At 67.6% G+C, this 57,487-nt stretch carries 50 protein-coding genes (1 of these 50 cut by a window edge); 25 read left to right on the top strand and 25 right to left on the bottom strand.

All coding sequences use genetic code 11. The features are described 5' to 3' along the window. The 3 genes from AC3FKG_RS22510 to AC3FKG_RS22500 form a co-directional block, all read right to left on the bottom strand. On the bottom strand, positions 1–556 hold the start of the coding sequence (locus AC3FKG_RS22510) for a CaiB/BaiF CoA-transferase family protein (RefSeq protein ID WP_488744165.1). It extends 1,907 nt beyond the left edge of the window; only the first 556 of its 2,463 coding nucleotides appear in the window; its start codon is at positions 554–556; its stop codon lies off the left edge, out of view. A gap of 52 nt (positions 557–608) precedes the next feature. Continuing rightward, positions 609–3,923: an acetyl-CoA carboxylase family protein gene (locus tag AC3FKG_RS22505; RefSeq protein WP_488744164.1), complete on the bottom strand. Its 3,315-nt coding sequence runs from the start codon at positions 3,921–3,923 to the stop codon at positions 609–611. Positions 3,924–3,988: 65 nt separating this feature from the next. Continuing rightward, a complete protein-coding gene (locus AC3FKG_RS22500; protein WP_488744163.1) occupies positions 3,989–5,536 on the bottom strand; it encodes an acyl-CoA carboxylase subunit beta in 1,548 nt (515 codons plus the stop codon). A 176-nt stretch (positions 5,537–5,712) separates the two neighbouring features. On the opposite strand from AC3FKG_RS22500, the gene AC3FKG_RS22495 reads away from it, so the two are divergent. Then, positions 5,713–7,455 (top strand): sigma-54 interaction domain-containing protein, encoded by a 1,743-nt coding sequence (locus AC3FKG_RS22495; RefSeq protein WP_488744162.1) that lies wholly within the window; start codon positions 5,713–5,715, stop codon positions 7,453–7,455. Positions 7,456–7,549: 94 nt separating this feature from the next. On the opposite strand, the gene AC3FKG_RS22490 is transcribed toward AC3FKG_RS22495, so the two are convergent. The 3 genes from AC3FKG_RS22490 to AC3FKG_RS22480 form a co-directional block, all read right to left on the bottom strand. Further along, positions 7,550–8,527: a Bug family tripartite tricarboxylate transporter substrate binding protein gene (locus AC3FKG_RS22490; protein ID WP_483711871.1), complete on the bottom strand. Its 978-nt coding sequence runs from the start codon at positions 8,525–8,527 to the stop codon at positions 7,550–7,552. 122 nt (positions 8,528–8,649) lie between these two features. Then, complete coding sequence (locus AC3FKG_RS22485; protein WP_488744161.1) at positions 8,650–9,900, bottom strand: CaiB/BaiF CoA transferase family protein; 1,251 nt, start codon at positions 9,898–9,900, stop codon at positions 8,650–8,652. Between the two features lie 72 nt (positions 9,901–9,972). Beyond that, positions 9,973–12,084 (bottom strand): 3-hydroxyacyl-CoA dehydrogenase NAD-binding domain-containing protein, encoded by a 2,112-nt coding sequence (locus AC3FKG_RS22480; protein WP_488744160.1) that lies wholly within the window; start codon positions 12,082–12,084, stop codon positions 9,973–9,975. Between the two features lie 263 nt (positions 12,085–12,347). Between AC3FKG_RS22480 and AC3FKG_RS22475 the strand changes: the two genes are divergently transcribed. From AC3FKG_RS22475 to AC3FKG_RS22430, 10 genes are all read left to right on the top strand, one after another. Then, the gene (locus AC3FKG_RS22475) at positions 12,348–13,166 is read left to right on the top strand and encodes an IclR family transcriptional regulator (RefSeq protein WP_488744159.1); all 819 of its coding nucleotides are present in this window, start codon (positions 12,348–12,350) and stop codon (positions 13,164–13,166) included. 1 nt (position 13,167) lies between these two features. Continuing rightward, positions 13,168–14,229: a cyclase family protein gene (locus AC3FKG_RS22470; RefSeq protein WP_483711875.1), complete on the top strand. Its 1,062-nt coding sequence runs from the start codon at positions 13,168–13,170 to the stop codon at positions 14,227–14,229. 49 nt (positions 14,230–14,278) lie between these two features. Then, positions 14,279–15,520, top strand: a complete 1,242-nt coding sequence (locus AC3FKG_RS22465; RefSeq protein ID WP_488744158.1) for an ABC transporter substrate-binding protein — start codon at positions 14,279–14,281, stop codon at positions 15,518–15,520. Between the two features lies 1 nt (position 15,521). Beyond that, positions 15,522–16,667, top strand: a complete 1,146-nt coding sequence (locus tag AC3FKG_RS22460; protein ID WP_488744157.1) for a thiolase family protein — start codon at positions 15,522–15,524, stop codon at positions 16,665–16,667. After that, complete coding sequence (locus AC3FKG_RS22455; RefSeq protein WP_483711878.1) at positions 16,664–17,017, top strand: Zn-ribbon domain-containing OB-fold protein; 354 nt, start codon at positions 16,664–16,666, stop codon at positions 17,015–17,017. The genes AC3FKG_RS22460 and AC3FKG_RS22455 overlap by 4 nt, the downstream gene beginning before the upstream one ends. 123 nt (positions 17,018–17,140) lie before the next feature. Then, positions 17,141–18,079, top strand: coding sequence for a tripartite tricarboxylate transporter substrate binding protein (locus AC3FKG_RS22450; protein WP_488744156.1), 939 nt, complete (start codon positions 17,141–17,143; stop codon positions 18,077–18,079). 26 nt (positions 18,080–18,105) lie between these two features. Next, positions 18,106–20,205: an acetate--CoA ligase family protein gene (locus tag AC3FKG_RS22445; protein WP_488744155.1), complete on the top strand. Its 2,100-nt coding sequence runs from the start codon at positions 18,106–18,108 to the stop codon at positions 20,203–20,205. Between the two features lie 111 nt (positions 20,206–20,316). After that, a complete protein-coding gene (locus AC3FKG_RS22440) occupies positions 20,317–20,592 on the top strand; it encodes a CppA family protein (protein ID WP_483732523.1) in 276 nt (91 codons plus the stop codon). 101 nt (positions 20,593–20,693) lie between these two features. Continuing rightward, the gene (locus AC3FKG_RS22435) at positions 20,694–21,590 is read left to right on the top strand and encodes a 2-hydroxy-3-oxopropionate reductase (RefSeq protein WP_488744154.1); all 897 of its coding nucleotides are present in this window, start codon (positions 20,694–20,696) and stop codon (positions 21,588–21,590) included. Between the two features lie 22 nt (positions 21,591–21,612). After that, complete coding sequence (locus AC3FKG_RS22430; protein WP_488744207.1) at positions 21,613–22,458, top strand: EamA family transporter; 846 nt, start codon at positions 21,613–21,615, stop codon at positions 22,456–22,458. On the opposite strand, the gene AC3FKG_RS22425 is transcribed toward AC3FKG_RS22430, so the two are convergent. Further along, positions 22,436–23,029, bottom strand: coding sequence for a flavin reductase family protein (locus tag AC3FKG_RS22425; RefSeq protein ID WP_483711883.1), 594 nt, complete (start codon positions 23,027–23,029; stop codon positions 22,436–22,438). The two genes, AC3FKG_RS22430 and AC3FKG_RS22425, sit on opposite strands and share 23 nt — an antisense overlap. After that, complete coding sequence (locus AC3FKG_RS22420) at positions 23,026–24,204, bottom strand: acyl-CoA dehydrogenase family protein (protein ID WP_483711884.1); 1,179 nt, start codon at positions 24,202–24,204, stop codon at positions 23,026–23,028. Before AC3FKG_RS22420 ends, AC3FKG_RS22425 begins: the two co-directional genes overlap by 4 nt. Positions 24,205–24,362: 158 nt before the next feature. Here AC3FKG_RS22420 and AC3FKG_RS22415 point away from each other — a divergent pair, with 158 nt between their 5' ends. Continuing rightward, positions 24,363–25,373, top strand: coding sequence for an AraC family transcriptional regulator (locus AC3FKG_RS22415; protein WP_483711885.1), 1,011 nt, complete (start codon positions 24,363–24,365; stop codon positions 25,371–25,373). Positions 25,374–25,459: 86 nt separating this feature from the next. Here AC3FKG_RS22415 and AC3FKG_RS22410 read toward each other — a convergent pair whose 3' ends face one another. After that, the gene (locus AC3FKG_RS22410) at positions 25,460–25,603 is read right to left on the bottom strand and encodes an entericidin A/B family lipoprotein (RefSeq protein ID WP_483711886.1); all 144 of its coding nucleotides are present in this window, start codon (positions 25,601–25,603) and stop codon (positions 25,460–25,462) included. Between the two features lie 363 nt (positions 25,604–25,966). Here AC3FKG_RS22410 and AC3FKG_RS22405 point away from each other — a divergent pair, with 363 nt between their 5' ends. Together AC3FKG_RS22405 and AC3FKG_RS22400 are read left to right on the top strand one after the other, a co-directional pair. Beyond that, positions 25,967–26,149, top strand: coding sequence for a hypothetical protein (locus AC3FKG_RS22405; protein WP_483711887.1), 183 nt, complete (start codon positions 25,967–25,969; stop codon positions 26,147–26,149). 316 nt (positions 26,150–26,465) lie between these two features. Then, positions 26,466–26,804 carry a hypothetical protein gene (locus AC3FKG_RS22400; protein WP_483711888.1) on the top strand — a complete coding sequence of 113 codons (339 nt, stop codon included), beginning with the start codon at positions 26,466–26,468 and terminating at the stop codon, positions 26,802–26,804. A gap of 93 nt (positions 26,805–26,897) precedes the next feature. On the opposite strand, the gene AC3FKG_RS22395 is transcribed toward AC3FKG_RS22400, so the two are convergent. Then, positions 26,898–27,512: a nitrogen fixation protein NifQ gene (locus AC3FKG_RS22395; protein ID WP_483711889.1), complete on the bottom strand. Its 615-nt coding sequence runs from the start codon at positions 27,510–27,512 to the stop codon at positions 26,898–26,900. Between the two features lie 133 nt (positions 27,513–27,645). Between AC3FKG_RS22395 and AC3FKG_RS22390 the strand changes: the two genes are divergently transcribed. Further along, positions 27,646–30,288: a bifunctional diguanylate cyclase/phosphodiesterase gene (locus AC3FKG_RS22390; RefSeq protein WP_483711890.1), complete on the top strand. Its 2,643-nt coding sequence runs from the start codon at positions 27,646–27,648 to the stop codon at positions 30,286–30,288. Positions 30,289–30,351: 63 nt separating this feature from the next. Here AC3FKG_RS22390 and AC3FKG_RS22385 read toward each other — a convergent pair whose 3' ends face one another. The 3 genes from AC3FKG_RS22385 to AC3FKG_RS22375 all read right to left on the bottom strand — a co-directional run bounded on the left by AC3FKG_RS22385 (position 30,352) and on the right by AC3FKG_RS22375 (position 33,419). Next, positions 30,352–30,708, bottom strand: coding sequence for a DUF2880 domain-containing protein (locus AC3FKG_RS22385; RefSeq protein ID WP_483711891.1), 357 nt, complete (start codon positions 30,706–30,708; stop codon positions 30,352–30,354). A gap of 85 nt (positions 30,709–30,793) precedes the next feature. Continuing rightward, positions 30,794–31,375, bottom strand: coding sequence for an acyloxyacyl hydrolase (locus tag AC3FKG_RS22380; protein ID WP_483711892.1), 582 nt, complete (start codon positions 31,373–31,375; stop codon positions 30,794–30,796). 319 nt (positions 31,376–31,694) lie between these two features. Further along, positions 31,695–33,419 (bottom strand): methyl-accepting chemotaxis protein, encoded by a 1,725-nt coding sequence (locus AC3FKG_RS22375; protein WP_488744153.1) that lies wholly within the window; start codon positions 33,417–33,419, stop codon positions 31,695–31,697. Positions 33,420–33,718: 299 nt separating this feature from the next. On the opposite strand from AC3FKG_RS22375, the gene AC3FKG_RS22370 reads away from it, so the two are divergent. From AC3FKG_RS22370 to AC3FKG_RS22360, 3 genes are all read left to right on the top strand, one after another. Beyond that, positions 33,719–34,072, top strand: coding sequence for a hypothetical protein (locus AC3FKG_RS22370; RefSeq protein ID WP_483711894.1), 354 nt, complete (start codon positions 33,719–33,721; stop codon positions 34,070–34,072). A gap of 263 nt (positions 34,073–34,335) precedes the next feature. Then, positions 34,336–35,562 (top strand): MFS transporter, encoded by a 1,227-nt coding sequence (locus AC3FKG_RS22365; protein ID WP_488744152.1) that lies wholly within the window; start codon positions 34,336–34,338, stop codon positions 35,560–35,562. A gap of 130 nt (positions 35,563–35,692) precedes the next feature. Further along, positions 35,693–35,875 carry a hypothetical protein gene (locus AC3FKG_RS22360; RefSeq protein WP_483711896.1) on the top strand — a complete coding sequence of 61 codons (183 nt, stop codon included), beginning with the start codon at positions 35,693–35,695 and terminating at the stop codon, positions 35,873–35,875. A 93-nt stretch (positions 35,876–35,968) separates the two neighbouring features. Here AC3FKG_RS22360 and AC3FKG_RS22355 read toward each other — a convergent pair whose 3' ends face one another. From AC3FKG_RS22355 to AC3FKG_RS22335, 5 genes are all read right to left on the bottom strand, one after another. After that, complete coding sequence (locus AC3FKG_RS22355; protein WP_488744151.1) at positions 35,969–39,085, bottom strand: efflux RND transporter permease subunit; 3,117 nt, start codon at positions 39,083–39,085, stop codon at positions 35,969–35,971. A 5-nt stretch (positions 39,086–39,090) separates the two neighbouring features. Continuing rightward, entirely contained in the window at positions 39,091–40,251 is a 1,161-nt protein-coding gene (locus AC3FKG_RS22350) for an efflux RND transporter periplasmic adaptor subunit (protein WP_488744150.1), read from the bottom strand. Positions 40,252–40,253: 2 nt separating this feature from the next. Next, complete coding sequence (locus AC3FKG_RS22345; RefSeq protein ID WP_483711899.1) at positions 40,254–41,612, bottom strand: TolC family protein; 1,359 nt, start codon at positions 41,610–41,612, stop codon at positions 40,254–40,256. A gap of 188 nt (positions 41,613–41,800) precedes the next feature. Next, a complete protein-coding gene (locus AC3FKG_RS22340) occupies positions 41,801–42,235 on the bottom strand; it encodes a cobalt-zinc-cadmium resistance protein (RefSeq protein ID WP_483711900.1) in 435 nt (144 codons plus the stop codon). Between the two features lie 173 nt (positions 42,236–42,408). Next, positions 42,409–43,257 carry an amidohydrolase family protein gene (locus AC3FKG_RS22335; RefSeq protein ID WP_483711901.1) on the bottom strand — a complete coding sequence of 283 codons (849 nt, stop codon included), beginning with the start codon at positions 43,255–43,257 and terminating at the stop codon, positions 42,409–42,411. Positions 43,258–43,357: 100 nt separating this feature from the next. Between AC3FKG_RS22335 and AC3FKG_RS22330 the strand changes: the two genes are divergently transcribed. The 7 genes from AC3FKG_RS22330 (at position 43,358) to AC3FKG_RS22300 (ending at position 49,647) form a co-directional block, all read left to right on the top strand. After that, positions 43,358–44,113, top strand: a complete 756-nt coding sequence (locus AC3FKG_RS22330; protein ID WP_483711902.1) for a GntR family transcriptional regulator — start codon at positions 43,358–43,360, stop codon at positions 44,111–44,113. A 38-nt stretch (positions 44,114–44,151) separates the two neighbouring features. Then, positions 44,152–45,138 carry a tripartite tricarboxylate transporter substrate binding protein gene (locus AC3FKG_RS22325; protein WP_483711903.1) on the top strand — a complete coding sequence of 329 codons (987 nt, stop codon included), beginning with the start codon at positions 44,152–44,154 and terminating at the stop codon, positions 45,136–45,138. Positions 45,139–45,194: 56 nt separating this feature from the next. Then, on the top strand, positions 45,195–46,184 hold the full coding sequence (locus AC3FKG_RS22320; RefSeq protein WP_483711904.1) for a Bug family tripartite tricarboxylate transporter substrate binding protein: 990 nt from the start codon (positions 45,195–45,197) through the stop codon (positions 46,182–46,184). Positions 46,185–46,326: 142 nt separating this feature from the next. Further along, entirely contained in the window at positions 46,327–46,779 is a 453-nt protein-coding gene (locus tag AC3FKG_RS22315) for a DUF305 domain-containing protein (RefSeq protein WP_483711905.1), read from the top strand. Between the two features lie 15 nt (positions 46,780–46,794). Next, positions 46,795–48,276 carry a YncE family protein gene (locus tag AC3FKG_RS22310; protein WP_483711906.1) on the top strand — a complete coding sequence of 494 codons (1,482 nt, stop codon included), beginning with the start codon at positions 46,795–46,797 and terminating at the stop codon, positions 48,274–48,276. Positions 48,277–48,316: 40 nt separating this feature from the next. Continuing rightward, a complete protein-coding gene (locus AC3FKG_RS22305; protein WP_488744149.1) occupies positions 48,317–48,853 on the top strand; it encodes an RNA polymerase sigma factor in 537 nt (178 codons plus the stop codon). Beyond that, positions 48,850–49,647 (top strand): anti-sigma factor family protein, encoded by a 798-nt coding sequence (locus tag AC3FKG_RS22300; protein WP_483711907.1) that lies wholly within the window; start codon positions 48,850–48,852, stop codon positions 49,645–49,647. Before AC3FKG_RS22305 ends, AC3FKG_RS22300 begins: the two co-directional genes overlap by 4 nt. 16 nt (positions 49,648–49,663) lie before the next feature. Here AC3FKG_RS22300 and AC3FKG_RS22295 read toward each other — a convergent pair whose 3' ends face one another. The 7 genes from AC3FKG_RS22295 to AC3FKG_RS22265 all read right to left on the bottom strand — a co-directional run. Beyond that, complete coding sequence (locus AC3FKG_RS22295) at positions 49,664–50,833, bottom strand: xanthine dehydrogenase family Fe-S subunit (protein WP_483711908.1); 1,170 nt, start codon at positions 50,831–50,833, stop codon at positions 49,664–49,666. 8 nt (positions 50,834–50,841) lie between these two features. Continuing rightward, positions 50,842–51,669 carry an FAD binding domain-containing protein gene (locus AC3FKG_RS22290; RefSeq protein ID WP_483711909.1) on the bottom strand — a complete coding sequence of 276 codons (828 nt, stop codon included), beginning with the start codon at positions 51,667–51,669 and terminating at the stop codon, positions 50,842–50,844. A 3-nt stretch (positions 51,670–51,672) separates the two neighbouring features. After that, a complete protein-coding gene (locus tag AC3FKG_RS22285) occupies positions 51,673–54,054 on the bottom strand; it encodes a xanthine dehydrogenase family protein molybdopterin-binding subunit (RefSeq protein WP_488744148.1) in 2,382 nt (793 codons plus the stop codon). A 138-nt stretch (positions 54,055–54,192) separates the two neighbouring features. Further along, complete coding sequence (locus AC3FKG_RS22280) at positions 54,193–54,819, bottom strand: N-carbamoylsarcosine amidohydrolase (protein ID WP_488744147.1); 627 nt, start codon at positions 54,817–54,819, stop codon at positions 54,193–54,195. Between the two features lie 6 nt (positions 54,820–54,825). Further along, a complete protein-coding gene (locus AC3FKG_RS22275) occupies positions 54,826–55,878 on the bottom strand; it encodes a 2,5-dihydroxypyridine 5,6-dioxygenase NicX family protein (RefSeq protein WP_488744146.1) in 1,053 nt (350 codons plus the stop codon). 39 nt (positions 55,879–55,917) lie between these two features. Then, positions 55,918–56,742 (bottom strand): alpha/beta fold hydrolase, encoded by an 825-nt coding sequence (locus AC3FKG_RS22270; protein ID WP_488744145.1) that lies wholly within the window; start codon positions 56,740–56,742, stop codon positions 55,918–55,920. Positions 56,743–56,752: 10 nt separating this feature from the next. Further along, positions 56,753–57,487, bottom strand: a 735-nt coding sequence (locus AC3FKG_RS22265; protein ID WP_488742659.1) for a maleate cis-trans isomerase family protein, incomplete at its 5' end; no start/stop codon positions are given.

Raw genomic sequence — 57,487 nt, 5'->3', positions numbered from 1 at the left:
CGACCACGATCGCGGTCTGCACGTCGTGCGGCATATGGGGCGGACCGTCTGGCGGACCACTGCCGTGGATCGCGCCGGCAAGGCCCCGGCACACAGCTTCCGCGCCCGCATACCCGCTGTAGGGGCCGCTCTCCCCGAACCAGGTGAGGGCTACCTCGACCGGCTCATGGCCGCCGGCCGCGCCTGACCAGACCGGCGTGGCAACGATGCCCGGCCCTTCATCCAGGGCGCGCGCGTCGAGCACCACGTCGCAAGTGCGCGCGAGGTGTGCCAGCCATGCGTTGTCATCGGCGTCTGCCGCATCGGCGGTGACGCTGCGCTTGTTGGTGTTCAGCCACGCGAACAGCGCGCTTTCCGGCTGGGCGGCGCCGGGCACGCTGACCAGCGGCGGCATCTGCCGCCACGCGTCGCCCGCCGGACTTTCGACCTTGATGACTTCGGCGCCGAAGTCGGAGAACAGCTTGCCCGCGTACGCCAGCGCCGCACCGGTGCCGATCTCGAGTACGCGCAGCCCGCCCAGCGCGAGCTGCGCCGGGTCAGGTTCTTTCATGATCATGGAAACTCCCTGGCTGTGATGGACGGATACCGTGATGCCGCTGCCATCGCGCTTACCACGCGTCGACGAACCCGCGGCGTTCGCGGCGGCTGCGCACCTCGGCCGACGCAATGCCCTGCGCGATCCACTTGCGCGTCTGGGCCGGGTCGATCACGGCATCGATCTCCACCGCCGCAGCCGTGTTGATCGCGTGGCCGCGTTCGTACGACTGCGCGACCAGCTGCTCGAACAGCGCCTTGCGTTCGGGGCCGTCCGGCACCGCTTCCAGCTCCTTCTTGAAGCCCAGCCGGACCGCGCCTTCCAGACCCATCGGGCCGAACTCGCCAGTGGGCCACGACACGGTGAAGTTCGCCGAGCGGAAGCCGCCGCCCGCCATGGCCATCGCGCCCAGGCCATAGCCCTTGCGCAAGGTCACCGCCAGCAGCGCGACGCGCAGCTTGGCCGCCGTCAGGAACATGCGCGATACATGGCGCACCTGCGCACGCGCCTCGCACTCGGGGCCGACCATGAATCCCGGCGTGTCGATCAGCGAGACGATCGGCAGCCCATGCGCATCGCACAGCTGCATGAAACGCGACGCCTTGTCGGCCGCATCGGCATCGATGGCGCCGCCAAGGTGATAGGGGTTGTTGGCCATGATGCCCACGGGCCGCCCTTCCACGCGCGCCAGCGCCGTGTGGATGCCGGCGCCGAAGCCGCCGCGCAGCATCAGCACGCTGCCCGCGTCGGCAATGCCTTCAATGGCCTTGCGGGTGTCGTACACGCGCAGGCGGTTCTCGGGCACGACATGGCGCAGCGCCAGCGGGTCCGGCGCGCTCCAGTGTTCGACGCGCCCCTGGAACATCGACAGGTAGTGCCTGGCGACCTGCACGGCTTCGGCCTCGTTCTCGACCAGCACGTCGATCACGCCATTGGCAAACTGCACGGGCGCGGGGCCTACCTCTTCGGGACGGAAGATGCCGAGGCCGCCGCCTTCGATCATCGCCGGCCCAGCCATGCCGATGTTCGCGGACTTGTCGGCAATGATCACATCGCAGCAGCCGAGGAACGCGGCATTGCCCGCGAAGCACCGGCCCGACACGATGCCGACCACCGGCACCTCGCCGCTCAGCTCCGCGAACGCGGCGAACGACGGCTGGTAGAGGCCGGACACCGAGGGGAAATCCACGTCGCCGGGACGGCCGCCACCGCCTTCGGCAAACAGCACGAGCGGCAGTTCATCGCGCAGCGCGACCTCGACAATGCGGTCGGTCTTGATGTGATTGCGCTTGCCCTGCGTGCCGGCAAGCACCGTCGCGTCGTACGCCATCACCGCACTGCGCGCGCGGTCCGTGCCGACGAGCGCGCCATTGATGCTGCCAATGCCGGTGATGAGGCCGTCAGCGGGCGTGTTGGCGATCAGGTCCTCTCTGGTGCGGCGCGACGATTGCGCCGCGAGCGCCAGCGCGCCGTATTCCACAAAGGAATCCGCATCGCACAGGTCGGCCACGTTCTCGCGGGCGGTGCGCTGGCCGCGCGAGCGGCGCCGGGCGACAGCGTCGGGGCGCGCCGCGTCTTCGAGGATGGCATGTCGGTCCAGCACGCGCTGCAGGTCCGCGCGGATCGCGTGCGGATCGACCTTCTGAGCCGCTACAACCGATACGCCATCGGCTTCAACCTGCTCCAGCACGATCAGGATCTGGGCTTCCGACGCCAGCGCGCCTTTCTCCAGCCGCAGGTCGACCACGCGTGCGCCGCACTCGGCCGCAATCGCGTGCTCCATCTTCATGGCATCGAGCACCGCCACGGTCTGGCCGGGCTTGACGATCTCGTCAATTGCGACGGAGATCTCCACCACGCGGCCGGTCAACGGCGCGCGGATCGCGACCAGCCCGTCTTCCAGTTCTTCCTCGGGCTCCGATGCGCGGGGCGTGTGCGACGCTGGGCGCGCTGCGCCGCCAAGCATCGCCTCGTGCGCACGCCCGGCGTCCGCGATGGCCGCGGCCGATGCCGCCAGTTCCGGCAAGATCGCTTCGAAGTGCCGCGTATGCACGTCTTGCGCAAGGAAGTCATCGCGCTGCACCAGTGCGCGCAGCAGGTCGATATTGGTCGGCACGCCGACAATGCGGAACTCTGCAAGGCTGCGCTGCAGGCGTCGTACCGCGGCATCGAACTTCGGGGCCGCGCTGGTCACGATCAGCTTGGCCAGCAGGGTATCGAAGTTGGGCGACGGCTCGTAGCCCGTGTAGCCATGCGAATCGACGCGCACGTCGGGACCGGAAGGCGGGTCGAAGCGTTCCAGCCGGCCATGCGCTGGCCGCGCCAGGCCCTGTGCATCGGTGATTTCCGCATTGACGCGGACCTGGATTGCATAGCCCTTCGGCTGAGGTGGCGCGGCGGCGTCGAGGCCAAGCTCGCCAAGCGTGCGTCCCGCAGCCAGCCCGATCTGCAGCGCTACGAGATCCACGCCAGTGACCTGCTCGGTGATCGTGTGCTCGACTTGCAGGCGCGGATTGGCCTCGATGAAGACAAAGTCCTTCTGCTCGCCCGCTGCGGTTTCCTCGACCAGGAACTCGAAGGTCCCAAGGCTGCGGTAGTTCACGCGGCGTGCGAGCCGCAGCGCGGCCTTGATGATGCCCTCGCGCAACTGCGGCCGGAGAACAGGGCTTGGCGCGATTTCGATGAGCTTTTGGAAGCGGCGCTGCAAGGTACAGTCGCGCTCGCCCAGCGCAATGACATGGGCACCGTCGCCGGCAATCTGCACTTCGATGTGGCGCGCGCGGCTGACCAGCCGCTCGGCATAGAGCGCATCGACACCAAAGGCGGAGGCCGCCTCGGACCGGCAGCGTGCATAGGCTTCGGCCAGTTCCTCGCGCCGCCGCACCACGCGCATGCCGCGGCCACCGCCGCCGCCGACCGCCTTGATGACCACGCCGGCGTCGCCCTGCGCGTCAAAGAATCTGGTGATCTCGTCGAGCGATGCACTGCCGCGCGTTGCCGGCATCACGGGGACGTCGCTGTCCATCGCCAGTTCGAGCGCCCGGCCCTTGTCGCCGAACAGGGCGAGTTGCTCGATGGTCGGTCCGACAAAGGTGATGCCCGCGTCGATGCAAGCCTGTGCAAAGTCCGCTCGCTCGCTCAGGAACCCATAGCCCGGATGGATCGCATCGCTGCCGGAAGTCTTCGCCGCGGCAATGATCCCCGCGATGTCGATGTACGCGGCCGGCCCCCAGCCGTCGAGGGCAATGGCCTCGTCGGCCAGCATGCGGTGCCGCGCGCTGGCATCGTCCTGCGAATACACCGCGACGGTGGCGATTTCCAGGTCACGTGCGGCGCGCAGGACGCGCAATGCAATCTCGCCGCGGTTGGCGATCAGCAGCTTCTTCAATTCGGTCTCCTTGTACAGATTGCGGCCCGGCTTCTGCGGCCGGTCCAACAGTGTGTGAATCTTGCTCAGGGCCGGATGCCGAACCGGCTGATGCCGGCTTCGCGCAGCGGCGCGGCCAGGTTGGCGAACTCGCACAGCAGCGTGCGGGTTTCGCGCGGGTCGATGATGTCCTCGATCACGAAGGCCTCCGCGCTGCGGAATGGGGAGGTCAGGCTGCGCACGCGCTGCTCGATCTCGGCGCGCTTCTGCACCGGGTCGTCGGCGCCTTCGATCTCGGCCTTGTAGGCGACTTCAAGGCCCCCTTCGATCGGCATCGCGCCCCAGTTGGCCGAAGGCCAGGCGTAGCGGCAGTTGAAGCGCCCCATGTGCTGGTGCGCGGCGGCGGACATGCCATACGCCCGGCGCAGGATGACCGAGCACCACGGCACGGTCGCCTGGTACACCGCGGCCAGCGCGCGCACGCCATGGCGCATGGTCCCGGCCTGCTCCGCTTCCAGGCCGATCTGGAAGCCGGCGGTATCAACCAGGTTGACCACGGGAAGGTGGAAGGTCTGCGCCAGGTCGACGAAGCGCGTGAATTTCTCGGCGGTGGCGCTGTCCCAGCCACCGCCGTGGAAGTACGGGTCGCTGGCGATCACCGCCACGGGCCAGCCGTCCAGCCGCGCCAGACCGGTCACGATGGCGCAGCCCCACTGCCGGCCGGTCTCGAAGAAGGAGCCGTCGTCCACCAGCGCCTGCACGATCGGGCGGATCTTGTAGACGGCACGGCCATCGCGCGGAATGGCGGCAAGCAGCCACTCGTCGCGGCGCGCGGCATCATCGGTGGACTGGGTGCGCGGCGGCAATTCATGGACCGACGCTGGCAGGTAGGACAGGAAGCGGCGTGCGTGTTCGAAAGCCTCCTGCTCGCTGGCGACTTCGTCATCCACCACGCCATTGCGCGTGTGGATATGGCTGCCGCCCAGCTCGCCCTTGGTGAGCTGCTGGCCGATACGCGCCACCACGGGTGGGCCTTCGGTAAAGAGCTGCGAGGTCTCCCTGACCATCACCGAGTAATGGCTGGCGGCAACGCGTGCCGCGCCCATGCCCGCGACCGATCCGAGCGCCAGCGACACCACCGGCACCACGGACATGTTCTGCACCACGTGTTGCCAGACCTTCATGGTGGGGATCAGCGTATGGCCCTTGATCTCGATATTGCGCACCGAGCCGCCACCGCCGGTGCCGTCGACCAGCCGGATCATCGGCAGGCGCAGGTCATGCGCCATCTTCTCGGCGTGGATCAGCTTGTCTCCCACCGCGCCGTCATTGGCGCCGCCGCGCACGGTGAAATCGTCGCCGACCAGCACGACCGGCCGTCGGCCGACCTGCGCGCGGCCCATAACCAGGTTGGAGGGCACAAGGTCCACAAGCCGGCCATTGCTGTCATAGCGGCCGCTGCCGCTGAGGCCGCCGACCTCGCGGAACGATCCTTCATCGGCGATCCGGGCGATGCGCTCCCGCACAGTCAACTTGCCGGCCTCGCGGTGGCGCGCGACCTTGTCTTCGCCGCCCATGCGCTCGGCAAGCCGCCGGCGGTAGGCCAGTTCGTCGATTTCGGGTTGCCAGGTCACGGTTGTCTCCGGGGGTCTTCAAGATGGATGTGTCGCGTTCACTACCGCACGACCCGTGCCATGTTGAAGACACTCCGGCTCGTCTTGATTTCATTGAGGATTTTCTTCATGGCATCTAAGATGTCCGCTACAAAGACAGAATGTGTCCGCAGTGAGGACACACGCGGAGACAACCCATGTCCTCAACAGCAACACAAGGGACAACCTCAGCCGCCCGTGCGCTTGGCGCCGTGGTTCGCGGTTCGGATGGTGTACGTGTCGCAGCGGTCGGCGTCTGTGCCGACTCCGCCACGGCCGATGCCGCCGAGACCGCCTGTGACCGGGCCACGGATCGTGCTCATGGGCGCCGGTTGTTCCCGGTGGAAGCAGGGGAGCACCGCTACATCGGCCTGTGCCTGGAGGACGGCGGCAATCAGTTGATCCTGCTGCACCGCGCGGACACGCACGCGGTTCTGTTCGACTTCCTTGGCACGGTGCCTTTCGCCAGCGCGATCCTCGACCACTTCCTGACCGACCCCTACCAGGCCATCACCGTGGCAGACCGGGACGGCCGCGTGCGCTTCATCAGTCCCGTACACGAGAAGTTCCTGGGTCTGGACGCCGGTGAAGGCATCGGGCGCCCGGCCGCCAGGGTCATCCCGAATTCGCGGCTGCCGCAGGTGGCGGCGAGCGGCAAGGCGGAGATCGGGCAGCTGCAGCAGATGAACGGCATCACGCGCGTGGTCAACCGCATTCCGATCCGGCAGGACGGCGAGGTGGTCGGGGCCATCGGCCAGGTCCTGTTCAAGGGTCCGGAGGCCATGGTCCGCATGCACGACGAGCTGTCCGAACTGCGCTCGCAGGTCGCACGCTATCAGCGCGAACTGGACGGCCTGCGCGACACGCAGCCGGCGCTGGGCCTGATCGGCGAAAGCGCGCCGATGCAGCGCCTGCGCCGCGAGATCCAGACCGTGGCACGGCTCGACGTGCCGGTGCTGATCCTCGGCGAAAGCGGCACGGGCAAGGAGCTCGTGGCAAACGCCATCCACGGTGCCGGACGCGAACCGGTGGGCGAACGCCCGCTGGTCAGCCTCAACCTGGCGGCGCTGCCCGCCACGCTGATCGAATCAGAACTGTTCGGCCACGCGCCAGGCGCCTTCACCGGAAGCCATCGCCAGGGACAGGCCGGCAAGCTCGAACTCGCGGCCGGCGGCACTGTTTTCCTCGATGAGGTCGCGGACATCCCGATGGAGATGCAGGTCAAGCTGCTGCGCGTGCTGGAAGACCATATGGTCGAACGTCTCGGCAGCCGCCGCGCGCAGCGAGTGGATTTCCGGCTGATCTCGGCCACCAATCGCGATGTGCCCGCGCTGATCGATGCGGGACGGTTCCGGCTCGATCTTTACTATCGGCTTAGCGGCGTGGTGCTGCGCATTCCTGCGCTACGCCAGCGGCGAGAGGACATTCCCGCGTTGCTGCAGCATTTCGTCAGCGCGTTCTGCGCGCGCAACGGCGTGCCTTTGCCGAAGATCGATCTCGATGTGGCGCGGCATCTCGCGGGCCAGCCCTGGCCCGGCAACGTGCGTCAGTTGCGCCAGCGCATCGAGGAAGCGCTGGTGTTCTGCGACGGCCGCACGCTGCGCGTCGTGGATTTTGCGCGCGGCGAAGCGGCGCGCGGGCTGGCGGGTGTGGAGAGCGATGCGGCGGTGCATCCGCTGGCGCGGGCGTATCCGCATGAAGATGCTGACGCAATTGGCGTGCCTGCCTCAGCGGCGACGTTGCCGGTGAACGAGGCGACTGGGGGCATGAGCGAGCTTGCCTATGCGGCTGTGGTTGACGCGATTGCGCGCCATGGCGGCAACAAGAAGCGTGCCGCCGAGCAACTGCGGATCTCGCGCTCGCATCTGTACAAGATTCTGGAGCGCGGGCCGGGGCGGTGAAGGCTGACGGGTTTCTGCCCTCTCCCACTGCGTGGGAGAGGGGGCAAACATGCGGGTATTTTGAGGGTGTTGGTAATGACACCCCCAACACCCCTTACTCGACCGCGATCCCCTTCTCGCGGATCACCTTGCCCCACTTGGCGTAATCCTGGCGGATACGCTGCCCCATCTGCGCCGGATTCTGATAGCTGGCGATAGCGCCGGCCTTCAGCAGCTTGTCCTGGACATCCTTGTCCGCCAGGATCTTGCCGACTTCGGTCGAGACGCGGTCCACGATGTCCTTCGGCGTACCCGGAGGCGCCAACAGGCCGCCCCACGACACCGCGTCATAGCCCTTGAAGCCCTGCTCGGCGATCGTCTTGACGTCCGGCAGCATGGCCACGCGCTGCGGCGAACCGACCGCGATGGCGCGCAGCTTGCCGGCCTGGATATGCGGCAGCGCGGCGACGAGGTCGGCGTACATGATCGGCACCTGGCCGCCGATGGTGTCGCTGATCGCGGGCACGCCGCCCTTGTACGGCACGTGCTGCATCTCAAAGCCGCCCATCTGCTTGAGCAGTTCCATGCTCAGGTGGCCGAAGCTGCCGGCGCCCGAGCTGGTGTAGTTGAGCTTGCCGGGCTGGGCCTTGGCTTGCGCGATCAGCTTCGACAGGTCGGTCACGTTGGGCAGCAGCGTGGGATTCACCACGACCACGATGGGCAGGTCATAGACCGTGGCCACCGGCGTGAAGTCCTTGGTGGTGTCGTAGCCGGCCTTCTTGTACAGGTACGGGGCCAGCAGCGTCGGCGTGGCCAGCATCATGAACGTGTAGCCATCGGCAGGGCTCTTGGCCACCTGCGCGGCCGCGATGGATCCCGATGCGCCGGCGCGGTTCTCCACGATCACGGGCTGCTTCAGGGCCTCGCCCAGCTTCAGGCCGACGATGCGCGACGCGGTGTCCGTCGGGCCGCCCGGCGGGAACGGCACGACGAGCTTGATCGGCTTGGCCGGCCACGCCTGCGCGAACGCGCTGCTGATCAGCAGCGGCGCTGCGGCCAGTGCCAGGATGACACGACGGCGGGAATGGACCATACGGGTGAGATGTTGAATGCGCACTTTGTTCTTCCAGTTTGAGTCAGTGCAAGGTCTCCATTGGGCCCCCTTGCCAGGCCTGGATCGCGCCGACGCTCATGACGTCCACGCGGCCCGAGTGATCAGGCGTTGCCCGGTGCTTCCGGCAGCGTCAGCACGCCGCGCGCCTGCAAGTCCTGCAGTTGCGCGTCGCTCAGCTGCAGCAGGTTCTGCAGCACGGCGCGCGTGCCTTCGCCCAGCGTGGGCGGCGCGCTGCGGATCGGCAAGCGCTGGCCGTCGATGCGGTACGGCGGCGCGAACACATGCGTGCTGCCCGCCACCGGATGCGGCATTTCGCGCAGCAGGCCGCCCTGGCGGGTCCGCTCGCTGGTCAGCGCCTCGTGCAGGCCGGCCACCTTGCCGCACGGGATGCCGCAGGCCGTCATGCGTTCGAGCAGCAGGTCGCGCGCAAAGCTGCGGATCAGGCCGGTGATCAACGGGGTCAGCGTCTCGCGGTTCCTCGCCCGCTCGACATTGGTCGCGTAGCGCGGATCCTCGACGATGTCCGGGCGATCGATCACCTGGCGGCAGAACTTGTCGAACTGGCTGTTGTTGCCTACGGCGATGATCAGCGGGCCGTCGGCGGACTCGAACATGCCGTATGGCACGATGGACGGATGGGCATTGCCGTAGCGCGCCGGGTCGCGCCCAAGCAGCATGGCATCCAGGCCGTAGTAGCCGGTGACCATCAGGCCACAGTCATACAGCGCCATCTCGATGAGCTGGCCCTTGCCCTTGCGCTCGCGGCGGAAGAGCGCCGCCAGCACGGCCTGGGCGGCGTACATGCCGGTCATGAGGTCCACCACGGCCACGCCGAACTTCAGCGGCGGCGTGTCGGCTTCTCCGTTGAGCGCCATCAGGCCGGCCTCGCCCTGGATCACCAGGTCGTAGCCGGGGCGCTTGGCCTCGGGGCCGCTGCTGTTGTAGCCGGACACCGCGCAATAGATCAGCTCGGGCTTGATTGCCTTGAGCTGCTCATAGCCCAGGCCCAGCTTCTCGGCGCCGCCGGTCTTGAAGTTGTGGATGACCACGTCGAACTGCGGCAGCAGGTCGTAGACGATCTGCACGCCTTCCTTGCTCTGCAGGTCCAGCGTGATGGACCGCTTGTTGCGGTTCATGCTGTTGAAGTACGTGGTCTCGGTCTTGCCGATGCGCATGCCCCAGTCGCGCGTGTCGTCGCCGCGGCCCGGGTGTTCGACCTTGACTACCTCGGCGCCGAAGTCGGCCAGGACCTGGCCGCACAGCGGCCCCGCGAATACGCGCGACAGGTCCAGCACACGGACCCCTTCCAGCGGGAAGTCGATGCCCTGGGATTGTTCCGTCGTAGTTTGCATTGCTCGTCTCCATGGGCTGCGACGTGGCAAGGTTGGCCGCGTCGCAATGAACTACAGTGGCCAGCGCAGGGCTCAGCGCGCCTGGTTCAGGCTGGCGAAATCCTTGCCTTCCGACACCAGCTTTTCCAGCAGCGGCGCCGGCTTCCAGAACAGCGGGTCTTCCTTGGCGAAGGTCCGGATATCTTCCAGGATCTTCGGCAGGCCGACCATGTCGGCGTACTGCATCGGGCCGCCGCGGAAACGCGGGAAGCCGTAGCCGGACAGGAACGTCACGTCGACGTCGAGCGGACGCAGCGCGATGCCCTCTTCCACCACCTTGGCGCCTTCGTTGACCATCGCTGCCATATAGCGGCGCATGATTTCTTCGGCCGTGAACTTGCGCGGCACGATGCCCTTCTTCTGGCGCTCGGCATCGACGATGGCGAGCACTTCCGGATCGGGCTGGCCGACGCGCGCGCCTTGCGGGTAGAGGTAGAAACCGCGGCCGGTCTTCTGGCCGAACCAGCCGCGCTCGCAGATGCGGTCGGCAACCTCGACGTAGCGCGCCTTCGGGTCGCGCGTGGCGGCGCGGCGCTTGCGCGTGGCCCAGCCGATATCGCCGCCGGCCAGGTCGGTCACCTGGAACGGGCCCATCGGATAGCCGAAGCCGCGCACGGCCTCGTCGATCTCGTAGGGGCTCGCCCCGTCTTCCATGATGTAGTCGGCGGCCTGCTTGTAGACCGCCAGGATGCGGTTGCCGATAAAGCCGTCGCACACGCCCGCGCGCACCGGGATCTTCTTCATGCGCCTGGCCAGTTCGAACGCGGTCACCACCACGTCGGGGCTGACCTTGGCCGGCACCACGATCTCCAGCAGCTTCATGATGTTGGCCGGGCTGAAGAAGTGCAGGCCGATCACGTCCTGCGGGCGCGAGATGCTGCCCGCAATCGCGTCGATATCGAGATACGAGGTATTGGTGGCCAGCACAGCGCCCGGCTTGCACACGCGGTCCAGCTCCTGGAACACGGCCTTCTTGACTTCGATGTCCTCGAACACAGCCTCGATCACCAGGTCAACGTCGGCAATCGCTTCATACGACGTGCTGGGCGTGTAGCGCGACAGGATCGCGGCCTTGCCTTCCTCGGTCATGCGGCCCTTGGCGATCAGGCCGTTGTAGACCTTCTCGACATTGGCCTGGCCGCGCGCGATGGATTCCGCGTCGCGCTCGATCATCACCACCGGCAGGCCGGCGTCAAGCGCGGCCACGGTGATGCCAGCACCCATGGTGCCGCCACCGATCACGGCGACGCGGTTGAGCGCGCGCGGCGCGGCGCTTCGCGCTTCGGGCACCTTGGCGGTTTCGCGTTCGGCAAAGAACGCGTGGACCAGGCCCGCGCGCTGCGGGCTGTTCAGGCATTCGACAAACAGCGCACGCTCGCGCGCCACGCCCTCGTCGAACGGCAGTTCCACGGCGGCGCGCACGCATTCGATGATCTTCAGCGGCGAGAACAGGCCGCGGCTCTTCTTCGCGGTCTCGGCCTGCAGGGTGTCAAGGTCAGCCAGCGCGGCGGCCTTGTCGGCAACGGCCAGGTCGCGCGTGCGGCGCGGCGCGGCGCCCTGCTCGAGAAGTTCGTTGGCATAGGCCAGGCCGGCGGCCACGGGATCATCTCCTTCAGCAAGGCGATCGACCAGGCCGGCGGCCTGCGCGGCCTTGGCCGACAGGTGCTTGCCGCTGAGCATCAGTTCGGCGGCGGCCTTGGCGCCCATCAGCCGCGGCGCGCGCTGCGTGCCGCCGGCACCGGGCAGCAGGCCCAGGTTGACTTCGGGCAGCCCGAGCTTGGCACCCGGCAACGCCAGGCGATAGTGCGCCGACATGGCGACTTCCAGCCCGCCGCCGAGCGCCGGGCCATGGATGGCGGCAACCACCAGCTTGCCGCTCGCTTCGATCTGATTGCAGACCTCGGGCAGCGACGGCGGCATCGGCGGCTTGCCGAATTCGCGGATATCCGCCCCGGCGATGAAGGCCTTGCCTTCGCCCACGACCAGCACGGCACGCACGCCGGCATCGGCTTGCGCCTGCTCTATGGCCTGCTTCAGGCCCTGGCGCACCGCCACGCCCAGCGCGTTGACCGGCGGATTGCACAGGCTGATCACCTGCACGTCGCCGTGGCGAACCGCGCGGACGACGGAAGCTTCGTTGGTCATGGTTGTCTCCGGTTGAGGTCAACCCGGCATTTTGCCTCGTTAAACTGGCTATACAATCCCAATGGTCATTGACAAAATGTCAAATACAATTTGACGTCACGAGTTTTGCCCATGGAGTGGCGCCCCGGCCTCGCCTCAACGACTGGCCCGGAGTTTCAACCGGCAAAATTTTTCCGCGACGCAGAATGACGGGCCTGGCGCCTTGGCCTATAACCGCTCCCACAGGTTTCATTTCACGAAAACCTGACAGGAGACAACCCGGCGTGAGCACTCCCAGCACTTCACTGCAGAAGGCCTGCCGCCTTTTGCGCGCGCTGACCGATGCCCGTAACAGCCGCCTGACCGACCTTGCCAACGCCGCCGGCGTCGACAAGGCATCGGCATTGCGCCTGCTGGAGACACTGGTGGCAGAAGGCCTGGTGGAACGCGACCCTGCCACCAAGGCGTTCACACCGGGCCCGGAATGGCTGACGATGCATGCCACCACCGTGCAGCGCACCGACCTGCGCCCGCTGGTCCGGCCAGCGCTGATCCGGCTGGCGAACGCATTCGAGGATAGTGCCATCCTGTCCGTGCCCAGCGGCTGCGAGTCGGTCTGCATCGAACTGCGGCTGGGCACCTTCCCGATCCGCGCGAATTACCTGGAGATCGGCAGCCGCCGGCCCCTGGGCATCGGCGCCGGCAGCCTGGCGCTGCTGGCTGCCCTGCCCGACGCGGAGGTCGAGGCCGTGCTCGACGGCATCGCGCCGGCCATGCGCCGCTATCCGCGTTTCAGCCGTCCGATGCTGCTCGGCCATATCGAGGCCACGCGCGAACGCGGCTACGCGGTGCTGCTGGACGTGGTGGTCGAGCGCATGGGCGGGATCGCCATCGCGCTACCGGGCCCCGACGGCTATCCGCTTGGCGCCATCAGCATCGCCGCGCTCAATGAACGCATCAGCGACCGCGAAGCCGCCATGGCGCGCGCGCTGCGGCGCGAGGCCGAAGCCATCCGGCAGAACTGGCGCCCGCTCACGAGCGCCGACCCCGCTACCGAACAACAACGGCCGGCCGCCCGGCCACGCGCCCGAGAGGAGGCATGACATGCGCTGGAAGCAACGTCCGCAAGGTTCCAACTGGGGGGATTTCGGGCCCGACGATCAGTTGGGCCGCATCAACCTGATCGGCCCCGAGCAAGTCGTGAAGGGGGCGCGCGAGGTGCAGGCCGGCCGCAGCTTCTGCCTGTCGCTGCCGCTCGACTACCCGGGCGGCAACAAGCTCAACCCGCGCCGCCACGCGCCGGTGCTGCGGCCAACGTTCCGCGACGATATTCCTTACGTGAACTTTCCGCTGGCAAAGGTCGATCCGGCCGCCATCGACGTGCTCAGCGACGACCAGGTGCTGATGTGCCTGCAGTACAGCACGCAATGGGATTCGCTCGCGCACGTGGGCGCGCTGTTCGATGCCGATGGCGACGGCCGGCCCGAACGCGTCTACTACAACGGCTACCGCGCCAACGAGCATATCGTCGGCCCGATGGACTATGCCGAGGACGACCACTTCGCGGCCCACCCGTGCGGCCACGGCCACGACCACAGCGCGGCGCAGGCGCTGGGCATCGAGAACTTCGCGGTCAGCGGCATGCAGGGCCGCGGCGTGCTGGTGGACCTGGCGCACATCTTCGGCATGGATTTCCGCAACGTCGGTTACGACGACCTGATGCGTGCCATGGACGCAACCAAGGCCGGGGTCGAGCCCGGCGACATGCTGCTGCTGCGCACCGGCTTTGCCGAAATCGTGCTGTCGATGCAGCGCGAGCCCGACGAAGCGGTGCTGCACCACAGCTGCTGCGCGCTGGACGGGCGCGACGAGAAGCTGCTGCGATGGATCACCGATAGCGGCATCGCGGCGCTGGTCGCCGACAACTACGCCGTCGAGCGCTACCCTGCCCGCCCCGCGCCCGATGGCGACAAGCATCACCCGCTGCTGCCGCTGCACCACCACTGCCTGTTCAAGCTGGGCCTGCCGCTGGGCGAGCTGTGGTACCTGCGCGAACTGGCCGACTGGTTGCGCGCCAATGGCCGCACGCGCTTCCAGCTCACCGCCCCGCCGCTACGCTTGCCCGGCGCGGTAGGTTCGCCGGTAACGCCCATCGCCACGGTTTGACCGCATCACACGACATCGTACGACACGCACGACAAGCCAGGGAGACCCCATGAAGCAACGCCATTCGATGTTCCGCAAGGCCGCCGGCACGCTCGCCGTGGCCGCCGCGCTTGCCTGCGCCGGCGCGCAGGCCCAGCCAAAGGCCGCGATCTCCGACGACGTGGTCAAGATCGGCATGCTGCTCGACATGAGCGGCCTGTACGCCGATGTCACCGGCCGCGGCAGCGCCACTGCGGCGCAGATGGCCATTGACGACTTCGGCGGCAACGTGCTGGGCAAGAAGATCGAACTGGTGGTGGTCGATCACCAGAACAAGGCCGACATCGCCGCCAACAAGGCGCGCGAATGGTTCGACACCGGCCATGTCGATGCCATCCTCGACGTGGCGGCCTCCGCGCCGGCGCTGGCCGTGCTGGACGTTGCCAAGCAGAAGAACCATATCGTGGTGTTCTCCGGCCCGGGCAGCGAGCGCATCACCAACGACCTGTGCACGCCGGTGTCGGTGCATTACGCCTACGACACCTATGCGCTTGCCAACACCACCGCGCGCGCCATGGTGCAGCGTGGCGGCAAGACCTGGTTCTTCCTCACGGCCGATTACGCCTTTGGCCACACGCTGCAGGAATCGGCCACCGCCGTGATCAACGAAACCGGCGGCAAGGTGCTGGGCGCCGCGCGCCACCCCATCGGCGCGAGCGACTTTGCGTCCTACCTGCTGCAGGCGCAGGCCAGCAAGGCGCAGGTGGTAGGCCTGGCCAATGCGGGCGGCGACACCGTCAACGCGATCAAGGCCGCCTCGGAATTCGGCCTGACCCGCAACGGCGCGCAGCGCATGGCCGGCTTGCTGCTGTACATCAACGACATCCATGCGATCGGCCTGAAGACGGCGGCCGGGCTGGTGCTGACCGAGGCCTTCTACTGGGACATGAACGACGCCACGCGGGCATGGTCGCGGCGCTACTTCGAGAAGGTGAAGAAGATGCCGAACATGAGCCAGGCGGGCGCCTATTCGTCGGTCATGCATTACCTCAAAGCCGTGCAGGCCGCGGGCACCGACGAAACCGCCGCGGTGATGAAGAAGATGAAGTCCATGCCGATCAACGACTTCTTTGCGAAGAACGGCCGCATCCGCGAAGACGGCCGCATGATTCACGACATGTACCTGTTTGAGGTGAAGAGCCCGGCAGAATCGAAATATCCGTGGGATTACTACAAGGTGCTGGCAACGGTGCCGGGAGACCAGGCCTTCATGCCGGTATCGAAGTCGCAATGCCCGCTGCTCAAGCGCTGATATGGCCGGCATAAGCTACATTCGCGGCACCGGCAACACGCGCTTCGGCCGCCTGGAGGGCAGCACGCCGCTGACGCTGATGGCCCAGGCCGCGGATGCCGCGCTGGCCGATAGCGGGCTGGCACGCGCCGACATCGACGGTGTGCTGTGCGGCTATGCCACCACGCTGCCGCACCTGATGCTGGCCGACCGCTTCTGCGAGTACGCGTCGCTGACGCCGGCCTATGCGCACGGCGTGGCCGCGGGCGGCGCCACCGGCGGCGTGATGGCGATGCTCGCGCATGAGCTGGTGCGCGCCGGCCGCTGCCGCCACGTGCTCGTCGTGGCCGGCGAAAACCGGCTCAGCGGCCAGAGCCGCGACCAGTCGATCCAGACGCTGGCGCAGGTCGGCGAACCGCACGTCGAGGTGCCCAACGGCGCTTCGGTGCCGGCCTACTACGCGTTGCTGGCCTCGCGCTACCTGCATGAAGCTGGCATGGATGCCGATGCGCTGTCGGGCTTTGCCGTGCTGATGCGCGAACACGCCGCAAGCCACCCCGATGCGCACTTGCGCGAACCGCTGTCGCTGGCTGACGCGCGTGCAGCGCGCGCGATCGCCACGCCGCTGCGCCTGTCGGATTGCTGCCCGATCTCCGACGGCGCGGTCGCCGTGGTCGTGTCCGCCGAGCCTGGACCCGGCACGCCGGTGCGCATCGCGGGCGCGGGGCAAGCGCATCGGCACCAGCATCTGAGCGCCATCGACGATGTCAAGCTGACCGGCGCCGCCGACGCTGCGCGGCGCGCGTTTGCCGAGGCAGGCGGCGGCGTAGAGAGCATCGACTACCTCGCGATCTACGACTCGTTCACCATCACGCTGGTCATGTTGCTGGAAGAACTTGGCCTGGCCGAACGCGGGCAAGCGCAGGCGCGGCTGCGTGCGGGCGATTTCGGTGGCGGCGGCCCGCTGGCGCTCAATACGCACGGCGGCTTGCTGGCCTTCGGGCACTCGGGCGTGGCCGGTGGCCTGATGCACCTGGCCGAAGCCGCGCGGCAGCTCGCCGGCCGTGCCGGCGAGCGCCAGGCCGGCACGCGCCGGCGCGCATTGTTCCATGCCGATGGCGGTGTGCTGTCATCCCACGTCAGCTTGGTACTGGAGGCCTTGCCATGACCCATCCCTACACAGCGGGCCTCGATGCCGGCGTGGTGCGCTACCAGTGCTGCGACGACTGCGGCGCATGGCAGCCGCTGGAGCGCCATGCATGCCGTGCCTGCGGCGGGCTGCACCTGCGCTGGCGCGATGCCGGGGGACTGGCGACAGTCCACGCCGTGACCGAGATCAGCCGTGCGCCAGACGAAGCGTTCCGTGCGCTAGCGCCTTACACGCTGGTGCTGGCCACGCTCGACGAAGGCCCGCGCGTGATGGGCCATGCCGAGCCCGGCGTAGCGATCGGCGAGCGGGTGCGGGCCGGCTTCCTGCGCTTCGGCGAAGGCACGCTGCTGCGTTTCCGGCGCGAATAGCGAACCAGCGCCGCCTCTGGCGCCTTGCCGGCAGCGCCTGTCCGTCCCGGCCGGCATCCACAACCGGAGTGACCTTTGGCACCGAATCGATCCCGGCGGCACACGCTCGCCCTGATTTCCTGTATGGCCCTGTCCGCCACGGCCTTGCCGGCCGCGCAGGCACAGTCGTTCCCCAACAAGCCGATCCGGCTGGTGGTGCCCTATCCGCCGGGCGGGCCGACCGATATCGTCGCCCGCGTGGTCGGACAGAAGCTGTCCGAGAAGCTGGGCCAGCCGCTGGTGGTGGAGAACCGCCCCGGCGCCGGCGGCAATATCGGCGCCGAAGCCGTGGCCAAGGCCGCGCCTGACGGCTACACGCTGCTGGTCGCCACGACCGCGCACGCCATCAACATGACGCTGTTCAGCAAGCCCGGCTACGACACGCGCAAGGACTTCGCGCCGGTCAGCCTGCTCACGCGGGGCCCGCTGGTGCTGGTGACCGCACCGGCCACCCCCGCCACCAGCGTGGCCGAGCTGATCGCGCTGGCCAAAGCCCGGCCGGGACAGGTCACGTTTGCCAGTTCCGGCAACGGCCAGTCCACCCATCTCGCCGCGGAATTGTTCAACAGCATGGCGGGCATCCACATGACGCACGTGCCTTACAAGGGCAGCGCCCCCGCGCTGACCCACGTGATGGGTGGCCAGGCCACCGTGATGTTCGACACCATGCTGTCGGCCATGCCGTTCGTGCGCGATGGCAAGCTCAAGGCGCTCGCCATCACGGGCGCCACGCGCTCGCCGGCCGCGCCCGACACGCCGACCATCGCGCAGGCCGGCCTGCCCGGCTACGAGGCCAGCGCATGGAACGCGCTGCTGGCCCCGGCCGGCACGCCGCCCGCTGTCCTGGGCGCGCTCAACGGCGCGCTCAAGGCCGTCCTGCAGGACCCGGACGTGCGCGCGCGCTTCGCCACGCAGGGCTTCGCCGCCGAATGGACCGATTCCCCGGCCACCGTCCGCTTTATCGGGCAGGAAATCGACAAGTGGGCCAGGGTCGTGAAGACCTCGGGCGCCACGATCGACTGATCTCTCTCAACTCGCACGCCTTGCTCATGACCGCCCCACTCCAGTCCCTGCTCTCCCCACGCTCGATTGCGGTGATCGGCGCCTCCGACAATATCCACAAGATCGGCGGCCGGCCCATCCATTACATGAAGACGCACGGCTACGCCGGCACGCTCTACCCCGTCAATCCGCAGCGCGACTCCCTCCAGGGCCTGCGTGCCTACCCGTCGCTCGACGCGCTGCCGGAAGTTCCCGAACTGGCCATCATCATCGTCGCCGGCGAGGCCGCGGTGCAGGCCGTGCGTGACTGCGCGCGGCTCGGCGTGGCGGCGGCCATCGTGATCGCATCCGGCTTTGGCGAGGCCGGCGCCGAAGGCCGCCGCCAGCAGGACGAGATGGTGCGCGCCGCGCGCGCCAGCGGCCTGCGGCTGGTGGGTCCGAACAGCCAGGGGCTGGCCAACTTTGGCAGCGGCGCCATCGCGAGTTTCTCCACCATGTTCATCGAGGTGGCGCCGCAAGACGGGCCGGTAGCGGTCGTCAGCCAGAGCGGCGGCGTGGCGGCCATGGTCTACGGGCTGCTGCGCGGCCAGGGCATCGGCGTGCGCCATATGCACGCCACCGGCAACCAGGCCGACGTCACGGTCAGCGAACTGGCGCTGTCCGTCGCACAGGATCCCGGCGTGCGGCTGGTGCTGCTGTACCTGGAAAGCCTGGCCGATCCCGAGGTGCTGGCCGAAGCCGCGCGCGTGGCGCGGGCCCGCAACGTGCCCATCGTGGCGGTCAAGGCCGGCCGCTCGCGGGACGGCCAGCGCGCCGCGGCGTCGCACACGGGCGCCATCGCCAACGAAGACCGCGCGGTCGACGCCTTCCTGGACCGCCACGGCATCTGGCGCGTGAATGATGCGCACGCACTGGCGCGCTGCGCGCCGCTGTACCTGCGTGGCTGGGATACCGGCGGGCAACGGCTGGTGGTGGTGAGCAACTCGGGCGCGAGCTGCGTCATGGCCGCCGACGCGGCACAGACTTTCGGACTGACGCTCGCGCCGCTGTCCGAGGCCACGCGGGCCGCGCTCGCCCAACGCCTGCCCGGCTTTGCCACGACCACAAACCCGGTCGATGTCACTGCGGCGCTGCTCTCCAACAGCGCACTGTTCGGCGAAGTGCTGCCCGTGGTGGCAAGCGATCCAGCTGCCGACCTGTTCCTGCTCGACATTCCCGTCTCCGGCATGGGCTACGATGTGCCGCGCTTTGCACGCGACGCCGCCGCGTTTGCCGACACCGCCGGCAAGCCCATCGCAGTCGCGGTCTGGCAGCAGCCCGTGGCCGATGTCTTCCGCGAAGCCGGCTTGCCGACCTACGCCAACACCACCGAAGCGCTAGCCGCCTTCTCGCAACTGGTATCGCACCAGCAGCGCCTGCGCCAGATCGCCGCCGAGGGCGAGCCCCGGCTGCCGGCGGTTCCCGCGCGGCAGGCAAGCGCCGGAGCCGGCGGGACGCTGAGCGAGGCCGGCAGCCTCGCCCGGCTGGCAGCCGCCGGCATGCCGGTGGTCGAACACTACGTCTGCCACGACGTGGATGCCGCGGTCGCGGCCTGGCAACGCATCGGCGGCCCGGTGGCGGTCAAGGCCAGTTCCCCGCAGGTGCCGCACAAGAGCGAGCACGGGCTGGTGGCCCTGCACTGCAACGACCCGGAATCGGTGGCCAGCGCCTTCACGGCCCAGACTCGCACGCTGCAGGCCATGGGCGCCACCTGCGAGGGCGTGGTGGTCGCGCGCATGTCGCGCGGCCAGCGCGAATGCATGATCGGCGCGCACTGGGACCCGGTATTCGGCGCGGTGCTGGTGGTGGGCGACGGCGGCAAGTACGTCGAGGTGCTGCGCGACACCGCCGTGCTGCTCGCGCCCTGCCAGCAGGCGGACGTGGCCCGGGCGCTGGCTACGCTGCGCACCGCGCCGCTGCTGCACGGCGTGCGCGGCGAACCGGCGGTGGATATCGCCGCGCTGTGCCGGTTGGCAGTGCAGGTCGGAGAGCTGGTTCAAAAGGCTGGCGGCGCGATCCGGTCGGTTGACCTCAATCCGGTGATGGTGAACGCCGATGGCGTGGTGGTCGTGGACGCGTTGATCGAGGTGGAACCCTCCGCACTTTAAGGATCTGTGGATCCGGCGTTCCCAGGCGGCATCCGAACATTCTCCTTGCCTCCATCGGATTACTGTATATATTTACAGTACCTGTATGGATGAACAGTATGAGGAGGCCCCATGGAACATCTGATCCGCGTCCAGAACGACTATGACCGTCAAGTGCTGGCGTGGCTGCGCGCGCGCATCGGCGATGCCGCGCTCCAGTCCGCGGCGGGCCGGCTGGCAGGCGCCCGCAAGCCTTATCTGTCCACCATCTGCCGCAGCCTCGGCATCCGGCCGCCCTCGCGCCGGGAGTTCGCCCAGGAAGCGGCGCGCACGCACCGCGCGGTCGGCGACCAGTACCTGGCGCGCATTCGCGCCATCCTTGCGGCACCGGCTGGCGCCGCCCGCTGATCCGGCTGTTTGTGGTGGCTCTGCAGTGACTATGATCAATCACGACGCTGCATGCGGCGCGGGCCGCGCAGCCGGGCCATGGCAACCCACCGGACAAGAACATGAGCAAGATCGGCTTTATCGGCCTGGGCGTGATGGGCACTCCCATGGCGCAGCACCTGCTGCAAGGCAGCCACACCGTGTTCGCGCACAGCCGCAGCGGCGTGCCGCAGGCGCTGCAGGATGCGGGCATGCACGCCTGCGCCAATGGCACCGACGTCGCGCGCCAGTCTGAAGTCGTGATCCTGATGCTGCCCGACACGCCCGACGTGGAACGCGTGCTGTTCGGGCAGAACGGCGTGGCTGCCGGCCTGTCCCGCGGTGCGACGGTGGTCGACATGAGTTCGATCTCGCCCATTGCCACGCGCGAATTTGCGAGGAAGGTCGAAGCGCTCGGCGCCGACTATGTCGATGCTCCGGTATCGGGCGGCGAGGTGGGCGCGCGTGCCGCCACGCTGTCGATCATGGCGGGCGGGCGGCAGCACGCCTTCGACCGCGTGCTGCCGCTGCTGCAGCTTATGGGCAAGAACATCACGCGGGTTGGCGAGGCGGGCGACGGCCAGGTAGCGAAGGTTGCGAACCAGGTCATCGTCGCGCTGACTATCGAGGCTGTCAGCGAAGCGCTCGTGCTGGCAGCGCGCGCCGGCGCCGACCCGGCGCGCGTGCGTGAAGCGCTGATGGGCGGCTTCGCCAGTTCGCGCATCCTGGAAGTCCACGGCGAACGCATGCTGCAGCGCAAGTTCGAGCCGGGCTTCCGCATCGCCTTGCACCAGAAGGACCTGGCGCTTGCGCTGTCCACGGCGCGCACGCTGGGCGTCGGGCTGCCGTCCACGGCCTCTTGCCAGCAGCTGTTCAATGTCTGCGTCGGCATGGGCGGCGCGGGCTGGGACCATGCCGCGCTGGTGCGGGCGATCGAACACCTCGCCTCGTTCTCGCTGGACGACGCGCATGCAGGCTAAGCCGGTCGCCGCGGCGCCCGCCATGCCGCAGGGCCGCGTCGCCCTGCTGACGGCCGTGACCATGCTGGCTTTTGCCGGCAATTCGATCCTGTGCCGGCTGGCGCTCAAGGGCACGGCCATCGACGCGGCCAGCTTCACGCTGGTCCGGGTCGTCAGCGCAGCGGCAGCGTTGTGGCTGATCCTGCTATTCCGCCATGGCCCGGGCCGGCTGTCCGGCGGCGGCAACTGGCCATCGGCGCTGGCGCTGTTCGCCTACGCGGCGGCATTCTCTTACGCGTACCTGCACCTTTCCGCGGGGACTGGCGCCTTGCTGCTGTTCGGGGCCGTGCAGGCGACCATGACCGGCTACGGGCTCTATGTCGGCGAACGGCTGCGCGCGGGGCAATGGCTGGGACTGGCCCTGGCGCTGGGGGGGTTGGCATGGCTGGTGCTGCCAGGGCTGGCCGCACCGCCGCCGGGCTCTTCGCTGCTGATGATCGTGGCCGGCATCGCCTGGGGCATCTATTCGCTGCGCGGGCGCGGCGCGGCGGATGCCATTGCCACCACCGCCGGCAATTTCGTGCGCGCCGTGCCGCCGGCGCTTGCGCTGGCGTTGCTGATGCACGCGCAGCGCAGCCTGGATGGCGCCGGGCTGGCGTGTGCGCTGGTGTCCGGCGCATTGACTTCCGGGTTGGGCTATGTGGTCTGGTATGCAGTCATGCCGCGGTTGAGGGCCGCCACCGCCGCGACCGTCCAGCTCAGCGTGCCGGTGATCGCGGCGGCAGGCGGCCTGGCGCTGCTCGGCGAAACCATGTCGCTGCGGCTCGCGGTCAGCGCCGCCGCCGTGCTCGGCGGCATCGCACTGGTCATCGCGGGCAAGCAGCGTTGAGGCCCGCAAAGCCACCGTCGTGAAAGACCAGTGGCTCGCCCCGGTTCATGCGGTAGGACACGATCTCCGCAATGAACAGCACATGGTCGCCGACCTTGCGCGCGCTGCGCGGACGGCACACAAAGCACGCCAGCGCGTTGTCGATCAGCGCCGTGCCGCACGGCCCGGGCGATAGCGCCACCCCCTGGAAGCGATCGATGCCGCTGGTGGCAAACCGTTCGCACAAGGCCTGCTGCGTGTGCGACAGCACGTTCACCGCGTAGCAAGGCGCGGCGCGGAACGCGGCCAGGCTGCCGGAGCCAAGCGCCAGGCTCCAGAGCAGCAGCGGCGGCGACAGCGACACCGGGGCCAGCGAATTGATGGTGACGCCAACGGGCCGGCCATCGGACCCGGTTGCCGTCACCACCGCCACGCCGGTGGCGAACTGCCCCAGCGCGCGGCGCAGGGCGCGGCGCACCGAGTGCACCGCGTCCGCCGAGTGCGCGCCCTGCCTGGCATCGTCCTCGTCTTCCTCTCCACTGTCGTTGCTGGCCTCGGTGGCATACGGCAGCGGCGCAAGCGCGGGCATCATTGCGCGGCCGCCCGCACGTCTCCGGGCGGCGCGTCGATATCGAGACCAAGCGCCATGCGGCCCGCGTACTCGTGTTGCGCGCCCGCCTGCAGCGGGTGGAAGCGCGCGCCCTGGGCATCGCGGAAGCGCCGTTCCAGTCCGGCATCGCGATAGAAGCCCGCGCCACCGGCCAGCTCCATGGCCAGGTCGGCGGTCGCCAGCACCGCGCGCGCCGCCAGCGCGCGTCCGCACATGATCCGGTTCGTGGTCACGGCACCCGGCGCCTGGCTGGCCGCGGCGGCGAACATGTCGTCCAGCGCCAGTCGTGCGACATCCCATTCATTGCCAATGCGGCCGGCCAGTTCGACCACATGCGGCGAGAGGCGGCGCTGCTTCGCCAACCGCAGCGCGATATCGCGCGCGGCCTCGGCAATGCCGACGTAGACCGCATAGATCAGCGGCAAGGCGATCATCGCCACGGTATGCATCATCGGGTGCCACACGCCTTGCGGGCGCCGCGCGGCAATGGAGCTGTCCGGCACCAGCACGTTTTCGAGTACCACATCATGCGAGCCAGTGCCGCGCATGCCCATGGCGCGCCAGGTGGGCACGATGCGCACGCCCGGCGTCTTCATCGGCAGCGGAAAATGCAGCACGGTAGGGCCGGCCTGCGGATCATCATGGACGGCGCAGGTCATGAACAGGTCCGCCACCGGCGCACCGCTGGCGAACACCTTGTGCGCGTCGATGCGGAAGCCGCCGTCCACGCGTGTCGCCGTGCCACTGCCCTGCAGCCAGTCGGACCCGCCGCTGCCAAGCAGCACGATCTGCTCGCCGCCCACACGCTTGAGCAGCCCTTCCACCGGCGCTTTCTGGTTGCGCCAGCGCCAGGCCGCGGTGGCCACCGGATGCGTGTGCATGGCGAAGGCCAGTGCAGTCGAGCCGCAATACTTGCCCAGCTCGCGCAGCACCTCTCCCAGTTCCTGATGGGAAAGGCCCGCGCCGCCGAACTCCTGCGGCACAGCCGCGGCCAGAAAACGCTGCGCCCTGAGATCGTCGTAGTTGGCGCTGACGAAGGCGTCTCGGGCATCGATGGCCGGGGCGCGTTCGTCGAAGGTGCGGCCGAGCGAGGCGGCAAGCGCGAGCCAGTCAGACTGCGCACCTGCGCTGGCATCGGGGGCGGTGATCGTTTCCATGGCATAGGTCTCCTGCGGAATTGCCGGGGTACCCGCGCCGTTGTTTGGCGACAGGCACGGTGCTAGTATCGGAGCCCGGCCAGCCCGCTTCATTGACCGGGCCTCCGGCTTTCTTGCGCAAAACGCCGGATTTGGCCGGATTTGCGAAAGGAGTGACCGTGGATGCCTTGTCCGATCTCCTGCGCGCGGTGCAACTGAGCGGTGCCGTCTTTCTCAACGGCGACTTCAAGGCGCCGTGGTGCCTGATCTCCGAAGCCGACAGCAGCCTGCGCGCCGCCTTCCTGCCTGGCACGGGGCCGGTCGTGTCCTACCATCTCATCACCGAAGGCAGTTGCTGGGCCCGCCTGGCCGACGGCGACGGACAAGGCCTGCGCGTCGATGCCGGCGAACTGCTGGTCGTGCCCCAAGGAGAACCCCATGTGCTCGGCAGCGATCTCCACCTGAGTCCGATCCCGGCCGGACCCCTGGTTGCCGGGATGATGGAGAGCAATCCCGGCGAGGTCATGCGAGTGAGTTATGGCGGCGCAGGCACCCCCACGCGCATGGTGTGCGGCTTCCTTGCCTTCGACGATATGTTGGGCAACCCGCTGCTCTCGTCCTTGCCCCGCCTGTTCAAGGTGGGGCTGGACCGCGGCGTGGAATCCGCATGGCTGGTCTCGGCGCTGGCGTTCGCCACGTCGGAAGCGGCCGAGCCCCGGGCCGGCAGTGCCACGGTCCTGGCGAAATTGTCGGAACTGCTGTTCGTGCAGGCGGTGCGGCGTTGCATCGACGGCATGCCGGAAAGTGAACGCGGCTGGCTGGCGGCGCTGCGCGACCGCTACGTCGGCCGCGCGCTGTCACGCATGCACGCGCGCCCGGCGTATCCGTGGACCGTCGATGAACTGGCGGGTAGCGTGGGCCTGTCGCGCTCGGCGCTCGCGCAGCGTTTCACCGACCTGCTCGGCCAGCCGCCGATGCAGTACCTGGCGCACTGGCGGCTGCGTATTGCCGCCACGGCGTTGCGCAATGGCAGCCAGTCGATCGGCGAAGTCGCAGGCATTGTCGGCTATGACTCCGAAGCGGCATTCTGCCGGGCGTTCAAGCGCGAATTTGGCTTGCCGCCGGCAAGCTGGCGCCGCCATCGCATCGACCCTGCGCCGCAAGCGCCGGAAGCCACAACGGCACAGTGACCCGTTCGTCGCTTGCGCAAGCGCGACTCGCAAATAAATCAGGGGACCGCAAAGGGCCCCCTGAGGATGGTTGACGACTGGCCGCGCTACATTTTCTGCTTGGTGTTGTCCGCGGCGCCCTGCACCTTCTCGCCACCGCGTTCGATGTCCTTGCCGGCACCGTGGATAGTATTGCAGCCCGTGATCACCAGCATGCCGGCGAGGGCGAATAGTGCGCACAGCTTTCTCATGACGATTCTCCTTGCTTCGTGTGGATGTGGGCATGCCCGCAACGAAATGAAGGGTTCGGACAGCTAAGTTGAGCGTAGCAAGCAGCAAACCGTGCGGGCAGTCCGCATTCGTCCTACAACGGTGTCAGAGGGCGGCGGAAATCGAATGCCGCTGGAACGGCGCGCCGCGGACGGAACCCGCGCAACAGGTCATTGCGCGAAATGCGTTGAGTCAGGTCAATCGGCCAACGATGGCCTGGCGTGCGGCCCTGTGTGCTGTCCATACTGGAAACAGCAAGGCGAGCACGCCCGATGCCCCGGGACAATGGTCAATGCCGGGCGGCGTCGCAGCCAAACCATCTATCCAATACGACAGACAACACCATGCCCTTCCGCCTCAGGTTCAGCCCGCACGACATCTACCCCGACGCACTTGAAGCGCGCCTGGCGGAACTCCATGAAATCGCCGCCGCAGTGCAGCGCGCCCAGGAGCGCCGCTGGCGCAAGCATGGCACTCTGCTGCCGCAGGGCGCTGCGTCCCAGGACATTCCGCCTACCCGTCACTGAGCGCGCCTGTTTTCGGCATGCTGATGGCCTCCACGCGCGCCAGGTCGGCGGGCCGGCCGAGACCGGCGGCAACGATGCCGCCACAGGCGTTGGTGCGCGAGATGCGCGCCCGCCGTGACGAGCCATTGGCGGCGCTGGCCGCCGCGGCCTGAACGCGGCAGCCACGGCGACGATCGTCGCCAGACGCGCGCGCCAATTGTGAACAACTGTGATATGCGATTGGCAAGGCGCTGGGGCTACGGAAGAATGGGTAGCTCGATGCGGCGTGGCCAGCGAAGGATTGGGCCGCGGGGCAAGCTCTTCCGACGTAGCCACCATGAAACGACCAACCCGGGATTGTGTACTCGCGCTGATGGCCTGCCTGCGGGATGCTGGCCCCCTGCGCCGCGACCAACTCGCCAGCGCGTGCCGCCTCTCCGCTTCCGAACTCACGCGCGCACTGAAATCCGCCCGGCAGATGGGCATCGTCGAACAGCTTCCGGCCGCTGACGACATGACGCAGGCCGAGCGCCTGTTCGGCCTGACCGGCCGGGCCTTGCCTCCGGCGCGTCGCGTGCCCCCGCGCGACGCCGAAGGCGGTCCGAGCTTCCAGCCTCTGCTGGACGCCTGGGGCATCGCACGGCCCAGCCAGCGCCGGGGCAGCCATCCCCCATGATGGCTACGGCAAGCGTCAATTGAACTGACGAACAGACCGCCAGACCCCGCGCAGGGTCCGGCCTGCCGCCCGGTGCAACGCCGGGCGGGCGGCTCAGCCCACCTTGCCGGCCATCGGCACGGCCGCCACCGCTGGCACGGCCACGCGGATCTCGGCGCCGTGGCAATTCGCGAACTGGTCGCAGCCCGCGCAGGAGGGCTCGGGACAAGGATGAAGGTCCAGCCGTTGGCAGACGCGATGGTAGAAGAACTTCTTCCACTTCATGTCCGCGGTGTTGGCAAGAAAGACTGGCTCGAACGTCTGCCGCAGCAGGCGGGATACATCGTCCCTGCCTGAGAGGCCCATGTCCCGCCAGAGATGGGTGCGGCCGAAGCAGCCGCAGGCAAGCGCGTGCGCGGCCCAGCGGACATGGACGCCATCCGCCCCTTGCGAGCGGCCGTCCCACAGCATTTCCACGATGTCGCCGAACTCGCACGGCAGCATGGCGAGGTCCACCGGCAGCGCGTCGGGCTCCCATCCGGCCGAAGCGGCACCGGGGAACCAGGTGTCGAGCATGCCACGGAACTCTGCAGGCGACAGCCCCAGCCACTGGGCAAAGCGCGGCAAACATCCTGCGGCGGCGCTTTCCAGCACGCCGGACAAGGCTCGCGATACCGGATGGCCCGGATGCACGGCGAAGGCATCCAGCAGAAGCAGCGAATGGTTCATGCAGCGCAATATAGACGCCTATATAACGATGGTCAAGCCGAGCCCGGAACCGCCGCGGGCTCTTGTCGGGTTCGCTGACCTCGACTAGCCTGCTATCGATGTCGATTCCTCGCTGTGCGGCGAACCCCATTTGATGCCAGAACCCTCGACCACCCGATATGGCAAGGCGCAACGGCGCCTGCGGCAGGTCTTTTCCCCCTTGAACCTGGGTGCAGCGGCGTGGCTCATTGCCACCTGGGCGTTCGTGGCGTTTCAACTCGTCAGCGAGCGGGACCGCTTGCTGCATGACGCCGCACAGCGCACCCAGGCCGAGGCTCAGGCGTTCAGCGCGTACTCGAAATCCGGCATCCTGCGGCTGTCCGAGTTTCTCCTCGACCTGCGGGCCAGTTGGCTGGCCGGCCCGCGGGGGTTCACCGACATGGTGCGTGAGCGGGAGAACCTGGTGGTGGACCTCTCGTTCCAGGTGGCGGTGATCGACAAGCATGGCCTGCTCGTCTACTCGTCCATCGCCCCGCCCGCGCCCGGCGAGAAAGTCGACCTGAGCGGGCGCGAGCATTTCCGGGTCCATCAGCAGGCGGGCGGGAGCGACATGCTTTTCATCAGCGACCCGGTGAAGGGCAAGGTCTCGCGCAAGTGGTCGATCCAGTTCACGCGCCCCATCCTGCGCGAGGGCAGCTTCGACGGCGTGATCGTGGTCTCGGTCAGTCCGGAGCAGTTCGCCAGCTTTGCGCAGACGTTCACGAACCGCGACGGCGAAGTGGCGTCGGTCATCAAGAATTCCGGCCAGGTCATCGCGCGTGTGCCAGCCCTGGAGGGTTCGCTGGCCAGGGCAGTCAGCAACAGGCCGTACCTCGCCAGCGACTCGCCGCTGTCCGGCAGCTATCGGGCGGTATCGGGCTCCGAAGGCATGGAGCGGGTCTTCGGCTATTACCGCATGCCGGAATTCGGGCTCAATTTCGTGGTGGGCGAGTCAGTCGGCCTGGTGCTGGCGCCCTACGAGGTCTATCGCCGCATTGCCCTGGCCGGTGCCATGGCTTCCACGCTGCTGCTGGGCCTGCTGTACTACAGCCTGCGCCGCTCCATGGCCGAGCGACGGCGCCATATGGAAGAGATGCGGCTGGCTTCGCTGGTCTATTCGTCCAGCAGCGAAGCCATGGTGGTGACGTCGCTCGATGGCACCATCATCGACGTGAATCCGGCCTTTGCCGCCGCGACCGGCTATTCGGTCGACGAGATCAAGGGACGCTCGGGCTATAGCATCAGCGGCGAAGGCAATGCGGCGGGGCTGGTCGAACGCCTGCGTGCAACCGTGGAGGCCAGGGGCAGATGGAGCGGCGAGCTCTCAATCCGGCGCAAGGACGGCAGCGAGTTTCCTGCCTACCTGACCGTCGATACCTACCTGGCCCATGCGTATGGCGAGCGCCGCCGCGTCGCGCTGATCCATGACATGACCGAGAAGCGCCAGGCGCAGGAAGTCATCCTGCACCAGGCGAATTTCGACGCGCTCACGGATCTGCCCAACCGCCGCCTGTTCTTCGAACGGCTGGAGCAGGAGATCGAGCGTTCGCGCGGCACGCACGATGTGCTGGCGCTGCTGTTCATCGATCTGGATCGCTTCAAGGAGGTGAACGATACCCTCGGCCACGACCAGGGCGACCTGTTGCTGCTGGAGGCAGCGCGGCGCATTGCGGCATCGGTGCGCGCGTCAGATACGGTGGCGCGGCTGGCTGGCGACGAATTCACCGTGATCCTGCCCGCGGTGGGCGATGCCGGCGTTGCCGAGGACATTGCCCAGGCGATCCTGGAGCGAATTGCCGCGCCATACCACCTGGCCGGCGAGCTGGTGGTGGTGTCGGCCAGCATCGGGGTGGCCACCTGCCCCAAGGACGCGGACAACGCCGAGGCCCTGCAGGTGTGCGCCGACCAGGCGATGCTCGCCGCCAAGCAAGAGGGACGCAATCGCTGGAAGGTCTTCACCCCGGCGCTGCTGCAGGCGGAAAAGGAGCGCCTGCGCATCACGCAGGACCTGCGCACGGCGCTGGTGGCCGGGCAGTTCGCGCTGCACTACCAGCCCGTTGTCGAACTGCGCACGGGCAAGGTCTGCAAGGCCGAGGCCCTGATTCGCTGGAACCATCCGACGCGCGGGCCGATCCACCCGGCCGATTTCATTGCCGTTGCTGAGGAATCCGGCCTCATTATCGACATCGGCCGCTGGGTGCTGACCGAAGCGCTGGACCAGCTGGCGCGCTGGCAGCTGCTGCTGGGCAAGGACTTCCAGCTCTCGGTCAACAAATCGCCCATGGAGTTCTGCGCGCCGGCGAACGGGCCCGAGTCCTGGTCCAGCATGATCGAGCGCAGGAACGTGCCGGTGGGCAGCCTGATCATCGAGATCACCGAAAGCTCGCTGATGGAGCAGAACGCCGATGTCATGGACCAGCTCTCGCGCTTCCAGGCGGCCGGCATCGAGATCGCGCTCGACGACTTCGGCACCGGCTACTCGTCCTTGTCCTACCTGCGGCACCTGGACATCGACTACATCAAGATCGACCGGTCCTTTATCCGCTCGTTGACGCGGGGTCCGGACGACGTGGCCTTGTGCCGCGCCATCATCAGCATGGCGCATGCCTTGCGCATCCGCGTGATTGCGGAGGGTATCGAGACCGAGTCGCAGCGTGACATCCTGCTGGCGGCCGGCTGCGACTACGGGCAAGGCCACTTCTTCTGTCCGGCGGTGGACGCCAGCGCGTTCGAGGCCTTCGTAAGCGCCATGGCTTGAGGCCAGCGGCTTCTGGTGACGCTGTACTGTGACTCAGTTGGCCCGGGACAAGGCTTCGCAACCCTATTCGGGCAGGCGGACCTTGGTCACGACGAACTGATCGCCCGGCGCCCGGATCACGTCGCACTGGACCTTGGCCTTGCGCTGGGCGCCGTCGGTGCCTATGTACTCGACATCGGCCACCACGCTGTAGGCGTCTTCGGCGACCTTGCGATAGGTACTGCCATCCCACTTGAAGTGGTCGGGATTCGGCAGCTTTTCCCGCACTGCTTTCCTGCAGGCCACCGGCGCCCCCGGGGCTTCGTCCTTGCCGCGCGGCCGCGGCATTTCGAGATCGGCTGCCAGCGCCGTACCGGCAGCCAGCAACAGGGCTGCCGCCGAAAGCGCCGCACGGATTCGGTGGGACAAGACGAAAGTCATGTGGATTTCCTGGACAGGTGGCAGCGCGACATTCTACGCGCCGGCGCCCCGCCCTGCTGCCATCAGGAAAACCATGCCGGCGGGCTCAGAAGCGCGCCGAGTACTGGAGCAGGAAGAAGTTGATGCCCGGGTTGGGCTCCTTGATGCCGGCGTTCGAATAATGCTGCAGGCGCAGCGCCAGCTCCGAGTCCAGCGCGTCGCCAAAGCGGTAGCCGACGGCCACGCGGTCGCCGAACTGGAATGCCGTGGAGAAGACCTTTTCGTCGGAAAGGTGCGTGCGCGACAGGACATGCATGCCCACGCCGGCCTCGACAAAGACGCCACTGGATCCTGCGCCCTGCAGGCGAAGGATCGGGGTCACGCCAAGATCGCCTAAAGCATGGCCGCCGCCGCCATGCGGATTCCAGACGCCCGCCGACGCTTCCACACCGAGCCGCAAGCGCAACGACTGCGACGACGTGGCCCAGAGGTCTTGCTTCAGGTTCCAGCGGGCTTCCACCCGCGCCATGGCCGCGTCATTGCCAGCCCCCGCGGCCGCGCCCAGCCGCACTGGCTCGAACCACGACCCGGCATGGGACAAGCCGCTCGACAACGCGGCGGTCAGGGCGACGGCAACCAGCGCGAAACGGCGGCTGGGCAGGCAAGGCGATGCAAGGGGGCTAACCATGGCAGTGTGGCGGGGTTGGGACGGGGGATCTGCGGCCGCATCGCGGCGAAGCGGATGCAATGGCCGTGACGCGGCATTATGCGGTTTTCACCACGCCCCCAGAAGCCTCGCCGGCTGCACACTGTGTTCCATTTTTGGAACAACGTGCCGGCTTCATGTACCGCCCTGGACCATGAAGGACGAAAAAAAGCCCTCGCGAGAAGGGCTGGAAATCGGGGGGTGTAGCAAGATGCCACGCCAGAGATTCTAGGGATGTGCCATCGCTGCAAAGCCTCGAATAGTTGTCGCTGTCCTGCCGTATTTAGGCGATTGTGCCCCTTCAGAAGGTCTGCCAGTCATCGTCATCCTGGACGGCACCTTCGGCTCGGGCCGCTCGTGGTGCAGCAGCCGCCTGGCGCGCAAGCGCCGGCGCATGGCTCCGGCTGGCCTCTGCCGCGCCCCTGGCGGGGGCTGGCGGCACGCGCGGCACATGGCCTGCCATGGCCCCGCCCGCGCCCGCCCCGGCAAGCCGGAACACGGAAACGGCATCGGCCATGGCATTGGCCTGCTCTTCCAGCGATTGCGCGGCGGCCGCCGACTGCTGCACCAGCGCGGCGTTCTGCTGGGTACCCGTGTCGATCTGGCTGATGGCCACGTGCACCTGCTCCACGCCCTGGCTCTGCTCGCCGGATGCCACGGAAATCTCGCCCATGATGTCCGAGACCTGCTGGATGGCGCGGATCACCTGCCCCACGGTGTGGCCGACTTCTGCGGCCTGCCGAGATCCGTCCTGGACCATGCCGGCAGAGGATTCGATCAGCTCCTTGATCTCCTTGGCCGCGGCCGACGAGCGCTGTGCCAGCGCGCGCACCTCGCCCGCCACCACGGCGAAACCGCGCCCCTGCTCGCCCGCTCGCGCGGCTTCCACCGCGGCATTCAGCGCCAGGATATTGGTCTGGAACGCGATGCCTTCGATCAGCGTGGTGATGTCCGAAATCCGGTCGGAACTGCCGCTGATGCGAGCCATGGTCTGCACCATGGCCTGCACCGCCGTATTGCCGGCATGCGCCAGGTCGCGGGCATTGCCTGCCAGCGTATTGGCCTGGGCCGCGTTGTCGGCGTTCATGCGGACCGTCTGCGAAATTTCCGTCATGCTGGCCGCGGTTTCCTGCAGCGAAGCCGCTTGCTGCTCCGTGCGCGCCGACAGGTCCATATTGCCGCTGGAGATTTCGCGCGAGGCCACGCGCACGGCTTCGCTCGACACCTGGATGCCGCGCACGGTTTGCGCGAGCTGGCGGCTCATGCGCGCCATCGCATCCAGCAACAGTCCGAACTCGTCGCGCGAACGGATCTCGATCCGCTGGTCGAGGTGTCCCGCGGCAATCTCGTCGGCGATTTCCACGGAACGGCGCAGTTGCCGCGTGATCGTTCGCTGGAGCAGGTAGGACGCCGCCACCGTTACCAGCAGGCCGAGCGCGATCAACACGCCCGTGGTCCAAAGCGCCGTATGCGATTGGGCAAGACTGCTGCGGTTATAGTCCGCGGCCTGTTCGAGATTGACCCCCACGCTGCGCGTGATCAGCTCGCCGACCTTGTCGCCGGCCGCGCCGAGTTCGTTGTCCTGCAGGCGGGCCGCCGCGGCAGCGTCGCCGCTTTCGCGCAGGCGCACCTCCTGCGCGACCAGATCCGCGAAACGGCCCAGCGCGGCGTCGAGCGCGTCGGCGACGTGTCGCTCGTCCCCGGACGTGACCCGGGCGGGATAGTAATCCTGCCAGCCCTTCTGCATCTTCGTGCGATGCGCCTGGACCGACGCCATGTCTTCGCTGGTGGCGCCCTCGGATGTCGCGCGGATTTTCCACAGCAAGCGACGGATATGGAGTTGCGCCACGCGCACCTCCGCCAGCTGGCCGATGGCCACGGTGTTCTGCTCGTAGGCGTTTTGCATGTTCCGGTTCAGGCTGGCGATGGTCTGCAGCGCGAACAGCCCGATGCCCAGCATCAGCGCAATACAGACGCCGAACACCAGGAGGATCCTGAACTTGATCGTATGGATAAACTGACTCATGGCGGATACTTGAATTGCCGGCTGGTTGAACCCCCGATACTCACGGCCCGCCTGCGTGCGCGGGCACGGTGCGCGCCTTGGCGGACATTGCGCGGCGCGGTCTTTCGGGCCTTAACGGCAGCGGGTCGCCCGATGTAATGCCTGGCGCCAGGATCATTGATGCACCGCAAAGGACAACCTTCCGCCCCCAAGATTCGAGTGTCGGCTAGCGAACAGTCTGGCATTGTCGCGGGCATCAAGATTCACGTTACCGTCGTCTGGCGCGCGCCGGGCGTTAGTGGCTCTCACGGAGGCCCGCCATGTTCAGGAAATCCATGCTGACCGGCAAGCTGCAGGCTTGCACGGAACACGCCGCGGAGCCGACCCACGAGTCAGCCGCGCCGGACGCCGTTCCCGACCAGTTTTCGCGCAGCCTGAAGACCCAGGGCGATGCCATGGTGCAGTACGGCGCGCGCCTGCTGGTGCTGCGCGAGTTCCTGGCCGCACTGTGCGCGGGCATGCCGGCGGAACGCCGCGACGGCGTGGAAAGCGCCTTCCGCAGGCGCGTCGACGACCTGCTGTGCATGACCGACGACCGCCAGTTGCCCGAGACCTTCCACACCACGCTGCTGGCCGAGGTCAACTACTACCTGGGCGAGCTGAAGCGGCGCTGACGGGGAGCCACGCGGGATCATCCGGCGCTCCGGATGGTCCGCATCGTGCGCGTACCAGGCCGTCCCACGCATCCCCCTGTTCCCATCCCCCTTTGGAACCGTGGCGATTGGCCGCCTGCACGGCGGCCGCATCAGTGCTAACCTGCCGCCCACTACAAGCCGCCTGCATCCAGCCCCGGATGTAAAGGTGGCGCCGGCGCCATGTCGAACGGGCGCCGGACACACCAGAACCGGCACCCGCTGCCGCCCAGCTGAAGATCGCCATGACCGTCCAATCCGAAACCGGCGGGGCCACCGCATCGGGCACGCGCCCGATCGAGCCGCCGCAGTCCGTCCCCGCCTGGGTGATACCGCTGCTCGCCGCCGCCTGCGGCATCACCGTCGCCAACCTGTACTTCGCCCAGCCGCTGGTGGGGCCGATTGCGACTGCGCTTCGGCTGTCGCCCGGCTCGGCCGGACTGATCGTCACGCTGGTCCAGGCCGGCTACTGCCTCGGGCTGCTGTTGCTGGTGCCGTTGGCCGACCTGGTGGAAAACCGCCGCCTGGTATGCCGGCTGCTGGCCGGCAATGCCGTGGCGCTGGCCGCTGCGGCCTATGCTTCGCATGCGCTTACCTTCCTGCTGGCGGCCTGGCTGATCGGGCTTTGCTCCGTGGCCGTGCAGGTGCTGGTGCCGTTTGCCGCCCACCTTGCGCCCGACCATGCGCGCGGACGCGCGGTGGGCAATGTCACGAGCGGCCTGCTGCTGGGCATCATGCTGGCCCGCCCGATCGCCAGCATCGTGGCCGACCTCTGGGGCTGGCATGCCATCTTTGCCTTGTCGGCCGTGGTCATGGCGCTGTTGTCGTTCATCCTGTCGCGCCGCCTGCCGCAGCGCGCGCCGCCGCCGGGCGTGCACTACACCGAATTGCTGGCTTCCATGTGGCAACTGCTGCGCACGCAACCAGTCCTGCGCCGGCGCGCCGCGTACCAGGCCAGCATGTTTGGCGCTTTCAGCCTGTTCTGGACCACGGTGCCGCTCTACCTTTCCGGGCCAGGCTTCGGCCTGACGCAGCGCGGCATTGCGCTGTTCGCACTGGCCGGCGTGGCGGGTGCCATCGCCGCCCCCATCGCCGGGCGGCTGGCGGACCGCGGTCGCGGGCGGCGCATGACGGCCCTTGCCTTGCTGCTTGGCGCGGGATCGTTCCTGCTCGGGCTGGCCGGCACGCCTGGATCGATGTTTGCACTGGCCATGCTGACCGTCGCCGCCATCGTGCTGGACTTTGGTGTCTCGGCCAGCCTGGTGGTCAGCCAACGGGCAATTTTCTCGCTGAGCGCCGAGCACCGCGGCCGGCTGAACGGCGTGTTCATGGCCATGTTCTTCGTCGGCGGCGCGCTGGGCTCGGCAATTGGCGGCTGGGCGTATGCGCACGGCGGCTGGCCGCTGGCCAGTGGCATCGGTGTCGCGCTGCCGATCCTGGCCTTGCTGTACTTCGCCACCGAACGGCCCTGAACGGGCGCCTTCCGGGAATGACCTGACACTCCGTATTTGCCCGAATCAAAAGTCTCGCGCCGGCCTGCCGTTATTGTTCCTGCCTGACCGTCGTCCCCGGGCCAGGCAACCACTTCCCGGAAAGCCAGCCATGTCATTTGTCACCAAGAGCGTCGAGATCGAATATCGCCAGAAGGGCCGCAAGCCGGTCATCACCACCACGGAAGCCGTCGCGTTGTCCGAGCGCCATGCGGAGGACCCGAAGGCCATCCTGGCCACGCTGCGGCTGCTGCATCCCCAATGGGAAGACATCAAGGTGATTTCGGTGTCGTAACACACGGGCAAGCAGCCAAAGAAAAAGGCGCTTCGCGTAACCTGCGAAGCGCCTTTTTTCCGATCATCGCGACCGCATCACGGCATGACCGCGTCAGACCGGCACATCGCGGGTCGGGTCCGTCTTGCGGTCGTCGAACCAGCGGTACAACGTCGGCACCATCACCAGCGTCAGCAACGTCGACGTGATCAATCCGCCGATCACCACCACCGCCAGCGGGCGCTGCACTTCCGAGCCGGGGCCGGTCGAGAACAGGAACGGCACCAGGCCGAGCATGGCGATGGTCGCCGTCATCATCACCGGCCGGAAACGCTGGGTCGCGCCCTGCACCACCGCCTCATGCAAGGACAGTCCAGAATCGCGCAGCGTGCGGATGTACGACACCAGCACCACGCCATTGAGCACCGCCATGCCCCACAGCGCGATAAAGCCCACCGACGCCGGCACCGACAGGTATTCGCCCGTGACGAACAGCCCGATGATGCCGCCGATCGACGCGAACGGCAGCACCGTAATGATCAGCGTGGCAAAACGCAGCGAGTTGAACAGCAGGAACAGCAGGAAGAAGATCGCCGCGATGGTCACCGGCACGATGATCTTCAGGTGGCCCATGGCGCGTTCCATGTTCTGGAACTGGCCGCCCCACTCGAGGTAATAGCCTTCCGGCAGCTTGACCTTGGCGCCGGCGGCCTGCTGGAGTTCGGCCACGAAGCCGCCGAGGTCGCGATCCTTCACGTTGATCATCACCACCACGCGGCGCTTGGCCATTTCGCGGCTGATCTGCGCGGGGCCGTCGTTGACCTCGATCTTCGCCACGCTCTGCAGCGGCACCTGGATACCGTTGGGCGTCGACACCAGCAACTGGCGGATCGCCTGCACATTGCCACGGAACTCCTCGGGCAGGCGCACGGCCGCGGCAAAGCGGCGTTCGCCTTCGAAGATGTCCGTGGCGCGCTTGCCGCCGATCGAGATCTCGATGATGTCGTGGATGTCCGACACATTGAGCCCGTAGCGCGCAATCGCCTGGCGGTCGATCTCGATCGACAGATACTGCTGCCCCGACACGCGCTCGATGCGGATGTCCTGCGATCCCTGAATGCCGCCGGCGACCCGCGCGATCTCGCCCGCGAGTTCGCGCAGCTTGTCGAGGTCGTCGCCGAACACCTTCACCGCCACGTCCGAACGCACGCCGCTGACCATCTCGTCGACGCGGTCCGAAATCGGTTGCGCCATCACGATCTGCACGCCAGGGATGGCCTTGAGCTTCTCGCGGATGGCGTTGGCGATGTCATCCTGCGTCCAGCCATCGGGCCACTCGTCGCGGTCCTTGAGGCTGGCGATCGGCGTCGATTCGTTCTGGCCCTGCGGGTCGGCCGGGCTTTCGCCGCGGCCCACGCCCGACACCACCGACTTCACGCCGGGCACGCTCAGCACCAGCTTGTTGGCCTCTTTCTCCAGCTTGATCGACTCTTCCAGCGAGATATTCGGCACGCGGTCGATGGCCGGCACGATCGAGCCTTCCTTCATTTCCGGGATGAAGGACGTGCCCAGCAGCGGCACGATGGCCAGCGTCAGCATAAAGGCACCTACTGCGCCAATCACCGTCTTGCGGCTGTTGCTCAGCGCCCAGTGCAGCATGCGCAGGTAGTGCCGCTTCATGAAGGCGATGAGCTTCGTGTCATGCTCCGCGCCGCCCTTGAGCAGGTACGAACTCAGCACCGGCGACAACGTCAGCGACAGGAACAGCGAGATCGCCAGCGCGATCGAGATCGTGAACGCCAGCGGCGCGAACATCTTGCCTTCCATGCCCGACAGCGTCATCAGCGGCAGGAACACCAGGATGATGATGCCCACGCCGACGATCACGGGCGTGGCCACTTCCTGCACGGCCTTCACCAGGATCTGCGTCTTGGTCAGCCCCGGCTCCTTGTGGCCCAGCCGCTCGAACGCGTTCTCGACCACCACCACCGAGCCGTCCACCATCAGGCCGATCGCGATGGCGAGCCCCCCCAGCGACATCAAATTGGCCGAAAGCCCCATCCGGTTCATGACGATGAAGGTCAGCAACGGCGTCAACACCAGCGTGGCGAGCACGATGACCGACGACCGCACGTCCCCGAGGAACAGGAACAGCACGATCACGACCAGCACCACGCCTTCCAGCAGCACCTTGGTCACCGTCCACAGCGCGGCATCGACCAGTTCGCTGCGGTCGTAGTACGGCACGATCTGCAGCTTGCCGGGCAGCATGCCCTTGGCGTTGATCTCCGTGACGCGCGCCTTCACGCGGCTGACCACTTCCTTGGCATTGCCGCCACGCATCATCATGACGATGCCGCCGACCGCCTCGGTCTGGCCGTTCTTCACGAGCGCGCCCTGGCGCACCTCATGGCTGATGGTGACGGTGGCGACGTCGCGCAGGTAGACCGGCGTGCCGGCGACTTCCTTCAGCACGATGCTGCCAAGATCGTCCACGCCCTTGGCCAAACCCACGCCGCGGATCAGGTACTGCTCGGCGTAGTGCGGCAGCACGCCGCCACCGGAGTTCGCGTTGTTGCGAGCCAGAGCCTGGTAGACCTGCTGGATCGAGACATCGTAGTGGCGCATGCGCTCCGGGTTGACCAGCGCCTGGTACTGGCGCACGTAGCCGCCCTGCGAGTTGATCTCCGCCACGCCGGGGATCGACCGCAGCAGCGGGCGCACCACCCAGTCCTGCGCGATGCGGCGCTCGGCCAGTTCTTCCTGCGTCAGCTCGCGGTTGCCGTCGTCGGACCGGTCCAGCGTGTACTGGTAGACCTCGCCAAGGCCGGTCGAGACCGGACCGAGCACCGGCGTCACGCCTTCGGGCATGCGCCCGGATACCTCGATCAGGCGCTCCATGACGAGCTGCCGCGCGAAGTAGACGTCCGTAGCATCGGTAAACACGAGCGTGATCAGCGACAGGCCGGCCTTGTTCAGCGAGCGCATCTCTTCCAGCCCGGGCAGGCCGGTCATGGCCATCTCCACCGGCACTGTGACAAAGCGCTCCACCTCTTCGGGCGAACGCCCCGTCGCTTCGGTGGCGATCTGCACCTGCACGTTGGTCACGTCCGGGAACGCGTCGACCGACAGCCTGGTGGCCGCGCGCAGGCCAAAAAAGAACAGCACCACGGCCAGCACGCATACCACCAGCCGCTGCTTGATGGCCGCTTCAACTAGGGATTTCATCATGGTGCTCAGCCCTGTTCGAGACGCTTGCGCTCGTTGTCGAGATGGAATGCGCCATCCACCACGACACGGTCGCCGGCCTTGACGCCATTGAGCACCACGCGCATGCCGTCGCTCTCCGCGCCCAGCTTGACGCGCGTCTGGCGGAACTGTCCGTCCGCCATCTCGACGTAGACCAGTTCGTCATTGCCTTCGCGTACCACCGCCGACGCCGGCACCACCAGTTGATCGACCGGCTTGCTTGCGATCAGCATGCTGGCGAGCATGGCCGGCTTAAGACGACCCTCGCGATTGTCGAGTTCCGTGCGGACCAGCACCGTGCGCGATTGCGGATTCACCGTGCGGCCCACATAGATCAGCTTGCCCGTAATGGTCTGTGCGCCCTTGCCGTTGGCCAGTGACGGCACCTCGATCTCCACGCTCTGCCCTTCGGCCACCTGCGCGGCCTGCTGCTCGGGCACTTCGGCCACCACCCACACGCGCGACAGGTCCGCCACGGTGTAGAGCGCATCGGCCGGCTGCACGACCTGGCCCTGCGCCACGTTGCGTTCCACCACCGTGCCGCTGATGCTCGAATACACAGGGGAATGCGAGTTGATGCTGCCGTTCTTGGCCAGCTCGGCAATGCCCGCCGGCGACATGCCCAGCACGCGCAGCTGGTCGCGGTAAGCGCGCATCTCGGCCGAGGCAATCGACAGCTCGCTCTGGCGGCGCTGCAGTTCACCGCGGCCAATCACGTCGGCGGCATACAGTTGCTGGGCGCGCTCGGCATTGCGGGCCTGCAGTTCGTGCTGCGCCTCGCTCTTCAGGAAGGCCATCTGCGCGGCGCCCAGTTCGGTGCTGTGCAGGCGGGCCAGCACCTGGCCGGCCTTGACCTCCTCGCCCAGGGCTGCGTACAGGTCGGTCACGCGCCCCGTCACGCTGGCGCCGACGCGGGACACGCGCTGCTCGTCGAAATCGATGCGGCCGGCCACGCGCAGCATCTCGCTGAACGGGGACGTGGCAAGGGGCGCCACCTTCAGCGTCTTCATCAGGTTGGCTTCGGGCTTGACCACGCCGGGTGGCAGCCTGGGCGCCTCGGTGGCCTGCACAGGCTCCTTCGAGCAGCCCGCCAGGGCAAACACCATGACGGCGACGGCCGTCAGCGAAAGCAGGGAATTGGGACGCATGGTTATCGGTTCTGGATGGTGGAGGACGGCTGGCCCGCGGGCGTGGTGCCCGGCGCCGTCGACATGAGCTTTTCGATCTGGATGGCGGCGACCTGCAGGTCGAACTGGGCGGCGATCAGGTCATTGCGCGCGCCGCGCAGCACGCGCTGCGCGTCCAGGTAGTCGAGAATGCCGCGCTCGCCGAAGCGGTACGCCGACTCGGCCACGTTGAGCGCGGACTCGGCCTCGCGCACGATGCCGGACTCCAGCGCGGTCACCTGCGACTGGGTGATCTCGTACTGGCGGTAGGCGGTCTCCAGTTCCTGCGCCAGCTCGAATTCGCGCGCTTCCAGCGCGCTGCGGGCCTGCGTGGCCTGGGCCGTGGCCTCGCCCACCGGACCGCTGCGGCGGTCCCACAGAGGAATGGTCAGCACCAGGCCGATCTGCGAGACGTTGTTGTCCGGCTGACGGTCCGTACTCGCGCGCACGGCCACTTCCGGCCAGCGCAGCGAGCGCTGGTAATCGACGCCCAGGCGCGCGCGCTCCAGTTCCATGCGGCGCTGGTTCAGTTCGGCATTGCTCGCGCTCAGGGTGCCGCGCAGCTGCGGCAGCGGCGGCACCTCGGGCGCGTGGCCCAGGTTGCCGTCCAGCCCGAACTGAGCGGGCATCGCGCCGCCAACCTGCTGGCGCAGCGCGGCCTTGGCCTGGTTCACGCGCAGCTCGGCGGTCTGCTGGCTCTTCTGCGCGGCCAGCAGTTCGGTTTCGGCCTTGATCAGTTCATAGCGCGGCGCCTCGCCCACCTCCACGCGCAAACGCGCGCGCGAATGGATCTGGCGCGTCATGGCCAGGTCTTCGGAAGCGGCCTGCAGCTCGCTCTCGCGGCGCAGCACTTCGAAGTAGGCCGTCTTCACGCGCGCGGCAAGCTCGGCGCGGAATCCCTGGCGCAGCGCCTGCGATGCTTCCAGGCCGCGCGAGGCCATGTCCTCGCGGAGGCTGCGCTGGTGCGGGTAGTCCAGCTTCTGGGTGATGGCGTAGGTCGGCGCATTGCCGCTGGTAACGCCAGGCTGCTTGCCTTGCAGGCGGCCATACATCACCTCGACCTGCGGGTTCGGATAGGCGCGTGCGCTTGTGATGGCGGCATTGGCGGCATCGACGTTGGCCTGCGCGGCCTCGACGCCCTTGTTGGTGGATTGCGCCATGCCCAGCAGATCGTTCAGGCCGTAGGACGGGCCGGCGGGGACGGCGGACGGCGCGGGCGCGGGGTTGCTGGCGGCGAGGACGACGGCGGCCGGCGGGCGCAGGTCGTCGCTGGCCTGCGCCGGCGCGGCGGCGAACGCCACCAGCGACAGCGACGCGATCAGGGTCAGCTTGGTGTTTGTCATTGAGTCTGGAAAGCAAGCGATACGGCTGCCCGCGCCACGCCGCGACCCCGCCCTCGCGCACGCAATGCGAAAAAGGCGGATGACCGCAACGGATTCAGCCGGCTAGCGCGAAGGCGCGCCGGGAGTTCTGGCCAGGCAATGGGGCGCACCCCGGACGCGGCAATGCCGCGCGCCGAAGGCGAACAGGATCAGGCGAGGGAAATCGGCGGCTTGAAGAAAGCCGTGGCGGGCGGCGCGGTGCGCCCGGAGGGTGCCTGCCAGAAATCTTCCGCGGGCAGCACAAGCTTCGCGGTGGGCAGGTCAAACAAGGCGCTGGACTCTTCGATCTCGTCCAGCAGATCAAGCGGGTCGAGCAGATCGGCCGACCAGATATTGCAGTAGCCCGGTGGCGGGTCGTCGATGGCGTCTTCGTCGTGCAGGCCGTCATCGCCGGGGGCGATCACCCGACCCATCTCGTCGACGGATGGCAAGGCCGCGACTTCGGTGACCTTGTCGGGCACGGCGGCAGCCTGGACGGCTACCGACGCGACATTCCCCTGCAAATCCGCGTGCGCATGCGCCGCCGCTCCAAAAGAGAGCAGCGACAGGCACATGGCAGTCAGCAGCAGGAACAGAAATCGCATGGTCGGGGGCGTTCAGCAGGGCTTGATACGGCACTTCACGGAGGAAGCGCCAGCCGTGCTGCGGTACAACATTGTAACTGAACGATTACGATGGACCGGGAATGGGCCGGTTCGTTCCCTTGGAACAGGTGACGAGGGCCCCGGGGCGAAAGCGTATGGAAGACACGGAGGCCTTAAAGGTCGAAACCGTAGAGCGCCGCTGCATTCCGCCAGCGTAGCGTTTCAGCGGCACCGCAGTCATTGGATGCCTCGCCGCCGGCACCGGGCTCCGACGGCCAGTCGAACAACGCCGCGCATTCCTCCGCGCGCGCAGCGGATTCATGGTTGGTCCACGGCCAGTCACTGCCCAGCAACAGCCGGTCATGCCCCACCGTCCCGCCCCATGCCTTCGCCAGCGAACGCCAGTCCGTTCCAGGCGGCAGCCGGTACGGAGCGCTCAGCTTCACCCATACCTGCCGGCGCGCCAGCACCTGTGTCGTCACAGCGAAAACGCCGTCGCGGAGACCGTCTTCACCGGGCCTGCCGAAGTGATCCAGCACCACCGGTGCGCGGCAATCCCCGAGCGCGGCGTCGAGTTCGGCCAGCATCGCGCCGCCCTGCCCGTTCGCGGTATGCAACTCCACATGCCAGCCCAGTGCCGCCACCCGCGCGAACAGCGCGCGCCACGGCGCCGTGCCGATGCGTGCCCAGTCCGGGTCATCGAAAAGATTGAGCCGGATGCCACGTACGCCTGCCGCGCGCATGTCAGCCAGCGCTTCGTCCGAGACCGACGGGTCCACCACGGCCACGCCGCGCAGCCGATCCAAGCGCGCGCGCAGTGCCGCGAGCAGTACGGAGTTGTCCGTGCCAAGGAAACTGGTCTGCACGACCACGCCATAGGCATCTCCCATCGGGGCGAGCAGTTGCTGCCAGTCTTCGATGCGCGCGGCATAAGCGGGCCGATAGCGCGCGGACGGCGTGCCGGCCCCGGCATCGAACAGGTGAAAGTGGCAATCCACCAGCGGCATCGCATTACGCATCATCGTCACCCATTCCTTGCCTGCGGGTAAGCCCTTATATGGCAACAGGCGACCCACGGCTAATCTAGTCCTCTAGAGGACATCAATCTAACACGGACGCCAGATGCAAGACAACGACTCGCTGCACAGTGCCGCGACCGCCCCGGGGGTCAGCCGCTATGGCCGGATTGCGGCGCAGCTGCAGCGCAAGATCGTCGACGGCGACTGGCAGCCCGGCGCGGCGATTCCGGCGGAAAGCACGCTTGCCGCCGAATTCGGCACGGCGCTGGGCACCATCCGGCAAGCCATTGCCGTCCTGGTGCAGGAAGGGCTGCTGGAACGCGTACAGGGCAAAGGCACCTTCGTGCGCAACGGGCTCACTGGCGCAAGCATGATGCGCTTCTTCCGCTTCCGCGCAGACACGGGGGCGCCGGGCGTGGCGATTCCCCGGTCCGAAATCCTGTCGTGCCGCGCGGCGCGGCTGGACAAGAGCATGGCCGCCCTGTTCGGGCTCGATGCCGGCGCGCGCGGCCTGGCGATCTCGCGGCGGCGCTGGCTCGATGACAAGCCGCGCCTGCTGGAATCGATATGGCTGCCGCTGCCGCGGTGCGAGCCATTGCAGCGCCTGCCCAAAGCCGAATGGGGCGACCTGCTCTATCCGCTGCTGGGCTCGCAATGCGGCGTCACCATCCATCGCGCCGTCGACGAGGTGACCTTCTGCACGCTGGATACCGGAGAGGCTGACCTGCTGGACTTGCCGCATGGCCATCCGTGCGCGCTGGTGACGCGACGCGCCTATGACTTGCAGGGCAACTGTGCCGAGTACCGGCTGACAAGGGGCGATGCCCACGCCTTCCGCTACCAGGCGGACATCCGGTGACCCATGAAGAAAGCACTTCCATTGATGTGGAGACCAGTTTGAAGCCTTCGACAACACGCATTGCAGCCGCCGTGGCGGCCGGACTGCTGCTGAGTCCTGCCCTCGCGCAAGCCACCGAATCGGCCGCGCAGTGGCCGACCCGGCCCATCACCATAGTCGTGACCTATCCGCCCGGCGGCGGCGCCGACCTGATGGCACGACTGATCGCGCCCGGGCTCGGGCGTGAACTGGGCCAGTCCGTCATCGTGGAAAACCGGCCCGGCGCCGGCGGGCAGATCGGCGCGTCCTACGTCGCCAAGGCCGCGCCCGACGGCTACACGCTGATGGTCGATGCGTCTTCCTACGCGGTGAACCCGAGCCTGTATCCGCGCCTGCCCTATGACCCCGCCAAGGCCTTCACGGCGATTGGCGTGCTGGCGCGCTATCCCAATGTGCTGGTTGCCACGCCGGGATTCCCCGCGTACTCGGTCAAGGATGTCCTGGCCATGGCCAAACAGAAGCCTGGCACGGTGGCCTTCGCCTCGTCGGGCAACGGCTCGGCCCAGCACCTGTCCGGCGTGCTGTTCGAGCAGCGCGCCGGCGTGGACCTGCTGCACGTCCCTTACAAGGGTGGTGGCCCGGCCATGACGGATGTCATCGCCGGCCAGGTGCCGCTGTTCTTCGCCAACGTGGCATCGAGCCTGCAGCACATCAAGGCTGGCAAGCTCAGGCCGCTTGCGGTGACCAGCCACACGCGCACGGCGGCGCTGCCGTCGGTGCCGACCATGGAGGAAGCCGGCGTGGCCGGCTACGAAGTCTATGAGTGGAATGCCGCGTTCGTCCCGGCCGGTACGCCCCAGCCCATTACCGGCAAGCTGTCCGAGGCGCTGCAGAAAGTCATGAACAGCCCTGACGTGCGCAAGCGCATCGCGGAGCTGGGCGGCGAGGTCGTGGCGGCGCCGCCCGCGGAAGCTGCCCGCTATATCGACAACCAGACCCGCCTGTGGGCCAAGGTCATCAAGGACGGCAACGTCAAGCCCGAATGAGGTGAGCGCCGCTCACCCGCTGCACGCCCTGTCATCAGGAATTCCCGGAGAAATGTATGACCCAGTTTGACCCTGTCCGCCGCGACGTACTGAAGCTTGCCGCCGCGCTGGGCGCCGGCGCCCTTGCGCCTTCGCTTGTCCGGGCGCAGGCGTGGCCCGCCAAGCCCATCCGCCTGGTGGTGCCGTTCGCGCCGGGCGGCAGCTCGGAGATCGTGGCCCGCTCGACCGCCGCTGAACTGACCCGCCTGCTCGGCGTGTCGGTGTTCGTGGAGAACAAGCCCGGCGGCGCGGGCAACGTCGCCATGGGAGAAGTGGCGCGCGCCGACGATCAGCACACGCTGATCCTCGGCCATATCGGCACTCTCGCGGTAAATCCCTATATCTTCGCCAAGCTGCCCTACGACCCGAACAAGGATTTCCGTCCGGTGTCGCTGCTGTCCAAGGTGCCGAGCCTGTACGTGATCCATCCAGACGTACCGGCGAAGAACCTGAAGGAGTTCATTGCACTGGCCAAGAGCAAGCCTGGCAAGCTCAACTATGGTTCGGCCGGCAATGGCAGCGCGGGGCATCTTGCCTTCGAGTACCTGAAGGCTGCCAGCGGCACCTTCATTACCCATGTGCCCTACCGCGGCAGTGGTCCGCAGATTACCGACCTGCTGTCCGGCAGGCTTGACGCGGCAGCGGTGGGCGCGCCAGCCATCCTGCCGTTCATCAAGGCGGGCAAGCTGCGCTGCATCGCCACGGGCACGACGCAGCGCATTCCACAGCTGCCTGATGTCGGAACCGTCGCGGAGCAGGGTTATCCAGGCTTCGAGATGACGCAGTGGTACGGTCTTCTGGCCCCGGCAAGCCTGCCGCAGCCGGCCACGGACAAGCTCGCCGACGCCGCGGCCAAGGCGGTGAAGAGCCCGGCGTCAATGCAGCGTCTTAGCGCCGATGCCGCGCTGGTGGTGGGCAGCACGCCGCAGGAATTCGCGCATTTCATCGCGCAGGAACAGCAGCGGTGGAAGCCGATTATTGCGCGGGCGCAGATTAAGCCGGATTGAACCGGGGCGGGGACATCGCATGCGGCGATGCTCCGCCAATCCCCCCCTGAAAAAAATCCGGTTCGCGGCGGAATAAACCCGCCCCCTCCTGCGTCTACTCAGGCATGAGTCCCTTCCCGGACCGCCTGAACCACGAGGAACCATGGCACTCCCGCCCCGCTTACCGCGATCCCCCGCCCCTGCCTGGGCCATCCTGGCATTGACGGCAGCCTTTCTGCTTCCTGCCGCCGCCAATGCCCAGTCCACCACCGACCAGCAGAAGTTCGCCGCCGAAAACGAGGCCGCCATGACGCGGATGATGGACGGCATGGCCGTGCCGCCCAGCGGCAATATCGACCAGGATTTTGCCGCGATGATGATCCCGCATCACCAGGGCGCCATCGACATGGCCATGGCCGAGCTGCGCTACGGGCGCAATGAACAGCTGCGCCGCATTGCGCAGGAAATCGTCGTCGAGCAGTTGCAGGAGATCGCCGCGATGCGGCTCGCGCTCGGCCAGCCGCTGCCACCCTCCGCCCCCGCACCGACCCAGCCCGCCAGCACCGACGCGCCGCCTCAAGCGGCCGGGCACAGCCACGCCACGCACGCCCACTGACAAGAAGACCAAGCCATGAAACGGAACTCCGCCAAGATCGTCAAAGCCGCCCTTTCCCTCACGCTGCTGCTCGGCCTGCCAGGCGTCACACTGGCCGGCCAGGCCCCCGGCCCGCTGAGTGCGCCCGACGTGCCCGTCAGCCATCGCGACCGCATCTACGCGGCGGAGCAGTTCTCCAACACCGTGTCGGTCACCGACCCGGCCGACAACAAGCTGCTCGGCGTGATTCGCCTGGGCGATCCGACACCGGGCAACCTCAGCCCGCTCTACCGCGGCCAGTTGCTCGTGCATGGCCTGGGCTTCTCGCCAGACGGGCGCACGCTGGCGGTGGTGTCGATCGGCTCCAACTCGGTGTCGTTCATCGACACGGCGACCAATGCCGTCAAGCACGTGACCTACGTGGGACGTTCGCCGCATGAGGCCTTCTATACCCCCAACGGAAAAGAAGTGTGGGTGACGGTGCGCGGCGAGAACTACATTTCGGTCATCGACGCCGAAACTTTCGCGGAGAAGACCCGCATCACCGTCGCGGCGGGCCCTGGCATGCAGATCTTCTCGCCGGACGGCAAGTACGGCTACATCTGCTCGTCGTTCAACCCGGAAGTCGCGGTAGTCACCGTGGCCGATCACAAGGTCGTCGCGCGCGTGAAGCAGGACAGCCCGTTCTGCCCGAACATCGCCGCCACGCCGGATGGCAAGCAGGTCTGGTTCACGCTCAAGGATATCGGCAAGACCCAGGTGTTCGACGCCCGCCCGCCCTTCGGCCTGCTCAAGACCCTTGAGACCGGCGCGATCACCAACCACGTGAACTTCGCGCACACCGCGGCAGGCACGTTCGCCTACGTCACCATCGGCGGGCTGAACCAGGTCAAGGTGTTCCGCACGGACGACTTCAGCCCGGTCGCGACCATCCCCGTGGGCGCCTTGCCGCATGGCCTGTGGCCGTCCGGCGACGGCACCCGCATCTACGTGGGCCTGGAGAACGCGGACAGCCTCGCGGCCATCGATACGGCCACCAATCAGGTCGTGGCCAACGTGCCCGTTGGCCAGGCCCCACAGGCCATCGCCTACGTTCCCCGTGCCGTGCCGGAGGGCGCAGGCACCCAAGGGCTGCAGCCGCTTGGCGCGGCGGGACAGACCACGCAGCTGAAGATGGTCGCGCTAGCCAATGGCAAGCCGGTCGCCGGCGACAGCGCCCCAACCACCGTGACACTGTTCGACCAGGGCCTGCTGCAGGTGCTGCAAGCCTCCGCAACGGGGTTGCAACCAAAGCAGGCGTATGTGCTCGCACTGGCTGGCCAGGCCGATGGCACCGGGCCGCTGGAACCGTTGGCGAACTTCACGGCGAATCCCGCCGGCGGGGCCATCGTCAACGCGATCGGACCGATCCGTCAGTTCGTACAGGGCATTGCCGGCAGCGACGCGCGGCGCTATCTTGTGATCGCGCCGGCCGTCAATGGCAAGCCTGCGGCACCCGTGCAAGTGCAGGCGATGTAGGCGTGGCCACGTTGTCCGCGCTTACCGGAGAGGACTGGCCGTGAAAGACCTGCTGCAGCACGTCGAGCCGATGATTCCGGCGTTGCGGCGCTACGCGCGCGCGCTGATGCGCGAACCGGCTGCCGCCGACGATCTCGTCCAGGACTGCCTGGAGAAGATCATCACGCACTGGGACAGCCGTCGCGGTAAGGGCGATACCCGCAGCTGGGTGTTCGCCATCCTGCATAACCAGGCGATGACGGCGCTGCGCCGCCAAGCGGGCTCGCGCAACCTGCATATCGCCATCGAAGACGTGGCGGAGTCGCTGAGCGCGCGCGCCACGCAGGAAGACGGCCTGCACTACCGCGACCTGATGAGCGCGCTCGATACCTTGCCGGCGGACCAGCGCAGCGTGCTGCTGCTGGTGTCGGTCGAAGACATGTCGTACGCGGACGCCGCACGGGTGCTCGACATTCCCATCGGCACCGTGATGTCGCGCCTGTCGCGCGCGCGGGAGCGGTTGCTGAAGGTCATGGATGGCAGTGCCGCGGCAGCATCGGGATCGGCACAGAAGACGGCATTGCGGAGGGTCAAATGAACGAGAACCGGCCCGTGCAGGAAGAAGACCTGCAGGCCTACGTGGACAACGCGCTGGACGAGGCGCGCCGCAAGGAGATCGAAGCCTACCTGCGCGATCACCCGGAAGTCGCGCATCGCGTCGAGGGCTATATCGCGCAGCGCCAGCAGTTGCGCGCTGCCTTCGCGCCCGTGGCTGACGAGCCGATTCCGCCCGAGCTGAACCTGCGCCACATGGTCGCCGCACGCCGCCCACGCAGCACCGCGCCGTGGCGCCTGGCCGCGTCGGTCTTTATCGCGCTGTGCGTGGGGGGCATGGCCGGCTGGATGGGGCGCGGCGCCACCGAGCCGGCGACGGGAGGCATTGCCGCGCTGGCGCGCGAGGCCACGGCGAGCTACCAGGTCTTCGCCTCCGACCCGAACCGGCCCGTGGAAATCAGCGCGCACGACAACGCCGATCTCGTCAGGTGGGTGTCGGCACGGCTGCAGCGCCCCGTTGCCGTGCCGGACCTGACGCGCTCCGGCTACCGCTACATGGGCGGACGCCTTGTAGCAACCGAGCACGGGCCGGCCGGGCTCTTCATGTATGACGACGGACACGGCATGCGCGTGGCGATGCTGGTGCGGCCAATGAAAGTGGAACGGAACACGCCGATGAAAGCGCATCGCCAGGCCGGCGTGGCGGGGTATTCCTGGGCGGACCAGGGACTCGGCTACAGCCTGGTTGCCGCGGATTCGACCAATGACCTGCATCCGCTTGCCGATGAAATGCGGCGGCAGATCGACCAGCGCGTAGGCCGGCCCGCGCCGGCATAGCGACGGGCTGGCGCGCTTAGCGCTCGCGCTTGCCGACGAGTCCCTTCACGCGTTCCCAGAGCACGCTAAAGAACAGCGCCACCGGATTGAGCTGCACGACTTTCATGCGCTCCGCTTCGCTGAGCGTGGGGTCCATCCTGCGCGCCACCGACTTGCCGAAGTCGGCAATCATGCGCCGGACGAAATCGCGTACCAGCCCCGATCGCGAGAACTGCGCCAACGGCCCTTGCAGCGAGTACTGCAAGTCCACCGCCACGTCCGTTTCGCCGGCCGAGCGAGCGGTGAGCTGGTACGCGATATCGCCGGCGGCCTTGGAGTTGCTCAGCGAATCCTGCCCCGCCCCCTTGAGCACGCCGCGCTTCTGGCTGTCGTCGCGCTGCAGGCGTGCCGCGCCTTCGAAGCGCGCGGACATCGGGCCGAACTTGATGGCGATGTGTCCCTTGACCTTCTCGCCCTCCACTTCGGTCAGCACGGCACCCGGCAGGCAGCCTGCCACTGCGGGCAGGTCCGCCATGAACGCCCAGACCGCATCGACTGCATAGGGCACAGTAAAGGCGCCTTCGATACGCGACCACCCTTTGCGATCAGCCGCGCGTCCCGCCTCATTGGCCGCGGGGCCAGCCTGCGCGGACTCGGCGCCAAGCGCCTCGTCCGAAACGGCAAAGCCAGTGAACGCCTTGGCGATGGCCGGGGCAGGCGCGCGTACCGCACCTGCGTTTGCCGACCGGCGCGCAACCAGCACCGAACGGATCGCGGCAACGATGCCCATATAGCCAGTACAGCGGCACAGGTTGCCCGAGAGTTCATGGCGGATGGTCGCCTCATCGGCATCCGGCAGGCGCAGCACGATATCGCGCGCCGTGGCAAGCATGCCCGGCGTGCAGAAGCCGCACTGCAGCGCGTGATGGCGATTGAAGGCGACACGCAGATCGGCCATCACGGCGTCGTCCTCGTAGCCCTCGACCGTGACGATGTCCGCGCCCTGGCAACCGGCCGCGAAGGTGATGCACGAACGCACAGGCCTGTCATCGACCAGCACCGTGCACGCGCCGCAAACGCCGTGCTCGCAGCCAAGGTGGGTGCCGGTGAGGCGATGGGTATCGCGCAGGAAGTCGCCCAGGTGAGTACGGTCCGCGCATGCGCCGGATACCTGCCGGCCATTGACGGTGAATGCGATGGTTTGCACAGGGCTCCTCAGTTCAGCATTTGCGTGACGCAGCGCGTCACGACGGTACGGCACAGCTTGCGGTCGATCGCGTCCTTGTCCGGCGCGGCGCGGGCGATGGCCGCATCCACGGCCTGCGCGGTCAGTGCCGCGGCACCCTGCGCCGCGACCGCTCGGGTCAGCTCGCGCAGCACCACCGGCGGCCCGTCGAGCGCGCCCAGCACGATGCGCGCGAAACGGCGGCTGGCGTCGAAGTAAGCCGCGCAGCTCGCCTCGGCGAACTCGCCGGTCTTGCGGCACAGCTTCTGGTAGCCCCAGCGCGTATCGTCGCTGGCCGGCGGCACGCGCACCGCGGCGATCAGCTCGCCTTCCTCCAGCACCGTGGTGTAGGCGCCAAGCATGAAGGCATCCATCGGCACGACGCGGGTCCCCGCGGCCGAGGCGATCTCGATCTGCGCGCCCAACGTCGTCATGGTGACCACCCAGTCCGCCGCAGGGTCGGCATGGGCCAGGCTGCCGCCCACGGTGCCGCGGTTGCGGATCGCGCGGTAGGCGATGCCGCCCGCCACCGCCTGCAGCATGGTGCCGCGCAGCGGTTCGAACACGCCGTCCTCGATCTGCGCATGGGTCACGCAGGCGCCAATGCGAACGTAGTCCGACGTGACGGTGACCTCGCGCAGTTCCGGCAGCCGCGAGACATCGACGACCGCATCCGGGCGCGTCAGGCGCAGGTTCAGCATCGGGCCGAGCGACTGGCCTCCGCCCATGGTCTTGGCGACATCGGTGCCCGCGCCGAGGCGGGTGAGCGCATCGGCCAGCGAGCCCGGCGCTTGATAGGTAAAGGCAACGGCTTTCATGGTTCAGGCAGCCTTCCTGCTTTCGGATTGCGCCGCGGCGGCGTCCAGCGCCTCCAGCACCTTTCTTGGGGTCAGCGGGGTTTCCCTGAGTTCGACGCCGAAGTCGCGCAACGCATCGTTGACCGCGTTGAAGATGGCGGCCGGCGGAGCGATGGCACCGCCCTCGCCCATGCCCTTCGCGCCGAACTCCGTGTGCGGCGACGGCGTCTCGAAATGATGGATGCGGATCGACGGGATCTCGGTCGGCCCCGGCAGCATGTAGTCCGCCAGCGTCGAAGCGAGCGGCTGGCCATTGCCGTCATAGCGCATCTCTTCGAACATGGCAGTGCCGATGCCCTGCGCCACGCCGCCGTAGGTCTGCCCTTCCACCACCATCGGATTGATCATGGTGCCGCAGTCCTCGACCACGACGTAGTCGAGGATCTCGACATGCCCGGAATCGATATCGACCTCCACAGCGACCGCATGCGTGGCGTAGGTGAAGCTGCCCGTGTCGACCGCCGGCTTGAAGCCCATGGTGGTTTCCAGCCCCTGCGCATCGACGTCGGCAGGCAACAGGTGGGGGTTGATGTACCAGGCATCGGCAATGCGGTCAACGGCGATGCTGCCCTCGCCAGCGCGCACGAAGCCCGCGTCGAAGCGCGCGGATTGCTCCGGCTGGCCCAGCATGTGCGCGCCGATTTTCAGCAAGCGCGGCAAAAGCGCCTTGCACGCGCGTGAAACTGCGCCGCCCGACATCACCAGCGAACGCGATGCATACGTGCCGGTCGAGAACGGCGTCAGGCCCGTGTCGCCATGAACGACCTTGATTCGCGCAACATCGATGCCGAGGATCTCGTTTGCGATCTGCGCAAACGTGGTTTCCATGCCTTGCCCGTGGGAATGCACGCCGACGCGCACCTCCAGTCCGCCGTCCGGCGTGATGCGCACGGTGGCGGAGTCGAAGCCAGGAATCACCGGCGTGCCCCACGCCGCGAACACCGACGTGCCATGGGCCGATTGCTCGGTGTAGGTGCCGAAACCCACGCCCACGTAGCGGCTTCCCTCGGGACCAGCCTTCTGGCGCGCACGGATCGCCGGCACGTTGATCATCTCCATCGCCTTGCGCACGCTGGCCGGATAATCACCGCCGTCGAAGTGCTTGTTGGTCACGTTGACGTAGGGCATGGCTTGCGGCGGCACCAGGTTTTCGCTGCGGACTTCCCACGGCTCGCGGCCGACCTCGCGTGCGATGGCGTCCATCAGCAGTTCCATTGCGAAGCACACACCCGTGCGGGCCACGCCGCGGTACGGCACGAAGCCGGGCTTGTTGGTCGCCACGCAGACCGTCTCGCAGCGATAGCCATCGAACGCATACGGCCCCGGCAGGTTGCCTATTGCCTGCCCCGGTTCAAGGCCGATGGTGAACGGCCACACCGAATAGGCGCCGCCGTCGATGGCGATCCTTGCGTCCAGCGCCAGCAGCCTGCCACGCGCATCGGCGTAAGCGGTCAGCTCGTAGTGGTGTTCGCGCGAATTGGCGCCGGCGGTCAGGTGCTCGCGCCGGTCCTCGATAAAGCGGAACGGACGCTTGTACGTCATGGCCAGCCACGCGATGCACAGCTCCTCCTGCTGCAGCACGCACTTGTAGCCGAATGCCCCGCCCACATCGGGCGAGATCACGCGCACGCGTTCCTGCTCCAGCCCCAGGCAGTGGCTCAGGATGGTGCGGATCATATGCGGCACCTGCGTGGCGCTGTAAACGACCAGCTGATCGAACTGGTGGTCCCAGTAGGCCAGCACGGCCTTGCCTTCCATCGGCACCATGCACTGGCGGGCCAGGTCGATCTTGCGGCTCACAACGACCGTCGCCTCGCGCTGCCGTGCTTCGAAGTTCATGTCGGCCGTCAGCGTCAGGAAAGTGTTGTCGGCCCAGTGCTCATGCACACGGACTGCTCCTGCAAGCTGCCGTGCTTGCGCGACATCGGTCAGCGCCGTCAGCTCGTCCAGTTCAAGCGCGACCTGTTCGGCGATGTCCTCGGCGTCGGCGCGGGTCGGCGCGAAGGCCATGGCCACCGGCTCGCCGACAAAGCGTACCTTGCCGCTCGCCAGTGGTGGCTGCGCGGAAGGCTTGTATGAAGGAAAGGCCGAGTCGGCGACGATGTCCTTCGCGCTCTGCATGTCCTCGCGCACGATCACCGATGCGGCCAGCGACTGCGGCTTGGTGACCGACAGCAGCCGGGCGTGCGCAACGGGGCTGCGCAGGAATGCCACCTCCTGCAGGTCCGGCATGTCGATGTCCGCCACGAACCTGCCTTTGCCATGCAGGTGCCGGGCATCTTCCTTGCGCGCCACGCGGGCGCCCACCCCCTGGCCCTGCCCTTCCAACGAATGATTCGGTTCCATCGATATCCTGTCTTCAGAATGTGCCGCCGCGGGTCCCGATTTGCTCAGCATGCTGAGCAAAAATGCTAAAGAACCGCGCCCCGGCCTGTCAATTGCGGCTTCACCGCATGGCAAGTGGCGCAAACGCCATGCCTGGGCTCATTCCTGCACGCCGATCGCGGCCAGCGCGGCCGCCCGGGGCATGACGGTGGCGTACTTCTGCTCCATGTCAAACAGGTTGGCCTCGTGCGGACCGAGCGCGCGGTCGCCAACGCAATCTGACAGCACCAGCGGGCGGAACCCGTACTGCATGGCATCCACGACGCTGGCGCGCACGCAACCGCTGGTCACGGCGCCTGCCACGACCAGTGTTTTCACCGCGCGCTGCGTGAGCCATGCGGCCAGCGAGGTGCCGAAGAAGGCCGACGGCACGGTCTTGCGCACCACCAGTTCGCCCGGCGCTGGCATCAACTCGTCAACGATGGCGCTGTTCCGCTCATGCTCCTTCAGCGTCAGCATGCTCGGCACCTTCATCGAGAAGACATTGTGGTCCCCGCCGTCGTCGGCATAGACAATGCGGCTATGCGCAATGGCCCAGCCTTCGCGTCGCGCCGCCGCGAGCAGTGGCACCGTGGCGGCAATGGCATCGCGGATATTGCCGCCGCCGAACACCGCCGGATCGGCAAAACCGTTGACGAAGTCGACAATCAGCAGGCCGAACGGCGGTGCCAGTTCAAGCTGGTTGCCGAAGCCCTGGCGCTGGTAGGCGCCGATTTCCTTGTGCATGGGGTGCTACTCCTTGGGGTACTGGAAGCCGTCCATGACCTTGCCCTCGGTCACCACATCTGTGCCGTCGAGGCGCACGGTGCAGCGGCGCAGCGGGATGTCGATATGGCAGGTCGTGGTGCGCTGCCCGCCGGCCTCATTGTTCGGGCCGAGCGAGAACAGGAAGTTGCCCTCGAACGCGCGCGCATCCATGCCGATGGTCGCTTCTCGGTCGTACAGGCCCAGCGTCGACCAGTGCGCGCGCGGTTGCAGGCCCCAGCCGATGTGCGAAATCGCATAGGCTTCCGGGTCGCGAAACGAGGCCATGTATTCGCTCAGCAGCTCCGCGTGCAGGCCGCCTTCGATGCGCGTGGCAAAGCCGTTCTCCACGGTCAGGGTGACCGGCTCGGTGACGTAGGTCTTCTGCGGCAGCAGGATATCGCCGCGATCGAGCACGATGGTGCCGCTCGCCCCGCCCTCGTCAGGCCACGTCAGCACGAAGCCGCTGGGCCAGTGGTCCCAGCGCCCGGGCTCGTCGACGAAGCCATACTCGCTGATGGCGGGAAACTCGCCCAGCGGGCAACGCAGGTTGGTGCCGGCAGCCGAAACCACGTGCATTTCCTTTGCGCGGCCCAGCCGCTCGGTAGCCGCCTTCACGCGTTCGCGGTCGGCTTCGGTCGGGACCATGCGCGCCAGCACTTCGGGCGGCTCCACGGCCAGCAGGATCTTCGTGCCACCGCTCAGGATGTCATGCTGCTCGGGCGAGAACAGCAGCGTCATCAGGTCGAGCACGAGATCGCTCGCCTTCAGCGCGGCGATGGCGGCGCGGTTGCCGGTCAGCGGTGTTGTGCCGAGATAGGCCAGCGCATCGCGGCTCAACGCCTTCTCACCATTGACTGGCGGCAGGTCGAGCCGGTTGACGATCGCACCCATCGCCTGCGTGGCGATCAGCGCAGTCGAGAGGGTCTGCGGATGCGTGGCGGCACTGGTGAGGATGGTCACGCTCTGCCCTCGTTCGAGCTTGGACAGCTTGAGCACCTGGGTCCAGGCATCGATCATCTGGTGGTCACTGACGGGCATGTCGGCTCCTTGCGAGACGTGGTGGGTGACAGGCTTTCATTACGGCAGCGCGGCACCGAGGAAATCGCCGAAGGCGCGACAGAAGCCGGCCTCGTCGTCCCACGGGATCATGTGGCCGGCATCGGCGACGTGGCTCACCAGCACGCCCGCCAGCAGCGTGCGGATTTCCTGCTCGTCTTCGTCGCGCACCACGTCGCCACGGCCGGCGCGCATCAGCAGCGTCGGCACGGACACGTGCGGCAGGTCGGCGTGGATGTCGTCTTCATGGAAGCCGTTGAAGCTCGCTAGGATTGCGCGCTCGTCGCAGGTGTGCAGCCACTCGGCGCGCAAGCGCAGTTGCTCGTCCGTCCATGTCGGACAGAAGCGGCGCATGCCTTCCGCGTCGACACCAGCGCGCGCGAGGCGGATGGAATCGATGTACCACGGCAGCTGCGCGGGATAAGCGCGGCGGCCGGGGCCGGAGACCGGCGGATCCACCATCACCAGCCGCGTCATGCCTGCGGGGCGCTGGCGCGCGGCACGAACGCCAATGCGCCCGCCCATCGAATGGCCGACGATGGCATAGCGCTGCAGGCCGAGCGCCTGCGCGAACGCGATCACGTCGGCAGCTTGCGCATCGAGGCTGTAGTCCAGCGTGTCGCTCGCTTCCGACAAGCCACGGCCGCGCACATCCAGCACATAGGTATCGAAGCGCTGGCCGAACTGCTCGCCGACGAAGCCCCACGTGATGGCCGGGCTCGTGATGCCCGGCACGATGATCACGGCGTCGCGCGACGCGCGTTCGCCATCGTTGCCGCCGTAGCGCAGGTAGTGCTGGCGGATGCCGTTGGCCTGGACGTTGCCGCCGTAGAGGAAGGTGCTCATGGCGCGGCCCTCAGTAGGCGCCGGACAGCAGCGCGCCCGCGCCCGGCACGACCGGCTCCAGGTCCAGCGCGCGCAGCATCGCATAGGTGGTGGCGATAGCCGCCGTGATCACCGGCTTGCCGGTCATCGCCTCGACCTTCGCTACCGCCGGCAGCGACGGCATCTGCACGCAGGCGGACAGCACGATGGCATCGACGTCGGCAATGTTCATCTGCGCGACGATGGCCGGAAGCTTCGCCGGATCGTGGCGGCCCACTTCGAGGTTGTCGGGAATCTCCAGCGCGCGGTAGTCGACGACTTCGTAGCCTTCGTTGCGGATGTAATCCACCACCAATTCCGTCAGCGGCTTCATGTACGGGGCAACCACGGCGATGCGCTTCGCGCCGATCACCTTGAGTGCATCGACCAGCGCGCCGGCACTCGTGATTACCGGCGCATCGCCACCGTTCTCAACGGTGTGGGCTTTCAGGCGCTGTTCCGACTTGCGGTGATAACCATGGCCCATCGCCATGATCGCGACCAGGCAGGCGTAGCCGAGCACATCCACGCGCGCGTCGGATAGCTCGACGGCGCAGCGGTCAGACTCGGCATCCATCGCCGCCAGTTCTTCCTTGACCACCTTCTTCATGCGCATGCGGCTCGAATGGAAGGTGAAACGTTCGGGGCGGATCTGCTGCCGTGCGCTCAGCATGGCGGGGATCTCGGTTTCCATCGTGGTGTTGGAGCTCGGCACGATCTGGCCGAT

Source organism: Cupriavidus sp. 22TCCZM04-2 (assembly GCF_057798895.1).
This window is presented reverse-complemented; position numbering and strand designations above follow the sequence as displayed.

Excerpts from the sequence above, each read along its gene's own strand:
- AC3FKG_RS22285 (WP_488744148.1), bottom strand. The coding sequence starts at position 54,054 with ATGGAACCGAATCATTCGTTGGAAGGGCAGGGCCAGGGGGTGGGCGCC.
- AC3FKG_RS22310 (WP_483711906.1), top strand. The coding sequence starts at position 46,795 with ATGAAACGGAACTCCGCCAAGATCGTCAAAGCCGCCCTTTCCCTCACG.
- AC3FKG_RS22300 (WP_483711907.1), top strand. The coding sequence starts at position 48,850 with ATGAACGAGAACCGGCCCGTGCAGGAAGAAGACCTGCAGGCCTACGTG.
- AC3FKG_RS22355 (WP_488744151.1), bottom strand. The coding sequence starts at position 39,085 with ATGATGAAATCCCTAGTTGAAGCGGCCATCAAGCAGCGGCTGGTGGTA.
- AC3FKG_RS22280 (WP_488744147.1), bottom strand. The coding sequence starts at position 54,819 with ATGCACAAGGAAATCGGCGCCTACCAGCGCCAGGGCTTCGGCAACCAG.
- AC3FKG_RS22385 (WP_483711891.1), bottom strand. The coding sequence starts at position 30,708 with ATGACTTTCGTCTTGTCCCACCGAATCCGTGCGGCGCTTTCGGCGGCA.
- AC3FKG_RS22455 (WP_483711878.1), top strand. The coding sequence starts at position 16,664 with ATGACCCATCCCTACACAGCGGGCCTCGATGCCGGCGTGGTGCGCTAC.
- AC3FKG_RS22320 (WP_483711904.1), top strand. The coding sequence starts at position 45,195 with ATGACCCAGTTTGACCCTGTCCGCCGCGACGTACTGAAGCTTGCCGCC.
- AC3FKG_RS22345 (WP_483711899.1), bottom strand. The coding sequence starts at position 41,612 with ATGACAAACACCAAGCTGACCCTGATCGCGTCGCTGTCGCTGGTGGCG.
- AC3FKG_RS22425 (WP_483711883.1), bottom strand. The coding sequence starts at position 23,029 with ATGATGCCCGCGCTTGCGCCGCTGCCGTATGCCACCGAGGCCAGCAAC.
- AC3FKG_RS22395 (WP_483711889.1), bottom strand. The coding sequence starts at position 27,512 with ATGAACCATTCGCTGCTTCTGCTGGATGCCTTCGCCGTGCATCCGGGC.
- AC3FKG_RS22400 (WP_483711888.1), top strand. The coding sequence starts at position 26,466 with ATGAAACGACCAACCCGGGATTGTGTACTCGCGCTGATGGCCTGCCTG.
- AC3FKG_RS22485 (WP_488744161.1), bottom strand. The coding sequence starts at position 9,900 with ATGCAAACTACGACGGAACAATCCCAGGGCATCGACTTCCCGCTGGAA.
- AC3FKG_RS22380 (WP_483711892.1), bottom strand. The coding sequence starts at position 31,375 with ATGGTTAGCCCCCTTGCATCGCCTTGCCTGCCCAGCCGCCGTTTCGCG.
- AC3FKG_RS22370 (WP_483711894.1), top strand. The coding sequence starts at position 33,719 with ATGTTCAGGAAATCCATGCTGACCGGCAAGCTGCAGGCTTGCACGGAA.
- AC3FKG_RS22460 (WP_488744157.1), top strand. The coding sequence starts at position 15,522 with ATGGCCGGCATAAGCTACATTCGCGGCACCGGCAACACGCGCTTCGGC.
- AC3FKG_RS22335 (WP_483711901.1), bottom strand. The coding sequence starts at position 43,257 with ATGATGCGTAATGCGATGCCGCTGGTGGATTGCCACTTTCACCTGTTC.
- AC3FKG_RS22290 (WP_483711909.1), bottom strand. The coding sequence starts at position 51,669 with ATGAAAGCCGTTGCCTTTACCTATCAAGCGCCGGGCTCGCTGGCCGAT.
- AC3FKG_RS22330 (WP_483711902.1), top strand. The coding sequence starts at position 43,358 with ATGCAAGACAACGACTCGCTGCACAGTGCCGCGACCGCCCCGGGGGTC.
- AC3FKG_RS22360 (WP_483711896.1), top strand. The coding sequence starts at position 35,693 with ATGTCATTTGTCACCAAGAGCGTCGAGATCGAATATCGCCAGAAGGGC.
- AC3FKG_RS22470 (WP_483711875.1), top strand. The coding sequence starts at position 13,168 with ATGCGCTGGAAGCAACGTCCGCAAGGTTCCAACTGGGGGGATTTCGGG.
- AC3FKG_RS22315 (WP_483711905.1), top strand. The coding sequence starts at position 46,327 with ATGGCACTCCCGCCCCGCTTACCGCGATCCCCCGCCCCTGCCTGGGCC.
- AC3FKG_RS22365 (WP_488744152.1), top strand. The coding sequence starts at position 34,336 with ATGACCGTCCAATCCGAAACCGGCGGGGCCACCGCATCGGGCACGCGC.
- AC3FKG_RS22495 (WP_488744162.1), top strand. The coding sequence starts at position 5,713 with ATGTCCTCAACAGCAACACAAGGGACAACCTCAGCCGCCCGTGCGCTT.
- AC3FKG_RS22350 (WP_488744150.1), bottom strand. The coding sequence starts at position 40,251 with ATGCGTCCCAATTCCCTGCTTTCGCTGACGGCCGTCGCCGTCATGGTG.
- AC3FKG_RS22480 (WP_488744160.1), bottom strand. The coding sequence starts at position 12,084 with ATGACCAACGAAGCTTCCGTCGTCCGCGCGGTTCGCCACGGCGACGTG.
- AC3FKG_RS22450 (WP_488744156.1), top strand. The coding sequence starts at position 17,141 with ATGGCCCTGTCCGCCACGGCCTTGCCGGCCGCGCAGGCACAGTCGTTC.
- AC3FKG_RS22340 (WP_483711900.1), bottom strand. The coding sequence starts at position 42,235 with ATGCGATTTCTGTTCCTGCTGCTGACTGCCATGTGCCTGTCGCTGCTC.
- AC3FKG_RS22390 (WP_483711890.1), top strand. The coding sequence starts at position 27,646 with ATGCCAGAACCCTCGACCACCCGATATGGCAAGGCGCAACGGCGCCTG.
- AC3FKG_RS22270 (WP_488744145.1), bottom strand. The coding sequence starts at position 56,742 with ATGAGCACCTTCCTCTACGGCGGCAACGTCCAGGCCAACGGCATCCGC.
- AC3FKG_RS22440 (WP_483732523.1), top strand. The coding sequence starts at position 20,317 with ATGGAACATCTGATCCGCGTCCAGAACGACTATGACCGTCAAGTGCTG.
- AC3FKG_RS22275 (WP_488744146.1), bottom strand. The coding sequence starts at position 55,878 with ATGCCCGTCAGTGACCACCAGATGATCGATGCCTGGACCCAGGTGCTC.
- AC3FKG_RS22375 (WP_488744153.1), bottom strand. The coding sequence starts at position 33,419 with ATGAGTCAGTTTATCCATACGATCAAGTTCAGGATCCTCCTGGTGTTC.
- AC3FKG_RS22420 (WP_483711884.1), bottom strand. The coding sequence starts at position 24,204 with ATGGAAACGATCACCGCCCCCGATGCCAGCGCAGGTGCGCAGTCTGAC.
- AC3FKG_RS22430 (WP_488744207.1), top strand. The coding sequence starts at position 21,613 with ATGCCGCAGGGCCGCGTCGCCCTGCTGACGGCCGTGACCATGCTGGCT.
- AC3FKG_RS22435 (WP_488744154.1), top strand. The coding sequence starts at position 20,694 with ATGAGCAAGATCGGCTTTATCGGCCTGGGCGTGATGGGCACTCCCATG.
- AC3FKG_RS22445 (WP_488744155.1), top strand. The coding sequence starts at position 18,106 with ATGACCGCCCCACTCCAGTCCCTGCTCTCCCCACGCTCGATTGCGGTG.
- AC3FKG_RS22465 (WP_488744158.1), top strand. The coding sequence starts at position 14,279 with ATGAAGCAACGCCATTCGATGTTCCGCAAGGCCGCCGGCACGCTCGCC.
- AC3FKG_RS22410 (WP_483711886.1), bottom strand. The coding sequence starts at position 25,603 with ATGAGAAAGCTGTGCGCACTATTCGCCCTCGCCGGCATGCTGGTGATC.
- AC3FKG_RS22490 (WP_483711871.1), bottom strand. The coding sequence starts at position 8,527 with ATGGTCCATTCCCGCCGTCGTGTCATCCTGGCACTGGCCGCAGCGCCG.
- AC3FKG_RS22405 (WP_483711887.1), top strand. The coding sequence starts at position 25,967 with ATGCCCTTCCGCCTCAGGTTCAGCCCGCACGACATCTACCCCGACGCA.